Source organism: Microbispora oryzae (assembly GCF_017896165.1).
Taxonomy (GTDB): Bacteria; Actinomycetota; Actinomycetes; order Streptosporangiales; family Streptosporangiaceae; genus Microbispora; species Microbispora oryzae.
On the sequence record NZ_JAFCNB010000028.1, the window covers coordinates 1 to 56,469 of the forward strand.

Genomic DNA, 56,469 nt, shown 5'->3' on the forward strand with positions numbered 1-56,469 from the left:
CGTGGTCAGAGTGACCGTGGTCAGAGTGACCGTGGTCAGAGTGACCGTGGTCAGAGTGACCGTGGTCAGAGTGACCGTGGTCAGAGTGACCGTGGTCAGAGTGACCGTGGTCAGAGTGACCGTGGTCAGAGTGACCGTGGTCGCCCCCCTGGTGACCGCCCCCGTGGCCGGGATGTCCGGGCTTCACGTGATGCTTCACGTGGTGCTTGACGTGGTGCTTCACGTGACCGGGCTTGACGTGCCAGAAGTGACGCGGGTCGAGGCCGTGCTCCCTGGCGTAGGAGGTCGACACCACGGTCCAGGTGCCGCCGCTGAACACCGCGAAGCGGGTCCCGTCATACCGGTAGTGCCGGCCGTGGTCGGTGCCGTACCAGTAGCCGGCGCTCCCCACGCGGGTCCACCACCGCCGCCCGTCGAAGACCCGGGTGGTCGTGCTCTTCTGCGTGACCGTGCTCTTCTGCGCGACCGTGACCGCCGTCGCCCCGTCGGCGGTCCGCGGTGTCGCCGCCGAGGCGGCGCCCCCCGCCGCGAGAATGACGCCACCCGCGACGGCCACCGTCGCGGCCGCGGTCGCCAGTCCACGCCTGAAGTTGATCATTACTGTTTTCCCCCTTGATGCACACGTGTCCGGTGGGACCGTGCAATCGTCTTGAGCCGCCTGCGTCCGGTGGGACGCCTGCAACCTCAGTACGTAGGGGAGAACGGGGCAATACGCCCCATTAGTCCCATTCGTCCTATGATGTGATGATCGTCACTTTTGGGCGAATTATTGAACCTTAATCCTTCCTAGCACGTCCCCGGCCCGAGCGAGCGCACGGACGCCGATCAACCGCGGCGGGAAGAGAGAGCACATCCCAAGGACACCAGCCCCACTCCACGATCCGTACCCCAGGGTCCGGTAAGCTCCGGACCGGAACCGTACCAATAGGTACGTTTATTGTCGTGGAGGAACGATGAACACTCCGAATGAAGCCCCGGCCCGCGGTGGCCTCGTCGACGCTGCGCGCGCCATCGCGCCGGTGCTGCGGCGGAACGCCGACGAGGCCGAGCGCGAGAGCCGGCTGACCGACGAAGCCGCCTGGGCGCTCCGTGAGGCCGGACTGTTCCGGCTGGCCACGCCCAAGGTCTTCGGCGGAGCCGAGTCCGACCCACTGGCCTGCCTGGACGTGACCGCCGAGGTGGCGCGGGCCTGCCCGTCGAGCGCCTGGATCGTGATGGTGTCGTACGTGGCGCAGCAGCTCGCGGCGTCGTTCGGCGAGCGGGCACGCCAGGACGTGTGGGGCGACGGCCCGGACAGCCCGATGTGCGGCGTGTTCGGCAGCGTCGGCGTCACGGCGACCCCGGTCGACGGCGGCCTGATCGTCTCCGGCCGGTGGTCGTGGGCGTCCGGCTGCCATCAGGCCGAATGGGCGGTTCTCGGCGTGCCGGTCGTCCAGGGAGGGACGGCCGAGCGGGGGATCGCGCTGATACCGGCCGCGGACCTGACGGTCGAGGACACCTGGGACATGATCGGCATGCGCGGGACGGGCAGCCACACCCTGGTCGCCGACGAGGTCTTCGTCCCGGACCACCGGATACGGCGGTTCGCGGACGTACTGGAGGGGGGCGGTGCGGGGTCCGAGCCGCTGTACCGGATTCCGCCCGGTGCGATGACGGTGACCTCCGTGGGTCCCCTGCTCGGGATCGCCCGCGCCGTGTTCGCACAGACCATGGAGGCCGTCGACGCGGGCAAGCCCATGGCCATGTCGGTCTACCGCCGGCTCGCCGACTCCCCCAGCGTGCAGGCGTCGCTCGCGGACGCCGCCACCCTCATCGACTCGGCCCACCTGCACCTGACGCGTTCGGCCGAGTACATCGCGACCGCCGCCGCCTCCGGCGCCACTCCCGGCCTGCTCGAACGGACGAGGCTGCGCATGGACAACGGATACGCCGTGACGAGCCTGCGCGAGGCCGTGCAACTGCTGCTCACGGTGAGAGGGGCGAGCGGCTTCTCCCGGGCCGCGGTCGTGCAGCGCTACTGGCGTGACCTGGAGACCGCGGCCCGGCATCCCACGCTCAATCCCGGGCTCGCCCGCGAGATGTACGGACGGGCGCTGGTCGGCGGCACCGAGCCGGTCAGCCCGATGATCTGAGGAGCCCGGCAGTGAATTCCGGCATGAAGACCGTGACCGGCAGGCGGCCGGCGCGCGAGGCGCTCGGTTCGTTCGCCTCGGGGGTCGTCGTCGTGACAGCGAGCGGTCCCGGGGGCCCGCTCGGTTTCACCTGCCAGTCGTTCACGTCGCTGTCGCTGGACCCGCTGCTGGTGAGCCTCGCGGTCGCGCGCACCTCCCGGACCTGGCCGCGCATCCGGGAGGTGGGCGACTTCTGCGTCAACGTGCTCGCCGAGGACCAGAGGGAGCTGAGCGCGATGTTCGCCGGTCCGGAGGCCGGCAGGTTCGCGGGGGTGCGCTGGCGGCCGGGGCTCGGCGGGGCCCCGATCCTTGACGGGGTCTGCGCCTGGATCAGCTGCCAGATCTGGAGCGAGCACGACGGCGGCGACCACACCATCATCGTCGGGCGGGTCACCGCCCTCGACGCGGCGCCGTCGCCGGCCCCGCTGCTCTTCCACCGGGGGAGGTACGGCGCACTGGCGAAGACAGGCGGCTGAGCGCCCAGGCCGGCCGGCGGCGGGGTCAGGGGCGGAGCGCCTGGAGCGTCAGCTCGCCGTAGCGCCGCCACAGCGCCGGGTCGCGATCCGCGACCCTGATGAGTTGCAGCATCATGCCGCACAGCACCACGCGCAGGTCCAGCGTGGTCGCGTCCTGGCGTATGTGCCCCGACTCCTTGGCCGCCTCCATCAGGTCGGTGAGCCTGGTCATCAGCACGGCCGCGCCCTGCCACCTGCTGTCGGCCAGCATCTCCGACAGCAGGCGGTCACCGGCGAGGCTCTCGAACAACCGCAGCACGTAGTGGCGGAAGAGCCGGTACGGCTCGGGCTCGGCGAGCACGGCGGCGGTGGACCGTTCGAGCTCCTCCAGCCGATACGCCGCGATCGCCTCGACCAGCTCATCCTTCGTGGGGTAGCCGCGATAGACGGTCGCCTTGCTCACGCCGGCGCGTTCGGCTACCTGCGGCACGGTCGCCTGGAGGCCGAGCTCCGCGAAGACCTCGAGCGCGGCGGCGAAGACGCGCTGATGATTACGGCGTGCGTCGGCCCGCCTGAACGGTCCGGCCACCGGCGCGGTCTCCACGGAAGTCACCCCACCAGTGTGCACCGCGTTCGACGAAGGCCCTTCCACGGCGCCCGCCGCCGGTGTCAGTGACCCACCAGCATGACGATGCCGACGATGATGAGGTGGATCAGCACGGCGAACCCCAGCACGGCGACGAACAGCCACTTGGCGGGGGCGTGTTCGAAGTGCTTGCCCTCCTTCAGCGGCGGGCGTTTGGCGACGCGGTCGGCGATGCGCTCTTCGAGACTCTTCCTGCGTGCCATGACTCTTCCTCGGGACGTGAGCTCCTGGGGCGGGATGCCGGGCGAGCACCTACATGGGCCACTAACGTTTCGTTGGCTAATCGTTAGTGTACTAATTGGGCTAGTATGGCGGACACCCCAACGGAGGTGCATATGAGTGATATAGACGACATCACCGACCCGCTGGCCCTGGAGAACCAGGTCTGCTTCGCCCTCGCCGTCGCCTCGCGATCGGTGATCGCCCTCTACCGGCCGGTGCTGGAACCGATGGGGCTGACCCACCCGCAGTACCTGGTGATGCTGGCCCTGTGGGAGCGCGCGCCGCTGTCGATCAAGGAGCTCAGCCGGCTGCTGCAACTGGAGCCGGCCACGCTGTCGCCGTTGCTCAAGCGCCTGGAAGCCGCCGGCCTGCTCGAACGCCGCCGCGCCAGCGACGACGAGCGCTCCCTCGCGGTGGTGCTGACCGACCGGGGACGCGAGCTGCGCCGGCAGGCCGAGAAGGTGCCGGCGACGATCGTCGAGCGCCTGGGCATGGACCTGGAGGAGCTGCGGAGCCTGCACCAGGCGCTGACGCGGGTAATCTCCGCCGCCAACGGCGCCCACCTCGCTCCTCGGTGATGAGGGCCGCGTGACGCCCGGTGCAGGTCGGAACGTACGTCAGAAGTACGTGGGGAAGAGGTCCTTGGTCGGCCACGTGGTGACGCCGTTCCACGCCGTGTTCATCTGGGAGCTGAGCACGTCGTAGTCGAGAGTGCCGGTTTCCTCGCGGTGGTTGAAGATCGCGGCGTACGTGAAGCCCTGCTGCAGCCGGGCCAGGTAGGCGTACGTGCCGGGCATGCTGCCGTTGTGCCAGGTGTTGAGGTGGCCGGTCACCTGACGCACGTACCAGCCGCAGCCGTACCAGGAGCCGTCCGTGCTCACGCCGATCTCCGGCTTGGCGAACGCGCGGGTGATCGAGGTGGCGTTCAGCGCCGGACCGGCGGCGTCGAAGATCCGGGCCCATCTGACCAGGTCGACCGCGGAGGACAGCCAGCCGCCGTTGGCGTCGTGGTTGAGCATGTTGAACCCGCCGTACGGCCACGGGACCACGGCGCCGGAGGCGTCCAGCACGGTCTTGGTGGTGTAGTCGGAGTAGTACGGCACCTCCCCCGGCGCGGCCTGCGACTTCAGGGTGCGGCCGAGCCGCATCCGGGTGATGCCGACCGGGGCGAGCAGCTTCTGCTTCACGTATGACTCGTAGCTCTGCCCCGACACCTTCTCGATGACCAGGCCGAGCAGCATGTAGCCGTAGTTGCTGTAGGCCATGCGCGCGCCGGGCGCGAAGTCGAGGGGCCTGCCGCCGGCGTATTTGATGATGTCGCTCTTGCCGACCGGCAGCGGCACGCCGAGCTTGGCAGCGACGGTGGGATCGACCCACAGGTAGTCGCCGGAGATGTCGCGGTCCCAGCCGCCGGTGTGCTGCATCAGTCGCCAGAGGGTGACGTTCTTCAGCCGCGAGTCGGCCGCGGCCGACAGCCCGAGCAGGTCGGCGACCTTGGCCCCGAGCGACACCTTCCCGTCCTGGGCCAGCCGCAGGACCGCCGCCGCGGTGATGTTCTTGCTGAGACTCGCGATCCGGAACAGCGACGTCGGCTGCACGGCCGGGACGGCCGTGTCACCGCTGTAGCGGTATCCCCGGGCCAGCACCAGCTTGCCGTTCTTGACCGCGGCGAGCTGGGCGCAGGAGATGTTCCGCTGCTTGATGTAGGTCTTCATCAGGTTGTCGAGGGCGGCCAGCTGCGACGGAGCGGTCCCGGTGACCGTCAGGGTCGGTGCCGCCGCCGCGTACGCCGGCGAACTCGGTAACGCGACCGCGGGCACCAGGCCGGCCCCTACTTTGAACACATCACGCCGGCTAAGTGTCACTTCTGTCCCCTCAACACCATCAGCAACTTTTGGCCGATCTTAGCTGTCGGGGACAGACCGAAAAGCCCGTTTGGGTAATCGCGGAGACACCGGCCGGCCCGAGATCACTCCGGCACGTCGGGCCGACGTCATGGATGCATGAGAAGCAGGGGGTCGCAGGTCGCCGATCCCGTCAGTTGCGGGTTGTTCGGGTCGCGCAGATCGCCCTCGCCGTTCACGACGTAATATCCGCCGGCCTTCCGAGGGATCACGATCAGCGTTTGGAGGACCATCCTCTCCTGCGCCTTGGCGGTGGTCGCTCCGTGTCCCAGCGCGTGGACCAGCATGGTCCTGAGCATGGCGAAGAGATTGTCATGCGCGAATCCCGGCCAGACGAGCACGCGATAGGTGTGCGGGACGATCCCCAGATTCTCGCTGTAGCCGCGGACCGACACCCGTGAGTCCGCCCAGTTGGCCACCGTTCTCGCGGCCGTGGCCTCGTGCGCGGCGAGATCGCTCATGGACTCCGGCCGCGCCCTGGCCATGTGGATGTGCAACTGGTTGAAGTGCCTGGCCGCCTTCGAGTTGATGCCGAGTCCGACGGGATTGGGCACCACAGTGGGAGCCTTGCCGGCGTAATAGTCGGCCGCGCTCCAGTAATTCGGCGCGCTGCCGCCGCAGATCCAGGGGCATTCGATACCGCTGATCCGTACGGTCGGCACCAGAATGAAGTTGACATATCCGGACTTGTTGTTATTGCCGCCCATCACAACGTAGTCCGTATCGTTCTGCAGGCAGGAGTTGTTGGCGTGGCACGTCTGGCTGCGCCGCCAGAGAGAGTCGGAGCTCAGGGCGGTGCTGCCGCACTGCTTGGGGTCGGGCCCCTTGGGATGCGGCGGGGGCGCGGCCGACGCGTGCTCGGCGCCCGCGAAAATACCGGCGCCGGCGATGGCGCCGACACCCGCGAGGCCGGAGAACTGCACGAACCGGCGCCGGGTCAGCCCGTTCGTCTCGTCGCCCGCCCGGTCGCACTCACACATGGTTGCCCCCACGACATTGCAGAAATACGCTCCGCGGCCCCCATGACCGCGCCGCCAATCGAGGGCGCGCGGACTCATTCCCCCGCGGCGCAAAGATCGGCAGTCGGTCAGGATGGTCCCCGGACCGGCCGACCGGCAAAACGTTCTGACGCCAGGCTGGAATTCTCGTGGGAAAGAACGGAACGCGCCCGCCGGCGCCGTTGGAAACCCCGGGAGTTCCACCTCCGGGCTTGCACGGCGTCTGCCTTCACGGAGCCGATGATTTGTCGTTTCGCTACGCGCCGGGCGACCCGGAGTGCATTAGGACATCCACCGGGTGACAATGGGCGGTCCAGGCGAGGCGCTACTCGCGAGGCAGGCTCATCGGCAGGTGGCGCCGTTGAGCCGCCAGGCCGACGGGGCGGGGTTGACGCCCTGGTTCGTGCCGGTGAAGCCGATGCTGACGCTGTCGCCCGGCGCGAGGTCCCGGTTCCACGGGAGCGCGGTGGCCGTCACCGTCGAGCCGTTCTGCGACCACTCGGCCGACCACCCGGAGGTCACGCGCTGACCGGGGTCGGGGAAGGCGAAGGTCAGCCACCATCCGGCGATCGTGGTCGAGCCGGTGTTGGTGATCGACACGTACGACGTCATGCCGCCGAACCAGTCGTAGGAGTTGTACGTCACGTGGCAGGCGCCCCAGTAGGAGGACGAGGGCGAAGGGGAGCTGACGACGTCGTTGTGGATCGTGACGTTGACCGACCCCGACGGCGCGCTGTCCGCCCCCCACCGGTCGACGGCCACGACGTAGAGGGTGGCGACACGCGACGCCGTGCCGTACGGCGGGTAGTCCACGTAGAACGAGCCGTCGGTGACGTCGGGCCCGAACGTGGCGACCTTGGTCTTGACGCCACCGCGGTCCTCGAAGACCTGGTAGCAGGCGAGCCCGTCGGCGTCGGACGCGGCGGCCCAGCGCAGGTGCACGTAGTTGTTGGCGACCGACACCACCTGCGGCGTGCCGGGCGCGGTCGGCGGCGTCAGCGGAGGACGGCTGGGCGGCAGGGTCCGTGGGTCGTAACACGGCCACAGCAACGACGGCGACGGACTGCTGGACGAGGGTGGAGCCGTTGTCGCCGCGCCGGTGATCCCACCGGCGGAGGCGCTCGCAACCGCCGGAATCAGGAAGGAGGCGGCGACCAGCGTCGCGACGCCCCAGGCGACAGCCCATCGTCCCTGCATGGATCCGCCCTTCCACGTGGCCCGGATTGCCGTCCGACCACGAGCATGTGAGCGGCGCGGGGCCCGGTCAACGGCGAGACCGCGCGGCGCACGAGCCCCGGTGAGAACCGGGCAGGTGAGGAGCGGGCCGCGGGCATGACGCGCCCTGAATCTTTCACGCCCGCCGAGTACGGGACGGCGGCGCGGCCCGTCCTCACGTTTGACACCCTTTACGGCTAACCGCTATCCATTGGCTAACCGTTAGGGGTGGAAGTGCAGGACGCGGTGCTGGCGATGCTCGCCAAGGAACCGTCGCACGGGTATCACTTGCGTGCCCGGCTGCGGCAGAGCCTTGGCCTGCTCGGCGAGTCGATGAACCCGGGTCAGGTCTACGTGACCCTGGCCCGGCTGGAGAGAGCGGGCCTCGTCGTCTGCGAGCGGGCCGACGGCCTGCCCGATCGGCCCGAGCGCAAGGTGTACGCGCTGACGCCGGCCGGGCAGGAGCGGGTGACCGCCTGGCTGGCCGAGGTGAGCTGGCCGAAGCCCGACCTGGCCGAATTTCATCTGAAGCTCATCGCGGCGGCCGCGGCCCGGCTCGCCGACCCGATCGAGCTCGTGGCGGCGCAGCGCCGTGAGCTGCTGCGCCGCCTGGCCGAGACGCAGCGCGCGGCCCTGGCCGAGCCGGCGGGATCGCGTGCCGTCCTGCTGCTTGAGGGGATCGTGCTGCGACTGCAGGCCGACCTGCGCTGGCTGGAGGCCTGCGAGCGAGCCTGGTCCGGAGCCGCCGGCAAGACCGGCGACGAAGGCGAGCCCGGTGGCCGGGACGACGACGAAGCTGAGGGGGCATGAAGGTGTCCAGCGCTGTCCTACGGGCCCGCGGCCTGGTGAAGCAGCATGGTCACGGGCAGGGCCGGGTCCGCGCGGTCGACGAGGTCGACCTGGAGGTGCCCGAGGGACAGACGCTGGCGGTGATGGGGCCAAGCGGCTGCGGGAAGTCGACCCTGCTCCACCTGCTGGGCGGCCTGGAGCGGCCCAGCGCGGGAGAGGTGTGGCTGGCCGGCCGCCGCGTCGACACGCTGAGCGAGCGGGCCCTGGCGCGGCTGCGCCGCCGGTCGGTCGGGTTCGTCTTCCAGGCGTTCCACCTGATGGAGGAGCTGTCGGCCGCGGAGAACGTGGAGCTGCCCGCGCTGCTGGCCGGGTTCTCGCGGCGGGAGGCCAGGCGGCGTGCGGGCTTCCTGCTGGAACAGGTCGGGCTCACCGGCCGGGCCCGGCATCTGCCCTCGCAGCTGTCCGGCGGGCAACGCCAGCGGGTCGCGATCGCCCGCGCGCTGGCCAACGAGCCGCTGGTCATCCTGGCCGACGAGCCGACCGGCAACCTCGACTCCACGGCGACACTCGACGTACTCAGGATCTTCGAGGAGCTACGTGCCGCGGGGCAGACCCTCGTGATGGTCACGCACGACGAACGGGTCGCGGCCACCGCGGACCGGTTGATCTCGATGCGTGACGGGATGTTCGTCGACGACACCCGGCTGGCCGGCGACGCCACCGGATGGCTCGGCGGCCTGATCGGGCTGGAGGGCTGAACGTCATGGGCCGCGTCGTGCTCATCTTCCGCCTCGTCCTCGCCGACGTCCGCCGGCACCGGGCCCAGGCCGCGATGCTTCTACTCGCGGTGACCGCGGCCACCGCCACCGTCGCCCTGGGCATGTCCCTCGGCGGGGCGAGCGACGCGCTCTACGAGCAGACGCGCGCCGCCACCGCCGGGCCCGACGTCGTGGTGTACGCCCCCGAGATGGGCACTCCGGTGGCCCCGGTGCTCAACGAGCTGACCCGCGCCCCCGGAGTCGTCGGCCACAACGGCCCGTTCCGCCTGGTCTTCGCCACCCTCACCTCGCGCGGCTTCGCCTCCCTCGTGGTGGTGCACGGCGCCGCGGAGAAGCCCGGCGCGGTCGACCGCCCGCTGGTGACCTCGGGCCACTGGGTGCGCCCGGGCGGCGCGGTCCTCGAACGGGGCTTCGCCACCGCGCTCGGCGCCCGCGTCGGCGACCGCGTCACCATCTCGGGCCGGACGTATCCCGTCGTCGGGATCGCCGTGACCGCGGCCAACTCCATCTTCCCGTGGTCGTCGGGGATCGGCCCGTACGGCGGCCCGAGCGACGGAGGCGGTCTCGTCTGGCTGACCCACTCGGACGTCAAGGCGCTGGCATCGCGTGATCTCCCGCTGGCCATGGCCGTCGACCTCAAGCTGAGCGACCCCGCCGCGGCCCGCGCCTTCCTCGACGCCCACCGCGACCCCAGCATCAGGGTGAACTTCGCCACCGCGCAGTTCATCGCCGAGCAGGATTCCGTCATGCTCAGGGACTCGCAGCCGATCCTGATCATAGGCGGCTGGCTGCTCAGCTTCCTGGCCGTGACCGGGGTGGCCGCGCTGGCCGCCGGACGCACCGCCGAGCAGACGCGCCGGGCGGGACTGCTCAAGGCCGTCGGCGCCACCCCCGGCCTGATCGCCGCCGTGCTGCTCACCGAATATCTGGTGCTGGCGCTGCTGGCCGACGCGCTGGGGCTGACGGTCGCCCGCCTGGTGGAGCCTGCCGTCGCCAGCCCCACCGCCAGCCGGATCGGGAATGTCGTCGGACCATCCGGCGGCGTCATCGTCGCGGCGACCGCACTCGCCGTGGCGGTGGCGGTTCTCTCCTCGCTGCGTCCCACGCTGCTCGCCCTGCGCACCGCGACCGTCGACGCGCTGACCGTCACCGCCCACCGGCCCCGCCACCGTCCCCTGCTCACCGCGCTGTCCGCGCTGCTGCCGACCCCACTGCTGCTCGGGTTGCGGCTGACCGCCCGCCGGCCGGGCCGGGCCGTGCTGCACGGGTGCTCCACCGCGGGCGCACTGATCACGATCGACGCCCTGCTGACCTTCCACGTCCAGCCGCGCTGGGGCTACGCCCAGCACCGCGGGGGCTGGGGAGCGGGCCTGTCCGGCCTGTCCAACCTGCGCGACGACCAGAACGGCAAGCTGTTGCTGTCGATCACCGTCATGGCGATCGTGCTCGCCCTCGTGAACGCCATCACGATCACCTGGAGCACGGCGATGGAAGCCCGGGCGAACATGGCCGTCGCGCGGACCCTCGGCGCCACTCCGGGGCAGATCACGGCCGGTCTGTCCGTCGCCCAGGTCCTGCCCGCCCTGCCCGGTGCCGTCGCCGGCGTGTTCCTCGGCATCGGCCTGTACCTGACAGTCGGGCGCGCGACCACACTCCCCATCCTCTCGATGGCCGGCGCCGCGATCTCGGTCGTCCTGGTGACGGCGGCGCTCACCGCCGTTCCCGCACGTGTGGCCGCCCGCAGACCCGTGGCGCAGGCCCTCAGCGCCGAAGCGGCCTGACCGTCTTTCCCCCGGCGCTTACTCGCGTTTCACGGCTATCGCGCCGTAATACGGTGAAGTAAATCCCTGCTTCGGCGATATTTCCGTATCGTCCGATATATAGGAACTTATGGACTTATCAAACCTTCCGTGTTCCCTTGGCAGAGTATTGCGGCTCGGGCCGCACCCATTGGGAGTCGGGAGGCAACATGGCCATGCACGAAGAAGTCCTCGACCTGGACGCGCTCGACCTGGACTCATTGGACCTGGACTCGCTGGACGTCGCCACCGTGGAGCTCCCCGGCTCCGAGGTGCTCGTCGAGGCGGTGACCATGGGGCTGGGCAACACCGAGATCGGCGCCTCGGGAACATGGACCTCCTCGAAGAGCTGGCTCGTCTAGGCGCCAGCCCCGCATGGCGATCCGCCCACAGCGCCCGGACACCGTGGTGGTCAGGGTCGCCGCCCTCCCCGGGGCGGCCCTTGACGACCTGAGGTGTCGCCGGACCTGGCAGGCCGTACAGGAGATCCTGAAGGAACGGGACGCCCTGGCCGCGGAGGGACGCGCGCTCGCGCTCGCCCTTGAGCCGGTCATCGCGGACGTCCCCTCCGGGCAGGCGAGGTCCCGCCTGGTCGCACTCCGCCGGGCGTTGTACAACGGGCGGACACCCGCCATGACCCCCAGCTCGGCCGAGATGCCGGCCGAGCTGGACCGGCGCGTCCGGCGGTGGTCCGACCGGTCCCACGCGTGCGAAGGCCTGGAGACCGCGCTGCCCCTGATCATGGAGAAGGACCGCCAGGATCGGCACCACAGCCTCCGCACGTGGGCGTCGACCGGCGTCTTCACGCATGGCCTGGTCCAGGCGAGCCCGTCGCTGGCCGGAGCGCTGGCACGCTGGCTGGACTCCCCCGGGGCCCCGCCGTCCCGCCGGTTGGACCTGCGGCTAAGCCGCTACCTGTCGCGGGTGGTGGCCAAGACCAGCCCGCACTCCACGTTCACCATGATGGGCCTCGGCCACTGGGGTCCCGGCCCCGAGCCGGTCGCCGTCGAAGGCGAATGGGACTGGCGCACCGTCGCCGAGCCCGATCTGTGGCTGGTCCGCAGGCTGCTCGGCGACCTGGCCGCGGCGGACGACGACCTCGCGGCCCGCTTCCTGATCAGGCCGAACGCCAGCCTGACCGAGGAGGACGGCCGCCTGTGGTACCTGAGCCGGACCGAGGACGCCTACCGGAGCGTCCGCGCCTCGGAGCCGCTGCGCGCGCTCCTGCGCGCCCTGACCGGCGAGACCACGCTCGACGAGGCCCGGCGGCTCGTGGCGCCCGATGTGCTCGCCGGCCTGGTCGAGCTTGAGGTGCTGGAAACGCTTCCGCCGGTCGCCGACCAGTCCTTCAGCCACCTGAGCGACCTGGCCGTACGGCTGGCGCCGCACCCGGCCACCGGCGCGCTCGCCGCGTTCGGCCGGGCGCTGGCCCGCCATCCCCACGTGCGGGGACCGGTCGAAGGGCTCGGCCTCCAGCAGGAGGTGCGTACCGCGTTGCGCCGTCTGTCGCCGCCCGGCGGACGACTTCCGGACAAGAACCTCTTCCACGACAACGCCGTCTTCGCCTCGCCCGGCGTACGCCTGGGAGAACCGGAATGGCGGGCGGCCCTCGACGACCTGCACCTGATCCGCACGATGCTCGGGGTCTTCCAGCGCGACAACGAGATCCGGTTGCTCGCCGCCGACCTCTTCGTCCAGGCGTACGGCGCGGGGGCGCAGGTCCCGTTCGCCCGGTTCCATCGGACGCTGGCCGGGCAACTGGCCACCCCTGCGGGCGACGCGTTGCACACCCTGCTCTATCGCGGCGGGGCCGCGGAGCCGACGGGCCCCGTGTCCGGCGAGGTGGCCGCCCTGCGGCGTTACCGGGACCAGACCCTGACCGTCCTCCGCGAGGAGCCGGAGGCGCTCGCGCGCTGGCTGCGGGGACGGCCGGAAAGCGCGCGGCCGGTGCGCTCGCTGGCCTGCTACGTGCAGGTGCTGCCCCGGCCGGACGACGGAGAAGGGCCGACGCGACTGGTGCTCAACGCCGTGGCCGCGGGCCACGGCACCGCACGCAGCCGCGTCCACCGCCTCCTGACGCTCGCGGGACTGGCTCACCAGCCTGTCGCCGCCGAACCCGGCCCCGCCGACGGGACCCCGATCGAGGCCGAGGTCACCGGACTGTTCGGCCACAACATCAGCCTGCGCTCCCCCACGACCACCCACGAGATCGCCTATCCGGGCGCGGTCTCCGGCCGTCCGCCCGCCGCGCGCCTCGCTCTGCGCGACCTCGACGTCCGCTACGACCCCGTCGCCGGAGCACTGGAACTCGTGCGCGCCGCGGACGGCCGCCGCGTGGTGATGCGCCACGCGGGCCTGCTCGCCACCCCCTTCCTGCCGCGTACGGTCCGGCTGCTGCTGCACCTGTTCGGCGACCAGCCCGGCATCGGGGTGCCGCTCTGGGCGTTGTTCGCCGAGCCGCCGCGGCAGACGCCGGAGGAGGTCGTCGGCAGGCCGCGGGTGTCGCTGGGCCGGGTGGTCGTGGCCCGGGCCACCTGGTACGCGGCCACGGCGGACGTCCCCCGGCGCCGTCCGGGAACCTCCGAGGCCGGGCACCTGCTGGCACTGGCCCGCTGGTTCGCCGCGCACGGCATCCCGTCCCGCTGCTTCGTGTTCTCCCTGGACCCGGGCTCCTGGGGACAGGACCGGATGCGTACGGCACAGCTGGCAAAACCGATGTTCCTGGATCTGGCCGACCCCTCGCTCGTCGCCTGCTTCGACCGGCAGCTCGGCGCCGGCGGCGCCTGCACGGCCTTCCAGGAGGTGCTGCCCGAGCTGGGCGGCGGCCACGTCATGGAGTACGTGGTGGAGGTGGGCGATGGCTGAGCCGTGGATCTCGCTGCACGCCTTCCATCGGGGCGGCACCGATCGGCTGATCGCGCAGGCGGTGGGCGGCCTGGTGCGCTCGCTCCACGCCGACGGCCTGCTCGTCCGCTACTTCTTCCTTCGCTACTGGGAGGGCGGGCCCCACCTGCGGCTGCGGCTCCTGCCGTACGCCCGCCCCGGCGAGGTGGCCGAACGCGCCACGACCGCGCTGGAGCAGCACCTGGCCGCCCACCCGTCGACCGTCTCCTGGGACGCGGAGCGGTACGCCGCCGTCGCCGAGCGGTACGCGAGAGACGAGAACCTCACCGACTACGACCGGCGGGTGCGCAGCCGCGACGGAGTCGAGGCCGTCGCCTACCGCCCCGAGTTCGAGACGTACGGCGGGCCGGAGGCGACCGAGGCCGCGGAACGGCACTTCTGTGACTCCAGCCGCGTCGCGCTCGTGCTGCTCGAAGGCGAGACCGGGCCCGGACGCCGGCTGGGTTTCGCCGCCGCCGCGCTGACGCTCGCCCTGGCGGCCTGGGAGCCGGATCCCGCCCGCCTCGCCCGTGCGCTCGAAGCCGCCCGCGAACGCTGGGATCCGCCGCAGGACCGGCGGCACCGCGCCGAGCCGTCCGACCGGGAGCGCGCGGCTCTCACGGCCCAGGTGCTGCGCAGCCACCGCATCGCCGCCGGCGCGGAGCGTCCCGGTGCCCGCGATCCGCTCGGCGCGTGGTGGCGCTCGATCGACACGCTGCGGCTACGCGCGCTGGACCTCCAGGCGGCCGGGCGTTTCCGCCCCGAACCCGCCGTCTCCTCCTTCCAGCCGCCCGATGTCAGCCGCGAACGCGGCGACATCCTGATCCTTCTCCTCCGCTGTGTCCACCTGCTGTGCAACCGGCTCGGACTGCCGGGCGGGCAGGAGACGCATCTGCGTCACCTCGTCGGCACGACCTACTGCGAACTGGAGCACCGGTGAACGACCTCACGAATCCCTGGCACAGCATCCAGGTGCGGTACTACCAGACCGACAAGGACGGGCTGATCCTCGACGCCGTGCGACCGCTGCTGGCCGAACTGGGCGACCGGGTGCGGCAGCCGTACTTCGTGCGCCACTGGCGGCGTGGGCCGCACCTCCGCCTCAACCTCCGCGCCGCCGACGACGTCTGGCAGGACGAGATCCTGCCGCTCGCCACCGGACGTCTCCGCCGCTACCTCAGCGAGCGTCCCTCCCGCGCGGTCCTGGACGAGGCCGCCCTGGAAGAGGCCCACCGGGCGCTGGCCCTGCGGGAGAGCGACCGCGGCCCGCTCCGGCCGTGGTACCCGGACAACACCATCCAGACCGAGCCGTACGAGGATCGCCGGCACGTGCTCGGCAGCCAGACCCTTGTGGACCTGCTCGACTCCTTCCACGCCGAGAGCACCCGGATGGCGTTCGAGGCGCTGGCCGCCTTCCGCCGGGGCGACCTGACGCTCTTCCAGCTCAGCCTCGACCTGTTGATCACCGTCGCGCACACCAGCGTGCCGCCGATCTCGCGCGGGTACATGTCCTTCCGCTCGCACGCCGACGCCTTCGCCTCGTACTGCGTGGATCGCGACGGAGTGATCGCGGGCTTCGAGGCCAAGTATCGGCAGAACGAGCGGCAGCTCCGCGCCCTCGTGCGCCGCCGGGTCGCCGAGGTGGACGAGGGCCGGACACCGCCGCACGTGCGCGAGTGGCTCGACCACGTCGAACGCGTGAAGGCCGTCGCCGCGCCCCTCATCCGCGACAGGAAGATCGACCTCGACGCCGCCCCGCGCGAGCCAGGGAGGCCGCAGCTGCACACCATCGAGTTCCACGAGATCCTGCTGGCCACCGGGCGGTACAGAACCGAGGTGCTCGGCTCCGACTGGTTCCTCGGGCACCGGCTGGCCCTCAACACGCTCTACTCCCACCTGGGCAGGCTCGGTCTCGCGCCGCTGCAGCGGTACCTGTTCTGCCACCTGATCGCGTCCGCGGTCGAGGCGGAGTACGGCGTGTCGCCCGTCGAGAGAGCCCTGGCCTGGGCGCGGGACTGACCCGCCTTCCGGTCCGTAGTGTCGGGTGCGGCAGCCCGGCCCACGGACGACGTGATCAGAGGATCGGGTCCGAGCGTCCGGCGGACAGTTCGGCGTAGATCTTGGTCAGCGCGCTGTGCAGGCAGCGGCGCTCCTCCTCCGTGAGCGTCGCCGTCACCCGTTCCTCGATGCGGCGCCGCGCCTCCTGCACCGGCGCCTCGGCGTCGCGTCCCCGATCCGTGAGGTAAAGGCGGACCAGGCGCCTGTCCGTCTCATCTCGCCGCCGGGTGAGCAACCCCGCGGCCTCCATCCGGCCGGCCGTGTTGACCATGGTGGGGGTGGTCACGCCGAGCCGGGCGGCCAGCTCCCCGGGGGTCAGGCCGTCATGCTTCCAGAGCACTTCGAGCACGAGGTTCTGGCCGACGCGGACGCCGTGCTCGCTCATCGCCGCGTCCGTGGCGGCCCGAAGCAGCTTGTGGGTGCGGGTGAACAACCGGAGAAGTTCGGACATGGAGCGAGTCTAAACAGGTCGTTTGCATGCTAACGATTTTTGCCTATCATGTCGCTCATTAGCATGCTAACGAAAGGCGAGTGATGATCCTCATCACAGGTGGGCTCGGTTTCATCGGCTCCCACACGGCCCGTGCGCTCCTCGATCTCGGCGAAGGGTGCGTGCTCACCCGGCGGCAGACGACCCGGGTCCCCTCCTTCCTGTCGGACGAGACCGGCGAACGGATACGCATCGAGGCGCTGGACGTGTCCGACCGGCAGGCGGTTCTCGACCTGGGACGACGCCACACCATCACCGGCATCGTGCATCTGGCGGCCGCCCCTCTTGACGGCTCTCCCATCATCGGCAGGCTCCGTGCCGACCTCGGCGCCCTCCTCAACGTTCTGGAGGCCGCCCGGGAGTGGGGCGTGGCCCGCGTCAGCGTGGCCAGCACGATCGGCGTCTACGGAGGCGTGCCGATCGACGGCCCGCTGCGCGAGGACGTACCCCTGCCGATGGACGGGTCGTCACACCACATACCGGTGATCAAGAAGAGCGCCGAACTGATCGGGGCGCTGGCAAGCGGCCAGGAGGGCTTCGACGTGGTAGCGCTGCGGATCTCGGCCACCTGGGGGCCGCTCGGCCGCCCCCGCTCGTCGTTCTTCGTGCTGCCGCAGCTCGTCCACGCGGCCGTCCGGGGCCAGGCGCCCGATCTCACGCCACCGAGCCCGCGCGGCTACGCCGAGGACGGCGCAGACCTCTGTTACGTCAAGGACGTGGCGCGTGCCATCGCCCTCCTGCAGACGGCGAAGTGCCCCGGCGGCGGCACCTACAACGTCGGCGCCGGTCACGCCACGAAGAATCGCGAGGTCGCCGCCGCCGTCAAGGCCGTCGTCCCGGATGCTGTAATCGACCTTCCTGCGGGCCGCGACCCGGACGGGCCGGGCGACGACGTCGTCCTCGACATCACCCGTCTGCGCCGGGACACCGGCTACGAGCCGGCCTACGACCTCGAACGCGCCGTCACGGACTATGTCGACTGGCTGCGCGCCGGAAACGACCGGTGAACCTGCCCGAGCGGAGCTTCGGGGAATCGGTGAAACCGCATCGAGGGCGCCGTGAAACCGGCGCCCCCGAGAGTGAAGCCATGAGTATTACTGAACTCGGACGTACCGGGGCCGGCCCGGCGTCCGACGGGGGCGCCGATCTGGCGGTACGTGCGGAAGGGCTCGTGAAGACGTTCGGCACGCACCGTGCCGTCGACGGGATCGACCTGGAAGTACGCCCGGGGGAGATCTTCGGTGTCCTCGGCCCGAACGGCGCCGGCAAGACCACCACACTACGGATGCTGGCCACCCTGTTGAAGATCGACGCGGGTCGTGCCGAGATCTTCGGGGTCGACGTGGCGGCCAACCCCCACATGATCCGCCAGCTCGTCGGCGTCACCGGACAGTACGCGTCGGTCGACGAGAAGCTGACCGCCCGGGAGAACCTCTGGCTTTTCAGCCGCCTGCAGGGCATCGCCGCGCCGCGCGCCCGGCACATCGCCACCGAACTGCTGGGTCAGTTCGGCCTGGAGGACGCCGCCGACAAACCGATCGCGCAGTACTCCGGCGGCATGCGGCGGCGCCTCGATCTGGCCGCCAGCCTGATCACCAGGCCGCCTCTGATCTTCCTCGACGAGCCGACCACCGGTCTCGACCCCCGCACCCGGGGCCAGATGTGGGACACCATCCGGAGTCTGGTCACCGACGGCTGCACGGTGCTGCTGACCACCCAATATCTGGACGAGGCCGACCAGCTCGCCGATCGTGTCGCCGTCATCGACCGCGGCCGCAAGGTCGCCGAGGGCACCCCCGACGAGTTGAAGACCGCCGTCGGCAACTCCACCCTCCAGGTGCAGCTCGCCGAGCCGGCCGACGTGCCGACCGCCGTGGAAATCGTACGGCGCGTCCTCGGCTCGGAACCGATCCTCAGCCCGGAGCAGGGCCGCCTCAACGTCGCCCTCGACCAGGCCGACCTGGCCGCGGAGGTGCTGATCGGGCTGCGTACCGCCGGAGTTTCGATCTCCTCGGTGAGCGTGGCCAAGCCCAGTCTTGACGAGGTGTTCCTCGCCCTCACCGGTCACGAAGCGGACGATGAGCACGAGGCCGGCACGGAGGAGAACCGATGAGCACGGTGATCGCACCTGTCCGCGAGACGGTCCGGGCCGCCGACCGCGTGGCGGCCGCCCGGCGGCGCGTCTCCACGGCGGAGACCTTCAGCCAGACCCTGATGATGGCCTGGCGTGCGCTCAAGAAGATGCGCCGCAACCCCGAGCAGTTCTTCGACGTGGCGCTGCAGCCGATCCTGTTCACCGCGATGTTCGCCTTCATCTTCGGCGGCGCCATCGCCGGCGACGTGCAGAGCTACCTCCCCCTCATGATCCCCGGCATCCTCGCGCAGACCGTGCTGACCACGTGCATGGCCACGGGCACGCAGCTGCGCGAGGACATGGAGAAGGGCGTCTTCGACCGGTTCAAGTCGTTGCCGATCGCGCGGATCGCGCCGCTCGCCGGCCCGATGGTGGCCGACCTGGTCCGCTACACGATCGCGGCCACCCTGACCTTCGGCATGGGCCTGGTGATGGGCTACCGGCCGGGCGGCGGAGCCGGCGGCGTGCTCGCCGCGATCCTGCTCGCGATCTTCACGGGTTGGTCGCTGGCGTGGGTCTTCACCTGGGTCGGCACGATCGCCCGGAGCGCCCAGGCCGTGCAGGGCATCTCCATGATGATCCTGTTTCCGCTGACGTTCCTGTCGAACGCGTTCGTGCCCATTGACACCCTGCCGGGATGGCTGGCCGCGTTCGTTCGGGTCAACCCGGTGTCACACCTGGTCACGGCCGCCCGCGACCTCGCCAACAACGCCTCCCTCAGCGGAGAGGTGGGCTGGACGCTCCTCGCGAGCGTGATCGTCATGGTGATCTTCGCTCCGCTCTCGGTACGCAGCTACAAACGGCATATGTGATCCCCGGCGGCCCGCGGCCCGCTCGACGAGACTCCGCGCCTCGTCGAGCAGGTCAGGGCCGCGTCGATCGCCGTACTCGGCCCGCACGGCGGCGATCATCCCGGGCACCGCCCGCTCCGCGTACGGTTCGATCCGTTCGAAGGCCATGCTGGGCATGCTGTTGTGGTAGGTGAACCGGTCGGCCAGCACCAGCAGCCCGATCGCGTCGCGGGGAGTCATCGCCCCCCGCAGCAGCCCCCACACGCCGAGCCCGAAGAGCACCGTGCCGCACAGGGGGTAGTCGAAGGCAGGGTCGTCCACGGTCCACAGGGCGGGGTTCCAGGCATCGTAGAAGGAACCCTCCCGGGCCAGCGGGTTGTAACCCCAGGCGATGGAGAACAGCGTCTCGCCGTACCCGGCGTCCTCCGGCGACGCGTGGTACGCGTACGCCGTGAGGCCGGCGGACACCGCGATGATCACCCACGGCGTCTCCGCCGGCTGGCTGCTCTTCGGCAGGCGCAGATCACGCGCCCGCTCGACGGCCAGGCGATACTCCCGGAGAGCGGCGGCCGTCTCGCCGCGGGCGAGGGCGAGCTCGGCCGAACACATCGCGGCGATCGCCGACACTCCGAGCACCGCCTCGCCGGCGTTGATCCGGGTGATCTCGGCGAGCTCGGCCTCGGCGGTGCCGGTATCGCCGTCGTTGAGAGCGGCGACCAGCAGCACCGTACGGAGCTGGGTCTCGTCCTCGGTCGCCGCGAGCCGGTGCAACACCGGGAGGGCGGTCAACGCGTGCCCGACCGCCCCCCGGTGGTCGCCGCGCCGCAACAGCAGATGGGCGAGCGCGGTGTGCAGGATCGCGGCGAGCCACGGTCCGTCGTCCTCGGGCAGCATCGTCAGGGTCCGCTCGGCGGCCTCGATCGCCCCGGTCATGTCTCCCGCGTTCTCCAGGATGTAGACGCTCATCTGCGTCGCCATGGAGGCGACGTGCGGGTCGCGGCTCCGCCGCAGCTCCCCCAGCCGGCGGTGCATCTCGCCCCCGTCGCTCACATGACAGGCGAACAGCACCGTGGCCATCGCCGCCAGCCGGGGGTCCGTCGTGGCGGTGACGGGCAGCGCCTGAAGAAGGTCGCGTACCGGCTCGGCCCGGTGATCGGTGACCATGCTGTTCATAAGCGTGAGCAGCATGGCACCCCTGGTCACCTCGACAAGGTGCGGGGGCGGCGCCCAGGCGGCGACCACTTCACAGATCGCGTCCAGGTGGACGAGGAGCCGGGAGTGGTCGCCGCGGATCGACCACAGCGCCCCGAGGCCGGCCAGCAACTGGACCGCCGTGGCCGGGTCGGCCTCGCCGAGGGCCTGCCGGAACAGATCGGCGAGGTTGCCCTCCTCCGCCCGCATCGCGTCGACCGCCGCGAACTGGGCCGAGGTGAACATCGCACCGCCGTGTTCGACGGCGTACGCCGTCGCCCAGGCCCGTTGCGCCTCCCGGGCGGGTGTCTCCTCACCGGCCTCCCTCAGGCGCATCCGGCCGAACTCCCTGACGGTCTCCAGCATCCGGTAACGCAGGCCGTGCGTCGTCTCGGTGAGGCTCAGCATCGACTGCTCGGTCAGCGCGGCCAGGACGTGCAGGGCGTCCGGGCCGAGCACCTGTTCGGCCGTGGCCAGCGTGAAGCCGTCGCCGAACAGCGACAACCTCCGCAGCGCCCGCCGTTCCGGCTCGTCGAGCAGGTTCCACGACCAGTCGATGACCGCGAGCAGCGTCTGGTGCCGGTCGGGGGCCGTACGGTTCCCACCGCGCAGCAGGGCGAACCGGTCCGCCAGGCGCCGCGAGATCTCCTCCACCGACATCACCCGTGCCCGGGCGGCGGCCAGCTCGATCGCGAGGGGCAGGCCGTCGAGGCGGGCGACGATCTCCTCGGCCACGCCGTCGTCGATCCGTACGCCGGGGCGGGCGGCCGTGGCGCGCTGGCGGAACAGCTCCACCGCGTCGCCCGTCGGCAGTTCTCCGAGCAGGTAGACCCGTTCGGCGGGGATGGACAGAGTGGCGCGCGAGGTGGTGAGCACCCGCAGGTCGCGGGTGGTCACGGTCAGGAAGCCCACCAGGTCGGCGACGGCCTCGATCACGTGCTCACAGTTGTCCAGGATGAGCAGCGCCGGGGCCTGGTCGAGATGCCGGGCGATCCGGGCACGGACGTCCGAGCGCTGCTCCGCGGTCAGGACACGGCGCCCGCTGACCGAGTCACGAACGCCGAGTGCCGAGCCGACCTCGCCCACCACGCCCTCGGGTGAGGAGACGCCGACGAGCTCGACGAAGTGGGCGACGGGCTGCGCGGCGTTCCTGCCGACGACGTGAGCCAGCCGCGTCTTGCCCAGCCCGCCGGGGCCGATGATCGAGACCACCCGGTTGGTCTGCAACAGGGCGTGTACCGCACGGATGTCGTCGTCGCGGCCGAGCAGCGAGGAACCGTCGAACAGGATGCCCTCACGCACCGGCCGATCGGCGACGAGCAGCTCGGCGTACACGCGGGCGAGCTCAGGCCCCGGTTCGGTGCCGAGCCGCGCGGCCAGGCCCGCGCGATATCGCTCGTAGCGCTCCAATGCGGCCGCGACGCCTCGTACGGCGGTCTCGCTCCGCAGGAGGCAGGCGAGCAGTTCCTCGTCGTGCGGCCGATCGGCCGCGGCCTCCTCCAGCAGCGGCAGCGCGCTCTCGTGAGCGCCGCTCCGGCCCCACGCGATCGCCGCCACCCGCCGCGCCTCGGCCGCCCAGCCCGCGGCGGCTCGCCGCAGGTCGGCGAGTGGGCCCGCGGCGCCGTCCAAACCGCCGGCCACGAGGCCCATGGCCTCTTCGGCCCGGCGGCGCGCGACCGTCATGTCGCCTTCGCCCAGCGCGGTCCGCGCCTGCTCCACCAGCGCGCCGAGGAGCAGGGCGTCCACCTCGCCGGAGGGCAGCCCGAGCCGGTAACCACGCGGGATCCGCACCACGGCCTCGGCGCAGGTCGCCGTCCTGGTCCGTGAGACGACCACCTGCAGCGCCTTCGACGGGTTGGCCGGAGCCTCGTCGGGCCACAGCTCCTCGATCAGGCGCTCGTCGCCGACCCCGGCGCGCCCGTGCATGGCGAGCACGGCCAGCAGGGTCTGCGCGCGATCGCCGATCACGCGCGCACCCTGCCAGCGGACGCCGTCGAGCAGGACCAGTGCGGGGGACACACCCTCAGCTTACGGACGACTTACGCTCGACGAGCGTGACCGCGTGTGTGCGCACCGAATCCCCACCCTTAAGAGAGTTGTAAGACGTCCTCAGGCACGTATCGTCCCGACCAGTGATCTCGGATGCACGAGAAGGGACCCGCATGACGGGCGAAGTGGTGCGACGCGTGTTCGAGAGAGTCGATTCGTTCGACCCGAGCGAGTTCGGGCGCCTGCTCGCAGAGGACGCCACATTTGTGTTCGGAAACGCCGAGCCGCTGACGGGACGCGACGCCATAGTCGCCGGTTTGAGGACGTTCTACTCGACCATCGGCGGCCTGCGGCACCGGATCGTCCGGAACTGGCAGGTGGATGCCGACACCATCGCCGAGACCGAGGTGACCTACCGCCGGCTCGACGGCAAGGACGTCAGCGCCGTAGCCGTATCGATCTGGCGCACCCGCGACGACGGCCTGATCTCGGACTACCGGATATTCGTCGACCTCGCCCCCGTCTACGCGGCCTAGCACCCCGAACCGGTCCCCCGGCTCCACCGGACTTCACCCAGCGCAGCCGGGTCAGGATCTTCCAGGTCTACAAGGTGGCCACGGCGCGTTCCCCGCAGGCGCGGATGGGAGCTGCGCGCGTTTGCCGCGATCAGGTCATGCGTGGCACCGGACTCCGGGGCCCAGGTGGCCTGGGCGCCGCTCGCCGGTTGCGCGGCCTCCCACCTGAGTCAGCGGGCTTCGAGGTTGCCGTGTGCCTCGATTGAGAGGTCCTGCCAGTCGGCCCAGGTCTTGAGCCGGTCTGCGTAGGCCCGCTCGATCAGTGGGTGGAAGCCCTTGCCGAACAGCACCCGCACCGGCGGGTTGGCGGAGTCCACGAGCTTCAGCAGTGCCTGCGCCGCGGCGGCCGGGTCGCCTGCGGGCATCCTCCCTGCCATCGCCCCGAGGTGCTGACGGAGACCGTCGTAGGCCGGGTCGGGCTTGGCCATGTAGCCGTTGGCGAGCGGGTCGGGGTTGTCGCCGTTCCGGGTGGCGAAGCCGCCGGGCTCGATGATGGTCACCTTGACGCCGAACTCGGCGACCTCGCCGGCGAGCGCTTCGTTCAGGCCCTCCAGGGCCCACTTAGAGGCGTGGTACGCGCCGCCGAGCGGCATCGCGATGACCCCGGCGGCCGAGGAAAGCTGGATGATGTGCCCCGAGCGCTGCTCGCGCAGGTACGGCAGCGCGGCCTGGACCACCCACACCGCGCCGAACAGATTGGTCTCGAGCTGGCAAGGGTGCGGTTCGACAGGGGAATCGCGGCAGGGTAAGACAGCAACGACGCTCCCGGTTGGGGCATCGGATCTTGGTCGACTGCTGTCTTACCGGGAGCCTCACCTCACACCCAACCCCGCTCCCCGCCACTGTAGGTCCGAGGTTGAGTGAATACGGTGAGCGCTGCTAGCTTCACCCGGTGGACGACATGCGTGCACGGGCGGAGGCGATCGAGAACTTCGCCGCGGCACTGCGAGAACTTCGCAATTCGGTCGGCAACCCCCCTTTCCGCGAGATGTCTGGCCGATCGGGTGCGATTTCGCACACGACATTGCACGAAGCCACGAAAGGTAATCGGCTCCCGAGTTGGGAGACCACGGTCGAGTTCGTCAGGGCGTGCGGCGCGGACCCGGCCGCGTACCGCGAACGCTGGGAGATGGCGAACCTGGCGGTCAGATCGGCGGGCGCCGGAGAACCCTCACTCGGTGAGACCGCGGCATCTGCGCCTGCGTCGCCGCCACCGCCCGACGAGATCGCGGGCGACGCCCAGCCGGTCCTCCCCGCGCCGAATGAGCGAAGGCGATTCCGGCTGACCCGCCCGGCTCTGGCCGCGATCGCGACGGCCACCGTGGGTGTGGCGGCAGCGGTCTTCATCGCGGTCGCCGTCAGTCGCGGCTCCGGGACCGACGGACGCGGCCCGGACCCGTCCGGAAGCCCGTCGAAGGCCGCGCTGTCGGCAGCCGACTGCCCGGTGCGCCCGACCAACCCGCCGTGGGCCCCACCCACGCACAAGGGTGATTCGGGCGCGTTCATCGGGGACATCACGCTGCCCGACTGCACGCGCGTCGGCCCCAGCGAGACCAAGACCAAGGTATGGCGGCTGAAGAACGTCGGGACCGTGCCGTGGAAGGGATATACGCTGCATCGCCTCGACCTCCCGCAGCGACCCGATCAATGCCAGACCATCTCCGACATACCGATCAAGGACACGCGTCCCGGAGAGACCGTCGACATCCGGACCTTCGTCACCACGCCGAGGAACCCGGGGTTGTGCTACGTGCGGTTCAAGATGATGGACGGTTCGGGAGTGGTCGCGTTCCCCGGAGGCCGGCCGCTCAACTTCCAGATCATCGTCGGGTGACGCCCGTTCCCCGCCGTGCATCGCACGGCGGGGAATCAGGGGCCGACGGCTCCGGGAGTTCGCTATCCGAGAGCGATCCCGTTGTAGTAGTTCCTGAGGATCCTGGAGTAGCTCCAGCCCGCCTTGGCCTTGTCGCGAGAGCCGGTCTGCGACATCCAGTCGCCGGTGACCCAGTTGCCACACGCCGTCGTCGTAGAGCAGTACTGGGCCTTGAAGATCTTCCCGCTGCGCGTCATCCGGGTGCCCCACGTCGCGTCCACCGCGGCGTTCGTCGCCGCGGTCGCGGAGCCGGGCTTGTACACCTGGCTCGACGTGTGGTCGGTGACGTCGTAGCACTGACCGCTCGGCGTCTTGCTCGCCGAGTTCAGCGCCCAGTACCAGCCGAAGTTCTTGACGGCGATCGCCCCGGCCTTCAGGGACTCCCTCGGCCAGTACGACGGCCACTCGTTGGGCAGGACGTTCTTGATGTAGGTCTTGAACGGCACCCGGTCCACACGATTGAGGGATTTCCGGTAGACGAGGATCGTCGTGGGCAGCCTGGTGTGCGTGCCGTCGGTCTTGCACCCGGCCGACGATGAGGAGCCCACGAACTGGTGTGAGGCGTTCTGGTTCTTGAGGGAGGGCGTGAGGTTGCCCCTGGCACCGGGCTTGAAGTCCTGGTAGGTGCCGCCGTAGTTGCTGTTGAAGTAGACCCGGACGGTCTTACCGCTGCGGTTCCAGACGGAGGCGGCGGAGTTCTTGATGCACTTGCCCTTGCCGGCGCCGGCTCCCTTGAAGTCGAAGCAGGAGGGCTGCTTGGTGCCGTAGTCGGCGACCGACCCCGCGAAGTCCGAGAGCGATCCCTGGTTGTTGCTGTTGAAGTAGTAGCAGAACTCACCGGTCTCGCAGACGCCGTTGCGGCTTGCCGCCGAGGCGGGTGAGGCAGTGGCGAGCACCGCCCCGCCGAGCGCCATCGCGGCGGCCGCCGCGGTGAGCCGCGAGATCAGCCGTGCAGTTCTTGGAGACACAGTTACCTTCCTCTTCGTCAGAGGCCGTGGTGTGCTAGCGGACGTTGTAGCCCTGGGAGACCCAGAACGAGTTCGGGTTGGGGTTGCTCAGAGTCGGGTCGCCGACGCTCTTGGCGGCGAGCTGCTGCCGTCCCGGGCGCATCTCGACGTGGGTGTGCGCGGCCCCACTGGACGACACCCCATGCCACGCCTCGTCGGCGATGATCTGGCCGCGCGAGATCTGCTGGCCCACGCGCAGGGAGGACCGCGGGGCGGAGTGCAGGTAGATGATCGTCTTGTTCAACGACGCGTTGTAGATGGCGATCGTGGACAGACCCGAGCCGCCGTTGTGCCCACGCGCGACGTAGATGAGCTGACCGCTCACCAGAGCGTGGACATCCGAGCCGATGCCGCGGGCGATGTCGATGCCCTCATGCCGGCCGCGGGTGCTGGTGTAACCGTCGAAGCCGCAGCTGATGTGGCCGCCGCCGGTCTTGTACAGCGCGTACGACATGTTGACGCGCGCCGATGTCGACGGGCCGAACTGGTGTGAGGCGTTCTGGTTCTTGAGGGAGGGCGTGAGGTTGCCCCTGGCACCGGGCTTGAAGTCCTGGTAGGTGCCGCCGTAGTTGCTGTTGAAGTAGACCCGGACGGTCTTACCGCTGCGGTTCCAGACGGAGGCGGCGGAGTTCTTGATGCACTTGCCCTTGCCGGCGCCGGCTCCCTTGAAGTCGAAGCAGGAGGGCTGCTTGGTGCCGTAGTCGGCGACCGACCCCGCGAAGTCCGAGAGCGATCCCTGGTTGTTGCTGTTGAAGTAGTAGCAGAACTCACCGGTCTCGCAGACGCCGTTGCGGCTTGCCGCCGAGGCGGGTGAGGCAGTGGCGAGCACCGCCCCGCCGAGCGCCATCGTCGCGGCAGCAGTGGTGAGGATCTTGTTAAGCGTTCGCATGGTGTTTCTCCTTATGTTCTGTTTGTCGCTGTTTGTGGCTGTTTGTGGCTGTGCGGCCTGGGTTTCGGGCGTGTCAGCGGCGCTGATACTCCTCCCAGGTGCGGATGGTCACCTTCGGCCCGTCGTCCGAGCCACGGCCACTGAGCCCGTTCCGGCCGAGGTAGTAGTCGCCGATCTGGTGCTGGGCCTGGCTGGAGAGGTCGGTGTCGTTGATGGCGGCGGCGTGGATGTGCCACGGCCAGTCGGCCTGATCGGGGCTGCGCAGCCATGCCGCGAAGCCGACCCGTCGCAGTGCGCGGACGGCCTCGGTGCGGGCGGCGGAGTTCATCCCCTCGACCGAGATGTCGACGACGCCGCCGCCGTCGTGGGTGCCCGCGGAGGTGGGGTCGCCGCCGGGGTTGTACGAACCCTGCAACAGCTCGAGGTCGCGGCCGAGCAGCCGCTCCGCCTCGGCAAGCATGCTCCGCGTGCGGGTGTCGATGACGAAGCCGCCGGCGGACACCCGGGCGCCCGGGCCGATGACGTGGGTGACCTTGAAGCGGCCGGCTCCGAGCTTGGTGAGCGACGCCTTGCCCGGCAGGCCGTTGGCGGCAAGACCGGTGAAGCCGAGCGACTTCTGATACTTAGCGAAGGCGGCGACCGTTGTGGTGCCGAAGTAGCCGTCCACCCACTTCGCGTCGAGCAGGTGACGGTCGCGAAGCGCCCGCTCGACGAGGAGCACGCTCGCCTTGGCACCCGGGGTCAGCGTGTCGTCAGACCGCCGCGGGTCGATCTGAGCCGCCTTTACCGTGGCTTCCATGTTCACGCCAGGAAGGGCCCTGGCCTCAGCCGCCTGCGCCGCCGATATCCCGGACACTTCGGTCAGGGAAGCGAGCAGCGCGGCCGACACGAGGACAGCGGCACCTGAAGGCAGCTTCATCGTTTCTCCTGTTTCGGACGGGGACTGCGGTGGAGTCCACAGTTCCGAATCACGCACCCCGTCCACAACAAGATCCTGTTGTCAGGCTGTCCGAACAGGGCCTCCGTACAGGCGTACGCGTCGGCTGACAGGTGATCCGATGGCGAGCGGAGACGTCAAAAAGGCCACTTCCGATGACCGGAAGTGGCCTTTGGCTGGGCGCGGCCGAGAGGTGAGGCCGGGCACCGGTGTCAGTCGAGGACCGTCGCCGAACGCCCCTCTTCCACGGTGTACGCGCCCGCGGAGATCGCGCCGAGGCTCGCGGGCTTGAGCGTCAGCGAGACGACGCCGCCGGGCAGTACACACGAGCTCTCTTCGACGGACGCGAGGGTCGCGGGCGTCGATCCGTCCGGGAACAGGCGCTTCCCCGTCCCGACGACGACCGGAAACTGGAGCACCCGGTAGACGTCGACGAGTCCTGCCTGGTGCAGCGTCCGCACGAGCTTCCAGCTTCCGTGAACCTGAAGCTCCTTGCCGGGAAGCTCCTTGAGGCGGCGTATCTCGTCGAACGGGTCACCGCGCAGGACCGTCGTCGGGCTCCAGTCGGCTTCCTCGTCGGTCAGCGTCGAGCTGACGACATACTTCGGCAGCGTGTTGAGGTTGGTGGCGATCAGGTCGTCAGGGTCGGTGACCTTAGACCAGTACCCGCCCAGCATGCCGAAGCTCGTGCGGCCGAAGAGGAACGCGCCGGCCTCACGGAACCAGCTCTCGACGACCTCGTTGGTGTGCGCCGAGGCGTGCGGGACGAGCCACCCGCCTCGGTCGAAGCCGCCGGAGCGGTCCTCATCGGGGGCTCCGGGTCCTTGCATGACGCCATCGAGACTGACGAAGGTGTTGACGCTGAGCAGCACGATCACTCCTAGCCGATTTCGCGAACGGCCGGGGCCCCGCCCCGGCAGGCGGACGCTAGCTGCCCGGCCCCGGGTGGGTCTTGTACAGGAACGACATCGCGGCATGGTCGCCCGCCTGCAGCTCGCGTGCGGTGTAACCGACGTAGCGACGTAGCGCATGTGCGAGGTGGGCTTGGTCGAAGTACCCGAGCGTCTCGACGACCGCGCGCCAGTCGTGGCCGTCGCGCAGCATCGTGGCCGCGGCGTTCGCGCGGTCGATCTGCGTCACGGCGGTCTGCGACAGTCCAGTGATCGCGCGGTAGCGACGCTGAAGAGTACGCATGGTCAGTCCGGCCTCGGAATGCTCGGCGACGTGCTCCTCGTCCCCGAGGCGCGATCGCACCAGCAGGCCCGCGTCCCGTAACCGCCGGACGAAGTGCTCGGCGTTCTCGTACGTCGGCGCCTCCCACTCCTCGCCGCCGATGACGATCCTGCCCGAGTCCGTCACCGGGAACGGCACGTACCCGTCGGTGATGGAGGCCGCCGGATGCGGCCGAAGAACTGTGCCGAGTGAGAACCGGACTCCGAGAAATTCGGTGTCCGGCGGGACCGGTGCGGTAGTCGCCCTCGTATCGGGCCCGCGCAGGCCGGCGAGCAGGCGACCTCGCGTCCGCGAAATGATCAGTTGCCGGCAGGTGCGCGCCGCGGATGTCATCGTCTCCTCGGCGTCGCTGCGGGTGCGCCACACGCGGTCGGCGACGCTCGCGTCGGTCTCGGTGTCGCGATGCTCGAACCGCAGGGCCATGGCCGCCTCCTCAACGGTCGGACGACCAGCCTATGACCTGGGCAAACCGTGGAGACAACACCGGGGTGGCTGCCCATGGCGGCGAATCTCCACCTGATCGACTGACCCTGCGTTGCTATCGCGTAACTTCACGCGCGGGCGGCAATGGGGCGGGTTACAGATGGCGGTATGGGTGCTAGGCGCGCATTGTGGCTGGGGGTCGGGCTTGCACTGACCGGGGGCGTGGCCGGTGCGGTGACCGATGGAAAGGCGTTGACGGCTGTGGTGGGGGCGGCGCTCGCCGGCGCCCTTGGGGCGTTCGCCCCGACCGTCTATGACGCCGCGGCGGCGCGGCGGCGTGCGATGGACGAGGCGGCTTCGGCGGCGGCGCTGACGGATCTGGATGCGGGCCCCGCGACGTTGCTGACCGCGCGCCGTGCGGTGGTGGAGTTCACCGGCCGCGCCGAGGAGCTGCGGGCACTGGAGGGCTGGTGTGCCGATCAGGCCGCGGCGCGGATGCGGTTGGTGACCGGACCGGGCGGAGTGGGCAAGACCCGGCTGATGTTGGAGCTGTCCGCCCGGATGCATGATCGCGGGTGGGGGGTGGCGGAGGTCGGGGAGCGCCAGGAGGCGACGGCATTGGAGCGCTACCGGCAGGCCTCTGATGGGCGGGTGCTGTTGGTGGTGGACTATGCCGAGACCCGGACCGGACTCGATGCCTTGCTGGCCTCGGTGGTGGCCGATCAGGGGAAGGGCGTGCGGCTGCTGCTGCTGGCCCGCAGTGTGGGTGAGTGGTGGGATCGGTTGGGCGCGGGTGAGCCCCCGGTCCGCAAGGCGCATACGCGGGCGACCGTGGAGCGAATGGAGTTGGCGTCCGAGGTCCAGCCTGGGCTCTCTGAGGCGCAGGTGGTGGCGGCCGCGGCCGCGGATTTCGCGAGGGTACGCCACTTGGCGCGGGTTCCGGACATCGCGCTTGTTCGGGGGCGTGGTCCGGCGCGGATTCTTGATCTGCATGCCGCTGCGCTGGTGGGTGTGCTGGAGGCCGAACAGGCACCGGGGACGGGCACGCTTCATGTCGATCTGGCCGAGGTGCTGGCGGATTTGCTGGGGCATGAGCGGCGATTCTGGCTGCGTAGCGCGGAAGCGGCCGGGTTGTGTGCGGGGCCGGGCGGGCTGACTTCGGGGATGCTGGCCCAGTTGGTGGCAGCGGCGTCGTTGCTGGGGGCGCGGGATCGCAGTGAGGCGGTGGCGTTGCTCGAGCGGGTTCCGGAGGTGCCGCGCTCGGGCCAGGTGGCCGACTGGCTGCGCAGCTTGTATCCGCCCGATACCGACGGCGCAGGCGTTGGAGAATGGCTGGGCGGGTTGCGGCCGGACCGGTTGGCCGAGTTGCACGTGTCGCGGGAATTGGCAGGCTCCGATGAGTTGGCGCAGCGGTGTTTGCGAGACCTGAACACCGCCCAGGCGCGTCAGGCGTTGATCGTGCTGGGGCGGGCATCGGTGGACTACGGGCCGGCGGCGGAGTTGTTGCGGCAGATCGTGCCGTTGGTGGCGCGAGTGGCGGCGGAGTTGGAGGCACCGCGGGAGACGTTGGCGGCGATCTCGGCGGCGATTCCCTACCCCTCGCTGGCACTGGCAGAGGCTCATGCGATCATCGCCCGCAAGGGACTGGACACTTTTCCCGCTGGAGAACGCAGTGGCGACCGGGCCTCCTGGCTTGCGACGGTGGGAATATTAACGGCCCAGCTGGGCCATCCGGCCGACGCTCTGCCCGCCGAACAGGAAGCCCTCGCCATCCGTCGCGAGCTGGCCGAACGCCACCCCGACCGCTACCGCCCCGACCTGGCCCGTTCCCTGAGCAATCTCGGCGTTCGGTTCTGGGAGCTGGGCCACCCGGCCGACGCCCTTCCCCCAACCCAGCAAGCCGTCACGATCTACCGCGAGCTGGCTGAACGCGACCCCGACCGCTACCGCCCCGACCTCGCCGCCTCCCTGAGCAATCTCGGCGTTCGGTTCTGGGAGCTGGGCCACCCGGCCGACGCGCTTTCCCCCGCCCATCAAGCCGTCACCATCTATCAGGAACTGGCCGAACGCCACCCCGACCGCTACCGCCCCGACCTCGCCGCCTCCCTGACCAACCTCGGAATCTGGTTCTCGGAGCTGGGGCATCCGGCCGACGCCCTTCCACTCACCCAGCAAGCCGTCACCATCTATCAGGAACTGGCCGAACGCCACCCCGACCACCACCGCCCCGACCTCGCCCGCGCCCTCAGCAACCTCGGCATGCAGTTCTCGGAGTTGAGCCGCCCAGCCGACGCCCTTCCGCCCACCCAGCAGGCCATCACTATCCGCCGGGAGTTGGCCGAACGCTACCCCGACCGCTACCGTCCCGACCTGGCGCGCTCCCTGAGCCATCTCGGCGTTCGGTTCATGGAGCTGGGCCGCCTGGCCGACGCCCTTCCCCCCGCTCAACAAGCCGTCACCATCTACCGGGAACTGGCCGAACGCCACCCCGACCGCTACCGCCCCGACCTCGCCGCCTGCCTGACCAACATCGGCATCACGTTGGCACTACTGGAACGCTTGGATGAGGCGTTGCCCCTGGTCCGTCAAGGCATGGATCTCTGGCAGGACCTGGCCAACCGTGACGCACAGCGATTCGAGACGAGATATGCAGCGTCGGTCGACCTGCTGAGAGCTCTCACCGGCGAAGCGGACGATTCCTGAGCAGGTCCCCGGCCCATAGTCGCTGAAGTCCCACGCCCTCGCTGAGTGGCAGGCGGACCTGGAGCGCTCGGCCGGCGACGACCGCACGACCCGCTGTGGCGATCTACGTTGCTCGGTCCCGCCCGGGCGCGAGGACGGCACGGTCTGGTGCCAGGCGCACGGTGATCATGAGCCGCGCCCGCCTGGCGCTGACCTCCCGGACTCGGGCGGACTCTCTCAAGTCAGCCTTTGACTAACTATGCGGCGTCGATTTGCGCTAGGCTCGCCACTCAGTCAGCCAACTAACTGGGAAATCGAGGTATCTATCGTGATCGTTGTCACGGGAGCCACCGGAAATGTCGGCCGCACGTTGGTCCGCATCCTCGCTGAGCAGGGCCATGAGGTAACCGCCACCTCCCGCCGCATCACCAATGGCGACGTGCCGCCCGGCGTCCGCACGGTCGCCGCCGACCTTTCCCAGCCCTCCGCTGACCTGCCCTCCGCGGCGGATGCGGTCTTCCTGCTCGTCGGCGGGGACCTGATGATGACCGGCGGCCCCGCTCGGGTCGTCGCCCCGTTCGCGGGTTACGGAAAGATCGTCCTGCTCTCTTCCCAGGGAGTGGCCAGCCGCCCGGACTCCTTGTCACACGGGCAGGCCTTCGCCGCTTTCGAACGGGTCGTCATGGATTCCGGTACCGACTGGACCATCCTGCGCCCCGGTGGCTTCGCCTCCAACGCCTACGCCTGGGCGTCGTCCGTCAAGGCAACCCGCACGATCGCCGCGCCCTTCGGCGAGGTCGGCCTCCCGGTCATCGACCCCGACGACATCGCCGCCGTGGCCGCCGCCACCCTGACTCAGCCGGGCCACACGAAGGCGATCTACGAACTGACCGGCCCCATGCCAACCACCCCACGCCAGCGCGCGGCCGCCATCGGGGACGCCATCGGCGAGCCCGTCACCTTCATAGACCAGACCCGGGAAGAGGCCCACGTCCAGATGCTCACATTCATGCCCGCCCCGGTGGCCGACACCACCCTCGACATTCTCGGCACCCCTACCGTCCGCGAACAGACCGTCAGCCCCGATGCCCAAAAGATCCTCGGCCGTGCTCCGGCCACCTTCGCCGACTGGGCCAAGCGCAACGCCGCGGCCTTCCGCTGATGCCATAGCCCCGTCGAGCGCTTGCGGCAGGCCGGTCGCCGTACGGCGGCGTCGTGTACAGCAGTGCGTACAGCAACCTGGCTGGCTGACTCGTTAGTGACGGCGCCTTCCGTAGCCGGCGGCGCCTGCACGTGGGTGCCCTTGCCATGGACGCTGCGGATGAGGCCCCGTTCCTCCCGTAGCTCCTTCATTGCGCTGTACAGCATCTACGCCGTCAAGCCTCGGCGCGCTGGGCGGCCACCGATGCTTCATAGAGGCGCCACCCGTCGACTTCCCTGGTACCGGGCTCCGTGGGCAATTCTCCGCGCGCTGTCGCACTCTGAAGCAAGCGGCGGACCGTCTTCGGCTCGTACAGGTTCAACCAGTCCCCTGCGGGGCCGACAACGGTGCCAGCCTCGAAGTAGGTGTTGGAGATGACCCTGCCCGGACCGGGCCGGAAGACGATCGACAAGCGGGAACGTGAGCCATCTCGACGGAGCGACAGGGTCAGACGGCAGTTCTCATATCGGTCCCCGTCGAGCTTCCGACGCACCGACCAGAGCCAGACAGCGTCACCATCGACCAGGCGACGCAACCTGCGATCGTTCCTCATACCTTCGCCCTAGTGTTGGACCCGAGCGGACTCCCCAAGCAGGCGCAGCACGTTGACGATAGACGTTTATGCGGCTCTGCGCGAGAGAAGGCCAGCTCGGGCGAGATGGGGCGGACGATGGCTCGCTTTCTAGCGCTACCACCGCATCTTGCCAGAGCTGATCGAGATCTCTGGGATCGCTAGCAGATGCTGTTGCCGTGTCGCGCTGCTGTACAGCGATCAAAAAGGCCCATCCCGGTGATCGGAATGGGCCCTTGAGTTGGGCGCGGCCGAGAGGACTCGAACCCCTAACCTTCTGATCCGTAGGAGGAGACCCACCACAACACCATTAGGCGCCTGACCTGGGCCAATGCTCGACACATGCCCTACGAGAGCCATCTCGCGGGAAGGCATTGGGAACGAGCGAGCTCGCGGCGAGCTTCCTGCCGGCAGTCCACACGGCTACTTTCAGCGCAACCAGCCGGGCGTCGCCGGCCCTCCCTGCCTCTGTGCCGCGGCCTCCTGCCACGGTCTCAGGCTTCTAGACGCGGTGGTCATGCTTCGCTCCAAAGTTGTCGCTCCTTCGGGCTACAGTCCCACTCGTGACCGCAGACTGGGACACCCCTGTAGGCGCGCGCCTAACGCGCACTGAGCGCAAAGCCAAGTACGGCGCATCCATCCAAGGTGGGATCCTCCCATCACGTGAGACTTCGAACGTCTTCATCTACTCCGAGCCGGAAGTCGGCGAGACGTTTGGATATAACTTCGACGGCTGGAGTGCAGACGGGTCCACTTTCCTCTACACGGGCGCAGGGACGCTTGGCCCGCAGGTGATGAAGCGAGGAAACCGCACCCTACTGGAGCATCGAGCACAAGGCCGCGCTCTTCGACTTTTTGTGTATGACGGCATTGACCCTGCCAGCGGACACAAGAAGCACCGATACCTAGGGGAATTCGAAGTCGACAAGGACTACCCCTATTTCGTTGAGGAAGCACCCGACCGCGAGGGAGAGCTAAGGACCGTCTTTGTTTTTAGGCTTCGACCTGTAGGCGAGGCGCTTCGACGCAGCGAAGACACTAGCGGCGCGGGCGATATGCGCGACACTTCTGAGTGCGCACTCGTAGCGCCCGAGTTGCATAACGCGTCCACCTTCGAGCGTTCTGCTACCTCTGCCGGAACCGCCCTACGGCGCGAGAGTGACCTTGTAGCCCGCTACTCTCGTTACCTGTTAGATCTAGGGCATACAATCAAGCGGTGGCAAATTCAACCAGCCGGGAGCACACGTCCTCTCTGGACTGACATCTATGACGAGGCCACAAACGAGCTCTATGAAGCAAAAGGATCAGCAACACGCGATGCAATTCGCCAAGCAATCGGCCAGCTCTTTGACTACAGGAGGCACCTGCCAGAAGGTGTGAAGCTGTCCGTACTTCTGCCCGCTCAGCCAAACGACGATCTCATCGATTTACTGAGCGGGCTCGGTATGCACTGCGTATATGAGGAGTCGGAGGGCTCCTTCGTTCGCGTGTCACCATGAGAAATTCAGAAAACTAGGGTTATGTCCTTCATCAGCGAGCTGCTAGGTCATGCACTAACCGCCGTCTTCGTAAGCGCACTACTGGCGCCCTGGTTGCTACGCAATCCGGAGCGTCGTAAGGTCCGCGCTGAGGTACACAAGTACCTGGCCGCAGTAGAACATGAACGATGGGCTACGCATGATGCCGTCCGGAGCGAATTCCTTAAGATCGTCCGAGATCTTGAAGCGGCAGCACTTATAGCTCGCATTCCCAGGCGTGTAGTGAAGTACTACACCGCGCTAGCTGACACCTGTTGGCGCTGCTCCTATGAAGATTCTCAAGAGGGCAGCGGCGGCGCTTGGGAGATCAGTGACAGGCCTGAGATCAGAGGTAGCATTCCAATCTGGTTGTCTGACCGCATGGAAGATGCGGCAGATTTGCTAGTCGAAGGAATGTGGTCACCTCTACGAGTACGCATTACCATGCGCCGGAAATTGAAGAGACTACAAGCAGCCATCGAAGCAGGATTAGTTGAACAATCGTACGACCCTTTTGGCAATCTCACGAGTGAAGCACCCGTGAGGAACCGCTGGAGGTTCGAGCCCATCAGGAAGCTAGCACCGCATATCCGCTGGCCCGGCGAAGATGAGGCCAAACAAGAGAAAAACGAAAGGCGAACCATCCGTCTAAGGAAAAATAGACGCCGCTCCGTACCGCCTCGCGACCCAGAGATGAGAGAAAGGCCCGAGCTCGAAGAAGCTCGCATGCCTCGACACTAACAGGAAGAGCAACTATGGCCTGGAACGACATACCCGCAAAAGACGACCCGAACTTAACATTTCAAGCATACTACGTGCGCCTTAATGTCCTAGGCAGTTTGCTCGGCCGGTTCAGCGTGGGCTTACTCGGCACCCTGTGGGACGTCGGCGAAAACCGGCCACTAAGTGGGCTGTATCGGAGCGCACTGATAGGTGATCTAATTGCTGATCTGATACGTGGTTTACAGCTAGATGAGGTAACGACCTTCAACCCCAGAGTTGGCGACTGGTTCGTTCACTCTGGCGATACTAGGTACGTAGACGAGCAGACCGCAGAAATCCTGCTAAGAGACGGTACGAGAATCACAGGCACCGTGAGATCAGATTGCAGGATTACAAATACCGCATCAAGTAACATGAGAGGGATAGATGATGCGTCCTTAGTGGTTGGTCGCTTAATCTCTCCCACCAGGTTCGACCTGGTGGCGGCAGGCTATCGTGACCCACTCGCTTCTTTAGGTCGGGATGCACGCGGAAACCTGCAAAGAAACCTCCTTGCCCTTAACTCGCGCAGAACTGAGTACCTCCCCACGATACGGTACGAAGGTCTTTCTAACGAGATGGTGTTGATGGCCGCGGTCCGTGATACCGCAGAACGTTTCGCCATCGCTGTTCGAGATCAAGGCACGTGGAAGCTTCTCTACGATGCCAATGACGAGCCTGAGCACGAAACGCGTCATCAAGAAGTCTTTAGACTATTCGCCAGCCTCACTTTTGAGGCACTTCGCATCCAAGTTCACCCTGGAGCCAACCACGGCAATGGCCCAACAGACCTAACTCTCACCCTGAATGACTCCGTGTGCGTGATTGAGTTCAAAAAGGATCGAGAACCAAAGAAGCTTCGGCATGGCCTCACAAACCAATTGCCACTGTACATGCAAGCCGCTGGCGCCAACTGGGGATACTACATAGCTATGTGCCATGAGAGGGAACCCAGTGAGATTGAAGCCGAACTAGCGGCATTGGCTCAAATTGGACCCGAAGCGATCGACGTCATAGCGATCGATTGTCGGCGCAAAAAGTCAGCCTCGAAGGCCGGCCTGTGAACATCATCGGAGGAGTCTTATGCAAGGTCAAAGTGCACTACTCTGGATCGCTTTCAACCCTCCAGAGCTCGACGACATATATCTGGATGACGAATACACGGAGCACCCCAAAGTCCATGAACTACTTGAGGAGATCGCGGCCCTAATCAAAAAGCGCGGTTGGGTAGTCGGAGACTACGGAACTAGCTACTACGAGGATCGGCCACCCTCGTATTTGTGGGACGAAGAATGACTTGCAAGATACGAACTGACCCAGGTTCAGAGTAGGTCCGCCATATTGGTCACGACGTAATCAGCACCCGCCGCTTCGAGCCGAGACACCTTTCCGGGCCGATTCGCGTACCCGATCGCGACAACTCCCGTGACCTGGCATACCTCCATGTCCGTCTCGGAGTCTCCCACGAGCACGGTTGCCGGTGGATTGCCATTAAGCCATTCGAGCGCTCGCCGTACTAGATGCGGATGCGGCTTCATAAGGTCTGGGTCTGGATCGACGCGTGCTGACACGTAGTCGATCGCGACTGCGAGACCAACCCGTTGTAGGTATGCCGTAACCGCGGCTGACGAGTTGTTACTGACCACGGCTACGGCCTTGCCGAGCCTCTTCGACTCGTAGATGAGCTCGGCGGCCCCCGGAGTCGGCCGCGCCGTCTCTGTCGCCTCAACTTCAAGTTCCGTGAGCGCGTCCAGCGTGGCGCGGCTCACTTCCGCCCCAAGTTGCCCGCTGAATCGGAAGACCGCCAGCGGATCGTCAAGCACCTCGACTGCTGGCGGGATCTCGACGCCACGCGCAGCAAGGAAGGTGCGCAGTGACGCGGCGACCTGGGGCGCCGGCAGGCCAGCGAAGATGTCACAAATTGGGCCGTCGAAGTCGAGAAGGACGCATTCAGCTTTCCGCATCACGTCCTGTAGGGCGGTTCCCATGAGCGCCGTCACGCGAACTCTCGCCCGACCGTGCTCCACACGCTGTCGAACCACGCGCGGGCTTGTTTGACGAACTGGCCGGACGCAGAGTCCTCCCCGTCGCTCAGGGCGAAGTGGAACAGCTCCGCATCCTTGCCCATCAAGTCATACATGGCCTGCGGCTCCCCGCCGAGAGCAACGGTGTGCTCGGTGACTGGATAGAAGCCGAAGAACGCTTCTTCGCCGTTGATCACGTAGAGCTTGGATCGCGGCGGTTCGCCACAGACACGCACCTCGGCAGACGCCGCTGCGACGAGACCGAGATCCTTCAATTCCTGTACGGAATCCACGATGGCGTGAGCGTGGCGTGAAGTGATCCGCTCCGCACGCTTACGGAAAAGCGGCTCATCTTCAAGGGTGTCGACTCGGCACGGCAGAGACCACGCACGTGACGTATCCGGGATCAGGATGCGGATGCTGATGCTCTCAGGAACCAGCTTGCCGGCGCGGATGCTGTCAAGCGGCTCTTGGATCGCCCCGTGCAGGGTCTCGCCAGAGAAGCCCGCGAACTCTATCGAGACCTCGGGGCGCTTGAATGCCTGTTCGATGTGTGGACGCAGGCCGACAGGACGCGCGGTCCGTTCGCGAACAAACACTCCGCTCCCCTGTCTGGAGACCACCAAGCCCTCATCCCGGAGTTCACGGATGGCCTGTTGAACGGTCATGCGGGCCACGCCGAAGCGCTTGGCGAGCTCAGGGCCGGACGGAAGCTTGTCGCCCGGAGCGAACTTTCGCGTGAGGATGGCGGCCCTCAACTGGTGGGCTACCTGCATGTAGGGCGGACGCGGGTCATCCGGGTCAAGTTCCATACCCGCCAGCCTAGTGCCGCTTGACCAACTTTCCTAGGCAGCCTGCGCATGCCTCTTGACATGACTAGGCAAGCCAGTCAGCATGGTGCTTGCCCAGCCTGCTTAGGCAGGTTAGGCAACCTGCACAGCCGGAAGACCTGGGAAGGCGGCTATAGGCCGCGCGCCGACGGGCTGAGCACTCGCCACTTCATAACTTCATTCGGGCTACCGCCTCCCACCGAAAAAGGCGGCTCGCGCAGGCAGTGACGCTGCGCACGTGACAGGTGATGGGCATGGCCCATCTCTTTCGATCATCGCCAGAGGGGCGGCCCCTATCCGCCAAGACACAGGCCGCCCCTCGCTCCCCCTTACAAGAAGGAGAGGTCTCATCATGACCTACGGCTCTCACCAGCGCCGGACCCGACGCGGCACCGCGCCTAGTGACACTGTGAGCGCGCTGTTCGGCGAGAAGGAGGAGTCGGCGGCGTTGCTGGCCGTTCTTCTCGACGCCGGACCGGTGTGCACGACCGCCGACGCCGATCTGTTCACCAGCCCCGACATTGACGAGGAGCCGGACTCGGAGCGGGGGTCGCGCGAGGCCAAGGCCAAGGCGATTTGCGCCATGTGCCCGGCGCGGCTGGCCTGTCTGAACTACGCGCTGGCGGCGCGCCCGCGTGACGGCGTGTGGGGCGGCTACGCCGCGCAGGAGATCACCGCGGCCCGGCTGGGCCTGTCCGCGCCGCTGCCCGAGGCGGCCTGACATGAGCCGCATCCGTGCTGCGTTCTGGGACCCTGCCGGCCAGCGGTACGGCATCCCTACCTTCCCCTGGCGGATGGCGCCGCCTCATCTCCTCACGCTCCGGCAGCTTGCCGCGATGGGGCTTCGTCCCGGCGGGCAGGGCGTACAGGCTCAGGTGTTATGGCGCTCGCGCCGCTATGGCGCCCGCGGCGGGGTGCGCGCCGCTTACCTGTATGACGTGCGGTTCGCGTTGCCGAAGCGGACGCCGTCCCCGCGGCAGCGTGACGCGCTGGCGAAGGCGAACGCCGCCCGCCGCACCTGTCCCGACTGCGGCAGGGATGCCGGGTACGTGCTTCCGCGCCACCTGGGCACGTGCCTGGACTGCGCCGAGGCTGCGGGGGTGGCCGCGTGACCGCCTCCACCTACCAGAGCCCCCCGCCTCTGAACCGAGCACATGCCGCGGCCGAGCTGGCGGGGTTGCAGCGCACCAGCCGCACCGTTCACCGCGCGGTGTGGGGGGTCGCGGTCGGCGTGATGGTCTACGGCGCCGGCAACGTGACCGGTCTTCTCCTGGCGCACGGCGTTCATCCGGCGATTGCGTGGATGCTGTCGCCGATGGTGGACCTGGGGCTGATCGTGGCCTTGGTCGGTGGTTCGGCGCTGGACCGCTACGGGGTGCGCGCCGGCTGGCTGACCATGCTGCGTTGGACCGCCGGGTTGATGACGTGGAGCTTGAACGCCGCCGGCCCCGCTCTGGCCCCGAAGGGGGTGGATGCGGTCGGGGTGCTGATTCACTCCTGCGGCCCGGTGCTGCTGCTGTTTGTCGCCGAGGCCGCCGCCTCGGTACAGCGCGGTATCGCCGTCGCGGAAGCCCGGCTGCGCGCCGAGATGGACGCCGCCGCACCCGCAACGCCGCCCGCCCCGCCGACGCCTGCCCCGGCCGCGGCGCCCGAGGAGCCCGCGCCCGCGACGGCGCCGGCCAAGCCGCGGACGAGCAAGAGCGCCGCGACCTCCAACCGGCCGCGCCGTACGGCGGCCCGGCCGGCGGATGTGGATGAGTTGATGCCGCTGGGGTGGCGCATCGCCGCTGACCACGAAGCCCGCGGCATCCCGTTGACCCGTGACCGGCTCCGCGACGCCGTACGGCAGACCGGTCAGTCGATCTCGACCGACCGCGCCGGGGTGCTGCTGGCCCGGCTGCGTACCGAGGCGCCCGCCGACCCCGCCGACCACCCCACCCTGATCCCCGAGCAGATCACGCAAGGAGGTGACCACTGATGACCGACGACACCACCACCGTGGACGAGCAGCCCCCGCCGGCGGAGACCACCGTGCCGCTTCCCGCGGTCCCCGCCGCCCCGCCCCCGGCCGTCGAAGGTGACCCACCACCGGCCGGTGACGTCCCGCAGGCCGAGGCGCCCGATCCCGAGGAACCCGCCAGCCACGAGCGGGGCATCCCCGCCGGGCATCTCGCAGTCGGCGGGCTGTCGGCAACCGCCGCGGTGCTGGCGAGCTTGTATCAGCTTGCCGGGCCGTGGGGGCTGGCCGCCGGCGGCGCCGCTGCGGGGGGCGGGGCGCTGGTCTACATCCGCCGGCGCCGCATGGGGCGCGCCGATGCCCACCCCTACGGCGCGATGGAGCGGCGGCGCCGCGGTTCGGTCTCGACCGCATCCGGCCGTACCGGTCGCGAAGGCGGGCGGACCGGTGGACGAATCAACGGGCGGACCGCGCACCGGTCCGAAGGGATCGGACGCCGACCGCACCGCGCCGAGCGGACCGCCCGTTGGGGTGGCCGGACCGCCGCCCCGCACGAGTCCCGCGAGCGGGCGAGGACCAGCGGGCGCCGCGGATGGTGGGGGCGCTCGCCCCGCTCCGCCGAGGACGGGACCGGCCACCGAACGACCCGCAAGGGCGCTTTCGGGCGGTTCCGCCGACGCGATCCACGCAGGCGGACCACCGGCACCGGCACCAAGACCGGCACCACGACGACGAAGGCGGGGAGCACCATGCGAGCGACCCGAAACGGCACCAAGACCGCCGCCACGACGACGAAGGCGGGCACGTCACCACGCTCAACCCGCACCCGCACCCGCACCCGCACCCGCGGGCAGACGACCCCCGCGGCGGGTACCGAGCAGACCCCGCGGCAGGCCCCGCGCCGGGGCGGGCGCGCCTTCGCCCGGACCGGTCGGCGCCTGCGCAACGCCGGTCACGCCGCCCGCCGCACGGTGGGCCGGTCCGCCCGCCGGGCGGGTATCTGGGCCGACCGCCGGACCGGCCGCCGGGTCTCGACCGCATGGAAGGCCGCGCGCACCGCCCGCGGTTTCCGCCAAGCCCGGCGGGCGGCGCTGACCGCCCGGAAGGGGGCGCGGCGCTGGGATGCCGAGATCACCGCCGCGGCGGTCGCGCTGGTGGCCTGGCTGACTTCATGGTGGCGCCGCCTCACGACACGCGCGGCCACCACCGCCCCGGCTGCCGACGAGCAAACCACCGCCGCCAAGGACGACAACGGCGGGGAGTCGGACCTCACTGGGACCGCCCGGTGTCCCCGATGTGGCGTCTGGCACACCGTGACCATCCCCGCCTCCGAAGAGGAGGTCACCGTCACGTGCGCGTGCGGTCTTCGCATCCGGTTCTTCCGGGCGGTGCCGGATGTCCCTCCCGACGAGTCCACCGACACCACCACGGACGACCCCGCCAGCACGAACGGCGCCACCCCTGGTGGTGCCGCCTCGACCACACCCACCACCACCCGCACCTACCGCAGGAGAACACCGACCATGAGCAGTTTCCCGCTGGCGGCCACCGCCGCCGAGATGAACGCCGCCGCCGCCAGCTACGCCCCGACCGACATGTGGGTGGTCGCCCGCGAGCTCGACCAGCTTCCCGAGGTCCCCGCCTACGTGGCGCTCGCGGTGCGCACCTACACCACCCGCCTTCAGTCCGAATACCCCATCGACCCCGCGGTGGTGGAGGCCATCCACCGCTTCTATCAGGCACAGGCCCAGCTCGTGGCCCTGGCTGAGGAGATCGGCCCGCTGTTCCGCCGCGTCCACGCCGACGACCTGCGCCGCGAGGAGGCCCCGCGCACCAACGAACCACTGTGGAACGTCTGAGCTGCCCCCGACCCGGCATATGCGAGGAGTGAAAGGAGAGATCCCAGGTGGGCACCACCACGACCGCCAAGCCGCGCGCCGACTGGTCCCTTGCCCCGCGCGGCCCCGTCAGCGCCACCGCGCAGGGGACCCTTGCCCTGGCGGCGCTCGCCACGGTCGGCGACGTGACCGCCCTCGACCCGATCTGGGGCGGCGCCGTCACCGCCGCCGGCCTGCTGGGCACGGTCGTGGTGGGCGCCCACCGCAACACCACACCCAGCGGAATCGTCTACCGGATGGCCTGCTGGATCGGCGGGGGCGGCTGGCTGACCTGGACACTGGCAACCACGCCGTGGACCCTCAACACCTTCGCCGCCCTCGGTATCGGGGCGCTGACCGCGGGGATTCTCGCCCCGCTCGGCAGCGCCACCCCCCGCACCAACCGGGCCGGTAAGGCGCTGGTGTTGCGGCAGTCGGCCCGCATCGGCGCCGAATGGGAAGCCCGGCTGCTGCGGGTCTGCCGCATCCGCGCCACCGTGACCGACGTGATTACCTGGCCCACCGGCACCGGCTATGACGTGCTGGTGGACCTGCCCGGCGGTGGCATCACCCGCAAGCAACTGGAAAGCTTCGCCGAAGCCCTGGCGACCGATGCCCGCCTGCCCGAAGGGTGCGGGGTGGAAATCTGCGGCGGGGTGCACCGCGGCGCGGTCGTGCTGCGCGTATCCACCGTCAACCGGCTGGCCCAGACCATCACCTATCCGGCCGATTACTCCCCGGCCAGCGTGCTTGAGCCGATCTGCTGGGGTGAGCACACCAACGCCGATCCCGCCGGGGCGCTGGTGCGGGAAGAGTCGGTCCTGATCGCCGGGAAGCGGGGAAGCGGCAAGACCACCCTGTTGCAAGACATCTCCGTCGCCCTGGGCCGCTGCACCGACAACCTGGTCTGGCATCTCGACCTGAACGGGGGCGGGCTGACCCAACCGTGGATCGATGTGTGGTTGGACGGGCGCGTGCAGCGCTGCCCGATCGACTGGGCCGCCCCGAACCTGCGGGAAGGCAAGCGCATGATCACCGCAGGGATTGCCATCGCCAAGCACCGCAAGGCCAGCTATCGGCGGCTCAAGCGCGCCCACAACACCAACCTGTTGCCGGTCAGTCCCGACCTACCGCAGATCACCATCATCGTGGACGAAGGCGCCCAAGCGGTCAAAGACCGCGAGCTAGAAGCGCTGCTCAGCGAGCTACAGAACATCGGCCGCAACGAGGCCGTCAACCTCATCATCTCCGCCCTGCGCCCGACCTCGGATCTGGTGCCGGTCAACATGCGCAAACAGACCGGCGTACGGATTCAGATGCACGGCCCGGATGAGGAAGAGCTGGGCCACATGTTCGGCTGGAAGAGCGGCGTGTCCATGGACCAGCTCGCCGGCAAGGGAACCGGGTTCGTCAGCCTCGACGGCGCCACCCCGCGCCCCTTCCGCGCCTACAACGTGCTGCCCGCGCAGATCGAACAGGCCGCGCTCGTCATCGCCACCACCCGACCGAACCTCGACCCCGCATCCGCCGACGCCGCCGGCGAATCGTACGCCAGTCGCTACCAGCGGATGGCCGCCGCCTTCGCCGACCTCGACGCCGACGACACCACCGAGGAGGCCACCACCTACCCCTACGCCCTCGACCACCCGCCCACCTCGCCCCCGGTCCCCGCGGCGCCGGCGCGCCGGTTGACCGTCCTGAACGGCGGCGCGGACTCCTGGGCCGACCCCTTCACCCTGGCCCGCACCACCACCCCGCCCCCGGCGGGATCGGCCGCCGACTGGCCCGACCCCCGCACACGGCTCCGCCCGGCAGACCAGCTCGCCCCCGCGCCCACCAACGCCGGGGCGCCCGTGCCGGCGAGGCCCGCGGCGCCAACGCCGGGGTGGCCGCTTCCGGAGATCCTTCGCCGCGCGCTGCACGCCTTCGCCGACGCCAACGACGACCGTATGCACAGCGCCACCCTCGCCGATGCTCTCGGCATCACCCCGACCGAGTTGGCCGCGCTGCTGCGCCCGCTGGGCGTGACCACCCTCCCGAGGGCGTTCATCCGGAACGGTCGCGAGGCCCGCGGCTACGCCCGAGAGGACCTGACAGCGGCTGCGCAGCGTATCCACCGCGGCGAGATCACCGTCCCCGGCGAGATCGCCAAGTGGCCGGCCGCCTGACCGTTGCCCCGGACATCCGGGCCGAACGTTCGGCCCGGACACTCTCACTCCCCGGACATCCGCCCCGGACACCCATCTGATCAGCGCAAACGGCCCGTCCGTCCGGGTGTCCGGGAGGTCTGGGACCCCCTCCACGCCCCGCCAGCACCGCGGTACCCCCCACCTCCTGACACACCTCGGACACCCGGACACCCGGACACCCAACGTCGACACCCCCGCACCACTCGCCCCGCCGTCACACGCCGACCGTCACCGAGCGTGACCAAAGCCCCTCTTAAGTCGCCCCTCTGTTCCGCCCCCATCACCGCCGAAGGTTGTGGTTCGCCATGCCGAAAATCGCCTGCCTCGCCCTCGCCCTCGCTCTGGCCGGCGCCGCGCTCAACCCCGCCCTCCTGTTCGCCCTGCCCGTCCTGACCTCCGCCGCCCTGATCGCCTACCGCCGCCGCCTCGCCCAGCGCCCCTACGCCACGTGCCGCCCCTGCAAGGGCACCGGCTACCGCCTCAGCCGCGTGTTCGCCAGCTCCACCGGCTACTGCCCCGACTGCCTCAGCACCGGCCGCCGCCTTCGCCCCGGCGCCCGCCTGCTCAACGTCCGCTGATCACCCGCCACCCCTGCAAACCCTGAAAGGAAGACCGCCCATGTCCGGCGAGACCACGATCACGATCACCGGCAACCTGACCAACGACCCCGAAATCCGCTACACCAACACCGGCACCGCCGTGGCCGGCTTCACCATCGCGACCAGTTCCCGTACCTACAACAAGCAGCTTGAGCAGTGGGAGGACGGCGAGGCGCTGTTCATGCGCTGCTCGGCATGGCGCGACCTGGCAGAGCACGTGTGTGAGTCGTTGACCCGCGGAACCCGCGTCATCGCCACCGGCCGACTGCGAATGCGCACCTACCAGACCAGCGAGGGCGACAACCGCACCGTCATCGAGATGACCGTGGACGAGATCGGCCCGTCCCTGCGCTTCGCAACCGCCAAGGTGACCAAGACCGCCCGCACCCGCGGCAACAGCGCCGGCGGCCCCGAGCGCGACCCCTGGCACACCACCGCGCCCGCGGGGGCGCCCGCCGGCGGCACGTCGGGCGGCTGGTCCGACGACGAGCCGCCGTTCTAACCCGAGGGCTGGCCGATGGACCCCGAGGGCATCGTGACCTACCGCGGGCGGCGCTACCGGATGTGGAACGGCCGACTGCTGCTCGATTGGGCCAAGACCACCGCCCGGCCCGTCCTGCGTCACCGAACCGGCTGCGTCCTGTGCTGCGACGTGCGCGTGACCGCCGGCCCCGGTTCGCCGCCCCGGCACCCGCCCGGCTGTACCAACTGCGTGGCCTACCGCGGCCCGCGCCCCGACCCGTGCCGCTACTGCGGCACCACCGCCCACTTCCGCGACGACGACGGCCAACCCGTGCACAAGGTCTGCCTCGAACAGGCCATCACCGCCGCCGTACTCGCCGACGCCGCCACCGGCGACAGGGACCACCTTGCCGCCTGACCACCCCGCCACCCCCACTTGGTGGCCCTACCAGCCGCCGCGCCAAGGCCACCAAGTGGGGGACGGCCCGTCCCACCCTCGACCCCCGCCCCGTCACCGCTCGACCACACGAAAGGAGCACCCTGTGAGCCGTGACCTGATCGCCGCGGCGCTCAACTGCGCCGCCCGCGGCTGGCACGTCTTCCCCATCACCCCCCGCGGCAAGTACCCGCTACGAGGCTTCACCGCCTGGGAACAGCACGCCACCACCAACCCCGACGTGATCGCCCGGTTCTGGGAGCGGCGGCCCTGCAACATCGGCGTCGCCTGCGGCCCCTCCCGTCTCGTGGTCGTAGACCTGGACCTGCCCAAGCCCGGTGAGCACCCGCCCGCCGACGCCGCCGAACGTGGCCTGACCACCGGTGAGGACGTGTTCCGCCATCTGTGCGAGCGGCACGGCCAGCCCTACCCCGCCGACACCTTCACCGTGACCACGCGCCGCGACGGCAGGCACCTGTACTTCACCGCCCCACCCGGCGTGACCCTGGGCAACACCAGCGGCGAGAAGGGCAACGGGCTGGGCCGGCTGATCGACACCCGCGGGCGCGGCGGCTACGTCGTCGGCCCCGGCAGCTTCGTTTCCCTGCCGGACGGCACCGGCACCTACACCATCACCAACCCGACCCCGCCCGCGCCGCTGCCCGCCTGGCTCGCCTCACTGCTCGCCACGCCACCGACCACGGCGGCCCCACCGGCGAGCACACGCCCCCGCCTGGCCGACCTCGACCATGCCCGGCTGTCCCGCTACGGACGCGCCGCCCTGACCGGCGAAGTCGAACGCGTCGCCGGCGCACCCGTAGGAGGGCGCAACCGCGCGCTCAACCTCGCCGCGTGGAAGCTCGGCAAGCTCATCGCCCGCGGCGTACTCCCGCGCGAGCTGGTTGAACACGCCCTGACCGACGCTGCCGAGGCTGCCAACGCCCACGGCGACCCCAACAGCCCCCGCGAGATCGCCGCTGTCATCGCCGCCGGACTCACCGCCGGCATGCGCACCTGACCACGCTGCACCCCGCCCCCTCACGCATGTCACCACTTGGAGGGAGACCGACCTTGACCCGCCCCGCTCAACCAGCACGCAACGGCGCGGCGCTGCTCGATCAGTTGCGCGCCGCCCTGGTCCGCTACGTGATCCTGCCGACGCCCGAGGCGGCCGATGCCGTCGCGCTGTGGATCGCCGCCACCCACGCCCAACCCGCATGGGCGCACGCCCCCCGCCTGGTCATCCGTGCCCCGGAAAAGCGGTGCGGCAAGTCCCGACTCTTGGACGTGGTGGAAGCCACCTGCCACGAGCCGTTCATCACCGTCAACTCCTCACCCGCCGCGGTCTACCGCTCCATCACCGACGACCCGCCGACGCTGCTCGTGGACGAGGCCGACACCATCTTCGGCCCCAAGGCCGACGCCAACGAAGACCTTCGCGGGCTGCTGAACGCCGGTCACCAGCGGAACCGCCCGGCCAAGCGCTACGACGCCGCGGCCAACCGGGTTGAGTCCATCCCCACCTTCGCGATGGCCGCGCTCGCCGGTATCGGCGCGATGCCCGACACGATCGAAGACCGCGCCGTCGTCATCCGGATGCGCCGGCGCGGCCCCGGTGAGACGGTCGCCCCCTACCGGCACAAGCGCGACCGCCCCCCGCTGCGCGCGCTCGCCGGCGACCTCGCGCTGTGGTTGCGCGCTGACCTGCCCACCCTGGAGACAGCCGAACCCGCCATGCCGTTGGAAGACCGCGCCGCCGACACCTGGGAACCCCTCGTGGCCGTCGCCGACCACGCCGGCGCCCACTGGCCCGACCGCGCCCGCGTCGCCGCTCTGGCCCTGACCGCCGAAGCCGACGACAACGACCAAACCTCCACCCGTGTCCGGCTGCTGGCCGATTGCCGTACCGCCTTCGGCACCGACACGGCCCTGCCGACCGCCGTACTGCTCGAACGGCTCAAGGCCGACCCCGAAAGCGGCTGGGCCGACTTCGGCCCTACCGGTCTGACCCCGATGAAGCTCGGCACGATCCTGCGCGAATATGACATCCGCCCGGCCACGATCCGCTTCCCGCACGGGCAGGCCAAGGGCTACCACCGCAGCGACTTCGCCGACGCCTAGCAGCGCTACTGCCCCACCCCCGACCCCGCGCCCGAGACCCCCGCCGGCGGCGCCGCGCGGGCGGATGTTGTCCCGTTGGCGAGGGGAAGCCGTACCAGCCGTACCAGCCTCAATTCCGCAGGTCACAGCGGTACGGCTTGAAACCCTGGTACGGCTCAAGCCGTACCACCAAACAAGCCGTACCAGCCCTGACCAGCAAAAACGAGGCTGGTACGGCTGGTACGGCTCACCCCCTCAAACCCGTCACCTACCCCTCCCTCATGACGCCGGAAGGACCGGTAAGGCCATGACCACACCCCGCGACAAGCTCACTCTCGCCGAGGTCTGCGCCGAACTGCGGATCTCCCGATCGACCTTCTACGACTGGCGCGCCAAAGGCCGCGCCCCGAGGTGCATCAAGCTCCCCAACGGCGACCTGCGCATCCGCCGTGCCGACCTTGACCGCTGGCTCGCCGCACTGGAGGACGCCGCCTGATGAGCAACACGACGTTCAATGTCCGCGTCTACAAGATTGAAAAGCGCAAGAACGCCAAGGGAACAGTCACCTCATACCGCGTCCTGTGGCAAACCGCCGGGCTCATGTGGAAGAGACCGTTCCCGAAGGAAGCTCAAGCCGACGCCTTCCGAAGCAAGTTGGTCACCGCTGCGAGGAGCGGCGAGCCCTTCAGCCTTGCCACCGGCGAGCCCGCTTCCTGGGCACGGGCCGACCGGCCCGACATGAGCTGGTACAGCTTCGCCTGCAAGTTCGTGGACATGAAATGGACCGACGCATCTGCCAAGCATCGCGCCGGCATCGCGTACGCGCTCACGATGGCTACATTCGGCATGCTCGACTCCGCCGCCTGCCCGTACGACTCGAAGGAGGTCCGCACAGCACTTCGACGCTGGGGATTCAACACTAAAGAGCGTCCGAACTGCCCAGAGAGACCACGCGAAATCCTCGAATGGGTCGAGCGGAACTCCCTACAAGTGTCGGCGCTCTCGGCTGCTGCAACCGCGCGGGCGCTGCTCAATGCCGCAACAATCCGCTTGGACGGCAAGCGCGTAGCCGCCAGCTCGAACAGGCGACATCGGGTCATCCTGTCCAATGCCCTGGCCTACGCGGTGGAAGTTGGGTTGCTCGATAAAAACCCGATTCCGGATCTCAAGTGGACGGTCACCAAGACGACGTTTCAGGTTGACCGCCGCTCCGTGGTCAACCCTGACCAGGCGCGCGCCCTTCTCGCCGCCGTGGCAAGCCAGAAGCCGAGTGGCGCCTTGCTCATGCCATTCTTCGCCGTGCTCTACTTCACGGGACTGCGCCCCGAAGAAGCCGTCAATCTGCGGGAGAAGGACTTGACCCTTCCCGATGCCGCCGACACCTGGGGAGAGCTGTACCTGACCGGCGCCACACCCGAGGTTGGCAAAGAGTGGACGGACACCGGGGAACAGCGTGACACGCGCGGTCTCAAGCACCGCGCCGAGGGCGAGACGCGCTCGGTTCCATGTCCACCCGAGTTGGTGACCATCCTGCGGAGGCACCTCAAAGACCACGGCACCGGCCCCGGCGGGCGCGTCTTCCATGGTGCGCACGGTGGGGTGCTTGCGAAGAGTACGGTTCTCCGGATCTGGAGGAAGGCCCGAAAGAAGGCACTGACTCCCGAGGAGTACGCCTCACCGCTCGCACGACGCCCCTACGATCTTCGGCACGCCTGCCTCTCTACTTGGCTCAACGCAGGCGTCTCGCCAAAGCAGGTATCCGAGTGGGCCGGCAACAGCGTGGAGGTTCTCCACCGGACCTACGAGAAGTGCCTCGTGGGTCATGACGAAATCGCCATGCGCCGAATCAGCGAGGTTCTACGTCCGTCCTCGCCGGAAGACATTGAGAGGGATTGACCGGAGACCCGAAGGCAGCCGGGCACCGCCGACCGAGAAAACGAAAAGCCCGGGTCATCGCCTGACGACCCGGGCTCAGCCCGAACTGCCACATAGACCGAGCGGCTTTCTTGCAGGCTGGAGCCGAACATCGATGTGCTATCGATAGCAAGCACGCTCTTTCGGCAGTCCATGTCGAGCGTGTCCTAATCACTCAAGAGCATAGACACTGCCACTTGCAGGGCGGGATCATCCTCTGGCCCCATCCATTGAGCCAACCCAATCTTGATGGCCTGGATAGCGGCATAGTCGTAAGCCGCCGCACTAAACCCACTTCTCGAAATTATCAGGAATGCTACCGGTCGAGGAAAAAGTTCCCTAGCAGGATTGTAAAGCGCTACCGTTCGCGCTATAAGTGCCTGATCGACAGGTTTTTTGAGTGCCTTGATCTCGACGAGGACGATTCTTCTTTCGGTTGCGAAAATTGCATCCACACCAGGAGCGTCATTTGAGAGAAACGCTCGCGCCTCGTACATCCTACCCAAATCGGACATACGCTGGAGGGCAGACAGCACTTCTCGTTCGTACTTAAGCGGCCCAAGAGCATAGATATAGCCCTGATCCAAGGACTGACCAAAGGCCTCGGAGATACTTACTTTAAGCGCTGTGCGGCCACTTGTGTCTGCTTCGACTAGGCTACGCAGGTTCTGGATACTTGGATCGTCGTCGCTAATGAGTCTGATTCTACTGAGCGGCAAATCCAAGCCAAGGCTCATCAACTCTTTCTGGATCAGTCGATATGCAGCCGTCCTGGAGGTGCGATTGCTCATTGGCATCGCAATAGCTAGCTGCCACTCATCAGAATCGTGGGGTGAAATCCAAAGCGCTGCGGTTACCGAGAAATGGTCATCGATCAGCGCTTGGATTAGACGCGCACCCTCGTGGATGTCGCGCTTCACCAATGCTTTCTCACCCATTGAAGGACTCCGTGCGTGCGCTGATTGATCGCCTTATATAGATCCTTAGCTTCAGCCTCGGTCCATTCATTATACCTGCTGCTTTCATTCCAGTCTTTCACGGTCGCCCAGTTGACAGCAAAGGCCGGATCACTCGCCTCAAGTGCCTGACGTTGTCCATTAAGCTCCGCCAGCCTCACGAGTTTCTCAAGATCATGTACATGACTGTCTTTGACTAGATCCTTGTCGGGCATGCGATAACGCCCGAAATTGCGAGTTATGCACGCCTTTAGCCCACACTCGACGGCGTAGCCAGCAAGGTAGTACGCACCCGACCATTCCTTGGCTTCAAGCAGTACGCGCGCCTCGCGCATACGCATGCGCGTGAGAACGCGGAAGTCGGCTGCGGAGGACAGGGGGACCCCCAAGGCTCTGTGGTGGTTGTTCGGGGTAGCGGCTTCACGGTGACCATGCGAGTGGTGTGTCCTATTGGATCACATTACCTACAGTCTGTTCTTCAGGGCACGGGAGCTCATGCCCCCTCGCGGCCCCGCGGCTCGGAGCGCGAGAACGGCGCTCACAGCCCGCGCGCAGGAAACGGCAACAGTACGCCGTGGGTCATGACGAGATCCGCCATGCGTCGGATCAGCGAAGTCCTACGCGCTTCCCCCGCGGGAAGGCATTGGGAAGGATCACCCGTAGACAACGGCTGACGGCCGGACACAGCCGGACACAGCCAACTGATCCAGAACGTGAGAAAGCCCAGGTCATCGACTGATGATCTGGGCTTCCGTGTTGCGCGGCCGAGAGGACTCGAACCCCTAACCTTCTGATCCGTAGTCAGATGCTCTATCCATTGAGCTACGGCCGCCTGCCGCCTGTCGCACCTGAGGTGCTTGGCAACGGGTGTAACTCTACCAGACCCCCTACCCCGGTCCGCGCCAATAACTTGCCCGCCGGGAGGCCGAGCCGTCACGAGCTGTGGACCTTCTTGGGCCACAATGGTGATCGAACGTGATGGTTACATCTCCGTACGTAGCCTTCGGATGTCAGCACACGCGACCCGCTCCTGGTATTCCTGAACTGCGCCCGGGGGGTGCGCGACCAGCACCTCGCGGTGGAGGGCACGTGGACGAGCCGCCAGGTCCACAGGGCAAGCGTTACCGGCTGCGCGGCCTCATTGTGGTCACGCTGGTCGGCCTTGCGTCGTGGGCCGTCCTGATCTGGCTGATCGTCAAGTTTGTGCTCTGAGCATCCACGTCATCCACCGCCCTTGATGCTCTTGAGGATCTCCAGGTGTCGCTGGACGACCGGCTTGGCGCCCTTCGCTAGCTCCTTCACCTGCTGGGAAGAACCGTCCGACACCTCCTGCTTGCCGGCGGCGAGGTCGCCGCGGTGATCGGCGATCTCTGCGGAGACCCACTTCTTGTCGAAGGCGGTGCCCGCCTTCGCGGCGAACGCGTCCAGCTGGGCCTGCTGCTTCTTGGTCGGCTTGTCCGGCAGGGCGACGCCCAACTTGTCCGCCACACGCATGACGTCCTTGTCGAGCTTGCCGTGGTCACGGACGAGGGTCGTCCCGGCGTCCCGGATCGCCTGCGTCGTCCCCTGCTTCTCCGCGAGCCGACCCGCCTGGATCTCGGCCAGATTGCCCTGATGCGCGTCGACCAGGAAGGTCCGGTCCTGCTCGTTCAGAACCGGCGACGCGGACGGCGATTCGGCCGCCGAAGCGGCGAGGGCCACGGCACCGCCTGCGACGGGCGTCGCGGCCATGAGGGCGAGCAGGACGAAGAGTCGTCTGACCATGGGAACCCCCGGATGTCGTCCGGACAGCCGAGCCCGCTTCGCGGTCCCCGGCCTATCCGCTCCGCTCTTTCGCCCGATTCATACCCATTCGTCCGAAACAGTCCAACGCGCGCCTCCCGAGGAGCAGGAACGAGGGCAGTGATTCGGAGCCGAGCCGTACCGCAACGGCCGGTGGTTACGAAGGATCCTCGGCGTCCTTCGCTCGGGGCGGCAGTTGGGGCGCGGACGCCCGGACGGCGCCGATCAACTGCTGGACGGAGGGATTCACCATGGCCGCCCCCGCCACGGTCACCGTCGGGACCGTCTCGTTCCCATCGGCTACGGAACGGACGAACGCCGCCGCCTCCGGATCCCGCCAGATGTTGATCTCACGGTACTCCAGCGGGGTGAAGCGCAGGCGGAACCGGAGCCGCATGCAGAATCGGCAGCCGGGCCGCCAGTACAGCACAACGCCCTGATGATCGGCCTCCCCGAACGTGGTGCCGTGGCCACGCCGGGGCAGGTTCGCGACGATCATCCATGCCAGGTAACCGATGACAAATGAGATCGCCACGGCGGTGACCACACCCGAGACCACAGACACACAGAGAACCTACCCAATGACCGTGAAACACGGCCCGGTCAACACTCACCCGTTATCGGGCAGGGACGCCTGGCCGAGAGAGCGGCTGTCGTAGGCGTCGCGGGCGGCGGCGACCTGTTCGATATGCATCTCGGCCCAGTCCTTGATGGCCCGCATCACGGGCAGCAGGCTTCCCCCCAGCGGGGTGAGGGCGTAATCGACCCGTACCGGGACCGAGGGCGTGACGGAGCGACAGACCAGGCCATCGCGTTCCAGGGCACGCAGGGTCTGCGTGAGCATCTTCTGGCTGACACCGGCGATCTTACGAGACAGGCCGCTGTAGCGCTGCGGCCCGTCGGCGAGGGCGTTGAGCAGGAGACTCACCCATTTGTCGCTGATCCTGTCGAGAAGTTGACGCGTCGGGCAGGTCGCGAGGTACGCGTCATAGGCCATGCCTGCCTGCTCTCGCCGCTGAGAGGCGGTGTGAGGGGTCATCACGCTCCCGTCCGTACGATACGCACCTTGCTGTATGCACTTTCCGACAGAGAGTAACTCTCCATATGGTTGTGCTCAAGCCCGCAAACACGTGGAATGACGGGGAGATTTAATACGCGCAGTCATCGTCCGTACCTCCGGCTCGCCGAACGCCGCCTTCCTGTCCAAGCTGGTCGGTCTGGTTGAAGCGGGCGCCCTCTCCCTGCGTGGCCGAGACGATGCCGCTCGACCACGTCGCCGCCGCACACCGACGCCTGGCCAGAGGCGGCCTCCGTGGTCGCCTCGTCCTCACGCTTTGAGATCTACCTGTGCGACCGGGCCTCGGAAGAGTCGGTAGCCGAACGCCGCGTACCAGGCGTAGTGCCGCGCGTTCCGGCTCCCATCAGCACCCCTGCGGCGTCGATGAGCAGTCCACCGGTGCCGTTCCCGAGTGCGCTGATCGCCTGGTGCACTGGCGAATAGCCGGGCCTGAGCATGCCTGCCACTGTGAACACCACGACCGACAGGACCGGCCCGATCACACCGGTCAACGACAGTCGGCACATCGTGACGCGCCCGTGCGCCGAAGCACTGTCATAGGTCATGACCCCAGGGTCCGGGCACGACGCGCGCCGCACATCCGGCGCGGGGCGATGCCCCCAATACGCCCGTCGGCGTACCCTCGGTCTTCAGCAGCGCACCCACCCGCCTGCCCGACGACCTGTCGGCCGGCGGTGGGCCGGGCCGACGCCGGCAGAGGACATATCGGACTCTTGGGCTCGGGTCCATGGCGGATAGCGTCTGACGGTGCACACCTCGACCGCACTGGAGGCTCTTTCCCGGCGCCCGCTGTCCTTCCTGCGGTCAGGCTGGCCGTGGCGGTCGCTGCTCTATCTGCTGTCAAGCCTCATACCCGGCACCACCGTTGTCGCCGCGGTGGTGGCGATCTCGTTACTGCAGCTCCTCCCTCTGATGGTCTTGGCGGGGCTCGCCGTCGCGGTTCTGCTGGTGCCGCTCGTTGCGAAGTTCGAGCGGTGGCGGCTTCAGCTGGTCGACCTTGCGCCGCTCCCCCCGTGGCGCTCCCAGCGGTCGCGAGAGGCGGTGCTGGGCCTGGTCTCCCTGCTCTTGCTCTGGTGGATCGACCTGGTGGTGGCCTGCGTCACCGTGGCGGGTCCCGCCGTACTGATCCTGTCGCCCGTCCTGCAACCCACCGATGAGGACTGGGCTCCAGCCGCGGCCTGGACGGCGTCGGCGGCAGGGCTCATCCTGCTTCCGGTGGCCGCCTACGTTGTCACCGCGTGGGCGGGGGCGCGTCAGGCCGTGGCCAGGGCGCTGCTCGCTCCAACCGAGCTGGCCGAGGCGCTCCGCTCGCGTGCCCGGCTGGTGAACGCCTTCGAGACGGAACGCCGCAGGATCGAGCGCGATCTGCACGACGGCGCGCAGCAACGGCTCGTCTCGTTGAGCATGCGGCTCGGCCTCGCCCGGCTCGACCTTCCCCAGGACTCGCCGGCCGCAGAGCAACTCGCCCAGGCCCACGAGGAGGCCCAACGGGCCCTGGCCGAGTTGCGGGAGCTGATCCGCGGCGTACACCCGCAGGTGCTCACCGACCGGGGCCTCGCCGCCGCCGTACGAGGCGCCGCCACGCGTTCACCGATCCCCGTCGACATGGACCTCCGCCTATCGCAGCGACTGCCCGACGCCGTCGAGGCGACGGCCTATTTCGTCGCGGCCGAGGCGTTGGCGAACGTCGCCAAACACAGTCGGGCGAACCGGGCGCGGATCCGTGGTCGTCTGGTCGGCGACGTGCTTGTCGTGGAGATCTGGGACGACGGGGTCGGCGGCGCCGATCCGGCAGGCGGCACCGGTATGGCGGGGCTGGCCGACAGGGTCGCGGCAGTCGGCGGCAGACTGTCGCTGTCCAGCCCGGCGGGCGGGCCGACGTCGATGACTGTGGAGATCCCGTGCGCGTAGTGATCGCCGAAGATGCCGTGCTCCTCCGTGAGGGTCTGGCGGGGCTGCTCGAACGCTTCGGGCATACGGTCGTCGCTTCCGTTGGAGACGCCGCCGCACTGATCACCGCGGTTGATGAGCATTCGCCCGACGTCGTGGTGGTCGATGTGCGCATGCCGCCGGGCTTCACC

At 68.7% G+C, this 56,469-nt stretch carries 55 protein-coding genes, 1 tRNA gene and 1 pseudogene (1 of these 57 only partly in view); 34 read left to right on the forward strand and 23 right to left on the reverse strand.

What is annotated here, in order from left to right; all coding sequences use genetic code 11:
- Window positions 1-598, reverse strand: a 598-nt coding sequence (locus JOL79_RS30745; RefSeq protein ID WP_210159435.1) for a hypothetical protein, incomplete at its 3' end; no start/stop codon positions are given.
- Between the two features lie 355 nt (window positions 599-953).
- Here JOL79_RS30745 and JOL79_RS30750 point away from each other — a divergent pair.
- Window positions 954-2,132, forward strand: coding sequence for an acyl-CoA dehydrogenase family protein (locus JOL79_RS30750; RefSeq protein WP_210159436.1), 1,179 nt, complete (start codon window positions 954-956; stop codon window positions 2,130-2,132).
- An 11-nt stretch (window positions 2,133-2,143) separates the two neighbouring features.
- A complete protein-coding gene (locus JOL79_RS30755; RefSeq protein WP_210159437.1) occupies window positions 2,144-2,647 on the forward strand; it encodes a flavin reductase family protein in 504 nt (167 codons plus the stop codon).
- 25 nt (window positions 2,648-2,672) lie between these two features.
- Here JOL79_RS30755 and JOL79_RS30760 read toward each other — a convergent pair whose 3' ends face one another.
- Both JOL79_RS30760 and JOL79_RS30765 read right to left on the reverse strand, forming a co-directional pair.
- Window positions 2,673-3,239, reverse strand: coding sequence for a TetR/AcrR family transcriptional regulator (locus JOL79_RS30760; RefSeq protein WP_210159438.1), 567 nt, complete (start codon window positions 3,237-3,239; stop codon window positions 2,673-2,675).
- Between the two features lie 56 nt (window positions 3,240-3,295).
- A complete protein-coding gene (locus JOL79_RS30765; RefSeq protein WP_210159439.1) occupies window positions 3,296-3,475 on the reverse strand; it encodes a hypothetical protein in 180 nt (59 codons plus the stop codon).
- Window positions 3,476-3,607: 132 nt separating this feature from the next.
- Here JOL79_RS30765 and JOL79_RS30770 point away from each other — a divergent pair, with 132 nt between their 5' ends.
- Window positions 3,608-4,072 carry a MarR family winged helix-turn-helix transcriptional regulator gene (locus JOL79_RS30770; RefSeq protein ID WP_210159440.1) on the forward strand — a complete coding sequence of 155 codons (465 nt, stop codon included), beginning with the start codon at window positions 3,608-3,610 and terminating at the stop codon, window positions 4,070-4,072.
- Between the two features lie 39 nt (window positions 4,073-4,111).
- Here JOL79_RS30770 and JOL79_RS30775 read toward each other — a convergent pair whose 3' ends face one another.
- The 3 genes from JOL79_RS30775 to JOL79_RS30785 all read right to left on the reverse strand — a co-directional run bounded on the left by JOL79_RS30775 (window position 4,112) and on the right by JOL79_RS30785 (window position 7,593).
- The gene (locus JOL79_RS30775; protein WP_307848822.1) at window positions 4,112-5,338 is read right to left on the reverse strand and encodes a serine hydrolase domain-containing protein; all 1,227 of its coding nucleotides are present in this window, start codon (window positions 5,336-5,338) and stop codon (window positions 4,112-4,114) included.
- A gap of 149 nt (window positions 5,339-5,487) precedes the next feature.
- The gene (locus JOL79_RS30780; protein WP_210159442.1) at window positions 5,488-6,378 is read right to left on the reverse strand and encodes a CDP-diacylglycerol diphosphatase; all 891 of its coding nucleotides are present in this window, start codon (window positions 6,376-6,378) and stop codon (window positions 5,488-5,490) included.
- Between the two features lie 360 nt (window positions 6,379-6,738).
- Entirely contained in the window at window positions 6,739-7,593 is an 855-nt protein-coding gene (locus JOL79_RS30785) for a cellulose binding domain-containing protein (protein ID WP_210159443.1), read from the reverse strand.
- Window positions 7,594-7,839: 246 nt separating this feature from the next.
- On the opposite strand from JOL79_RS30785, the gene JOL79_RS30790 reads away from it, so the two are divergent.
- The 7 genes from JOL79_RS30790 to JOL79_RS30820 all read left to right on the forward strand — a co-directional run bounded on the left by JOL79_RS30790 (window position 7,840) and on the right by JOL79_RS30820 (window position 15,880).
- Window positions 7,840-8,421: a PadR family transcriptional regulator gene (locus JOL79_RS30790; RefSeq protein WP_307848823.1), complete on the forward strand. Its 582-nt coding sequence runs from the start codon at window positions 7,840-7,842 to the stop codon at window positions 8,419-8,421.
- Complete coding sequence (locus JOL79_RS30795) at window positions 8,418-9,158, forward strand: ABC transporter ATP-binding protein (protein ID WP_210159444.1); 741 nt, start codon at window positions 8,418-8,420, stop codon at window positions 9,156-9,158. The genes JOL79_RS30790 and JOL79_RS30795 overlap by 4 nt, the downstream gene beginning before the upstream one ends.
- 5 nt (window positions 9,159-9,163) lie before the next feature.
- Window positions 9,164-10,960: an ABC transporter permease gene (locus tag JOL79_RS30800; protein WP_210159445.1), complete on the forward strand. Its 1,797-nt coding sequence runs from the start codon at window positions 9,164-9,166 to the stop codon at window positions 10,958-10,960.
- A 188-nt stretch (window positions 10,961-11,148) separates the two neighbouring features.
- Window positions 11,149-11,340: a hypothetical protein gene (locus tag JOL79_RS30805; protein WP_210159446.1), complete on the forward strand. Its 192-nt coding sequence runs from the start codon at window positions 11,149-11,151 to the stop codon at window positions 11,338-11,340.
- Between the two features lie 13 nt (window positions 11,341-11,353).
- The gene (locus JOL79_RS30810; protein WP_210159447.1) at window positions 11,354-13,843 is read left to right on the forward strand and encodes a lantibiotic dehydratase family protein; all 2,490 of its coding nucleotides are present in this window, start codon (window positions 11,354-11,356) and stop codon (window positions 13,841-13,843) included.
- Complete coding sequence (locus JOL79_RS30815) at window positions 13,836-14,801, forward strand: thiopeptide-type bacteriocin biosynthesis protein (protein WP_210159448.1); 966 nt, start codon at window positions 13,836-13,838, stop codon at window positions 14,799-14,801. The genes JOL79_RS30810 and JOL79_RS30815 overlap by 8 nt, the downstream gene beginning before the upstream one ends.
- Complete coding sequence (locus tag JOL79_RS30820) at window positions 14,798-15,880, forward strand: thiopeptide maturation pyridine synthase (RefSeq protein ID WP_210159449.1); 1,083 nt, start codon at window positions 14,798-14,800, stop codon at window positions 15,878-15,880. Before JOL79_RS30815 ends, JOL79_RS30820 begins: the two co-directional genes overlap by 4 nt.
- Window positions 15,881-15,935: 55 nt before the next feature.
- On the opposite strand, the gene JOL79_RS30825 is transcribed toward JOL79_RS30820, so the two are convergent.
- Window positions 15,936-16,370 carry a MarR family winged helix-turn-helix transcriptional regulator gene (locus JOL79_RS30825; RefSeq protein WP_210159450.1) on the reverse strand — a complete coding sequence of 145 codons (435 nt, stop codon included), beginning with the start codon at window positions 16,368-16,370 and terminating at the stop codon, window positions 15,936-15,938.
- An 83-nt stretch (window positions 16,371-16,453) separates the two neighbouring features.
- On the opposite strand from JOL79_RS30825, the gene JOL79_RS30830 reads away from it, so the two are divergent.
- The 3 genes from JOL79_RS30830 to JOL79_RS30840 all read left to right on the forward strand — a co-directional run bounded on the left by JOL79_RS30830 (window position 16,454) and on the right by JOL79_RS30840 (window position 19,355).
- On the forward strand, window positions 16,454-17,416 hold the full coding sequence (locus JOL79_RS30830) for an NAD-dependent epimerase/dehydratase family protein (protein WP_210159451.1): 963 nt from the start codon (window positions 16,454-16,456) through the stop codon (window positions 17,414-17,416).
- A gap of 80 nt (window positions 17,417-17,496) precedes the next feature.
- Window positions 17,497-18,522 (forward strand): ATP-binding cassette domain-containing protein, encoded by a 1,026-nt coding sequence (locus tag JOL79_RS30835; protein WP_210159452.1) that lies wholly within the window; start codon window positions 17,497-17,499, stop codon window positions 18,520-18,522.
- Complete coding sequence (locus JOL79_RS30840) at window positions 18,519-19,355, forward strand: ABC transporter permease (RefSeq protein WP_210159453.1); 837 nt, start codon at window positions 18,519-18,521, stop codon at window positions 19,353-19,355. Before JOL79_RS30835 ends, JOL79_RS30840 begins: the two co-directional genes overlap by 4 nt.
- A 1,509-nt stretch (window positions 19,356-20,864) precedes the next feature.
- Here JOL79_RS30840 and JOL79_RS34690 read toward each other — a convergent pair.
- Window positions 20,865-22,451, reverse strand: a pseudogene (locus tag JOL79_RS34690) (ATP-binding protein); the annotation flags it as partial.
- Window positions 22,452-22,687: 236 nt separating this feature from the next.
- Here JOL79_RS34690 and JOL79_RS30850 point away from each other — a divergent pair.
- The gene (locus tag JOL79_RS30850) at window positions 22,688-23,050 is read left to right on the forward strand and encodes a nuclear transport factor 2 family protein (RefSeq protein ID WP_210159454.1); all 363 of its coding nucleotides are present in this window, start codon (window positions 22,688-22,690) and stop codon (window positions 23,048-23,050) included.
- A gap of 209 nt (window positions 23,051-23,259) precedes the next feature.
- Here JOL79_RS30850 and JOL79_RS30855 read toward each other — a convergent pair whose 3' ends face one another.
- A complete protein-coding gene (locus tag JOL79_RS30855) occupies window positions 23,260-23,784 on the reverse strand; it encodes an SDR family NAD(P)-dependent oxidoreductase (RefSeq protein ID WP_210159490.1) in 525 nt (174 codons plus the stop codon).
- Window positions 23,785-23,990: 206 nt separating this feature from the next.
- Between JOL79_RS30855 and JOL79_RS30860 the strand changes: the two genes are divergently transcribed.
- Window positions 23,991-24,923: an NBR1-Ig-like domain-containing protein gene (locus tag JOL79_RS30860; RefSeq protein ID WP_230985793.1), complete on the forward strand. Its 933-nt coding sequence runs from the start codon at window positions 23,991-23,993 to the stop codon at window positions 24,921-24,923.
- A gap of 62 nt (window positions 24,924-24,985) precedes the next feature.
- Here JOL79_RS30860 and JOL79_RS30865 read toward each other — a convergent pair whose 3' ends face one another.
- From JOL79_RS30865 to JOL79_RS30885, 5 genes are all read right to left on the reverse strand, one after another.
- A complete protein-coding gene (locus tag JOL79_RS30865; protein WP_210159456.1) occupies window positions 24,986-25,930 on the reverse strand; it encodes a SpoIID/LytB domain-containing protein in 945 nt (314 codons plus the stop codon).
- Window positions 25,931-25,964: 34 nt separating this feature from the next.
- Window positions 25,965-26,858, reverse strand: coding sequence for a peptidase inhibitor family I36 protein (locus JOL79_RS30870; protein WP_210159457.1), 894 nt, complete (start codon window positions 26,856-26,858; stop codon window positions 25,965-25,967).
- A gap of 73 nt (window positions 26,859-26,931) precedes the next feature.
- Complete coding sequence (locus JOL79_RS30875) at window positions 26,932-27,777, reverse strand: peptidoglycan-binding domain-containing protein (protein WP_210159458.1); 846 nt, start codon at window positions 27,775-27,777, stop codon at window positions 26,932-26,934.
- Window positions 27,778-28,007: 230 nt separating this feature from the next.
- On the reverse strand, window positions 28,008-28,667 hold the full coding sequence (locus JOL79_RS30880) for a dihydrofolate reductase family protein (protein ID WP_210159459.1): 660 nt from the start codon (window positions 28,665-28,667) through the stop codon (window positions 28,008-28,010).
- A gap of 55 nt (window positions 28,668-28,722) precedes the next feature.
- Window positions 28,723-29,451, reverse strand: a complete 729-nt coding sequence (locus tag JOL79_RS30885; RefSeq protein ID WP_210159460.1) for a helix-turn-helix domain-containing protein — start codon at window positions 29,449-29,451, stop codon at window positions 28,723-28,725.
- A 222-nt stretch (window positions 29,452-29,673) separates the two neighbouring features.
- On the opposite strand from JOL79_RS30885, the gene JOL79_RS35695 reads away from it, so the two are divergent.
- The 4 genes from JOL79_RS35695 to JOL79_RS30905 all read left to right on the forward strand — a co-directional run bounded on the left by JOL79_RS35695 (window position 29,674) and on the right by JOL79_RS30905 (window position 37,248).
- Window positions 29,674-32,154 carry a tetratricopeptide repeat protein gene (locus JOL79_RS35695; RefSeq protein WP_210159461.1) on the forward strand — a complete coding sequence of 827 codons (2,481 nt, stop codon included), beginning with the start codon at window positions 29,674-29,676 and terminating at the stop codon, window positions 32,152-32,154.
- Between the two features lie 307 nt (window positions 32,155-32,461).
- Window positions 32,462-33,295 carry an SDR family oxidoreductase gene (locus JOL79_RS30895; RefSeq protein ID WP_210159462.1) on the forward strand — a complete coding sequence of 278 codons (834 nt, stop codon included), beginning with the start codon at window positions 32,462-32,464 and terminating at the stop codon, window positions 33,293-33,295.
- Between the two features lie 1,173 nt (window positions 33,296-34,468).
- Window positions 34,469-35,404, forward strand: a complete 936-nt coding sequence (locus JOL79_RS30900; protein WP_210159463.1) for an SRA domain-containing endonuclease — start codon at window positions 34,469-34,471, stop codon at window positions 35,402-35,404.
- Between the two features lie 773 nt (window positions 35,405-36,177).
- Entirely contained in the window at window positions 36,178-37,248 is a 1,071-nt protein-coding gene (locus JOL79_RS30905) for a DUF8371 domain-containing protein (RefSeq protein WP_210159464.1), read from the forward strand.
- Window positions 37,249-37,506: 258 nt separating this feature from the next.
- On the opposite strand, the gene JOL79_RS30910 is transcribed toward JOL79_RS30905, so the two are convergent.
- Together JOL79_RS30910 and JOL79_RS30915 are read right to left on the reverse strand one after the other, a co-directional pair.
- On the reverse strand, window positions 37,507-38,184 hold the full coding sequence (locus tag JOL79_RS30910) for an HAD family hydrolase (protein ID WP_210159465.1): 678 nt from the start codon (window positions 38,182-38,184) through the stop codon (window positions 37,507-37,509).
- Entirely contained in the window at window positions 38,181-39,020 is an 840-nt protein-coding gene (locus tag JOL79_RS30915) for a GntR family transcriptional regulator (protein WP_210159466.1), read from the reverse strand. Before JOL79_RS30915 ends, JOL79_RS30910 begins: the two co-directional genes overlap by 4 nt.
- Window positions 39,021-39,390: 370 nt before the next feature.
- On the opposite strand from JOL79_RS30915, the gene JOL79_RS30920 reads away from it, so the two are divergent.
- The 12 genes from JOL79_RS30920 (at window position 39,391) to JOL79_RS30975 (ending at window position 50,554) form a co-directional block, all read left to right on the forward strand.
- Window positions 39,391-39,759: a WhiB family transcriptional regulator gene (locus JOL79_RS30920; protein WP_210159467.1), complete on the forward strand. Its 369-nt coding sequence runs from the start codon at window positions 39,391-39,393 to the stop codon at window positions 39,757-39,759.
- Between the two features lies 1 nt (window position 39,760).
- Window positions 39,761-40,150, forward strand: coding sequence for an RRQRL motif-containing zinc-binding protein (locus JOL79_RS30925; RefSeq protein ID WP_210159468.1), 390 nt, complete (start codon window positions 39,761-39,763; stop codon window positions 40,148-40,150).
- On the forward strand, window positions 40,147-41,016 hold the full coding sequence (locus tag JOL79_RS30930) for a hypothetical protein (RefSeq protein ID WP_210159469.1): 870 nt from the start codon (window positions 40,147-40,149) through the stop codon (window positions 41,014-41,016). The genes JOL79_RS30925 and JOL79_RS30930 overlap by 4 nt, the downstream gene beginning before the upstream one ends.
- Window positions 41,016-42,854 carry a hypothetical protein gene (locus JOL79_RS30935; protein WP_210159470.1) on the forward strand — a complete coding sequence of 613 codons (1,839 nt, stop codon included), beginning with the start codon at window positions 41,016-41,018 and terminating at the stop codon, window positions 42,852-42,854. Before JOL79_RS30930 ends, JOL79_RS30935 begins: the two co-directional genes overlap by 1 nt.
- Before the next feature lie 47 nt (window positions 42,855-42,901).
- Window positions 42,902-45,040 carry a hypothetical protein gene (locus JOL79_RS30940; RefSeq protein ID WP_210159471.1) on the forward strand — a complete coding sequence of 713 codons (2,139 nt, stop codon included), beginning with the start codon at window positions 42,902-42,904 and terminating at the stop codon, window positions 45,038-45,040.
- Window positions 45,041-45,366: 326 nt separating this feature from the next.
- Window positions 45,367-45,639, forward strand: a complete 273-nt coding sequence (locus JOL79_RS30945; protein WP_210159472.1) for a hypothetical protein — start codon at window positions 45,367-45,369, stop codon at window positions 45,637-45,639.
- 40 nt (window positions 45,640-45,679) lie between these two features.
- Window positions 45,680-46,162, forward strand: a complete 483-nt coding sequence (locus JOL79_RS30950) for a single-stranded DNA-binding protein (RefSeq protein WP_210159473.1) — start codon at window positions 45,680-45,682, stop codon at window positions 46,160-46,162.
- A 15-nt stretch (window positions 46,163-46,177) separates the two neighbouring features.
- Window positions 46,178-46,540, forward strand: coding sequence for a hypothetical protein (locus JOL79_RS30955; RefSeq protein ID WP_210159474.1), 363 nt, complete (start codon window positions 46,178-46,180; stop codon window positions 46,538-46,540).
- Between the two features lie 124 nt (window positions 46,541-46,664).
- The gene (locus JOL79_RS30960) at window positions 46,665-47,576 is read left to right on the forward strand and encodes a bifunctional DNA primase/polymerase (protein WP_210159475.1); all 912 of its coding nucleotides are present in this window, start codon (window positions 46,665-46,667) and stop codon (window positions 47,574-47,576) included.
- A gap of 53 nt (window positions 47,577-47,629) precedes the next feature.
- Window positions 47,630-48,679, forward strand: a complete 1,050-nt coding sequence (locus JOL79_RS30965) for a DUF3631 domain-containing protein (RefSeq protein ID WP_230985785.1) — start codon at window positions 47,630-47,632, stop codon at window positions 48,677-48,679.
- Window positions 48,680-48,965: 286 nt separating this feature from the next.
- Window positions 48,966-49,154 (forward strand): helix-turn-helix transcriptional regulator, encoded by a 189-nt coding sequence (locus tag JOL79_RS30970; protein WP_210159477.1) that lies wholly within the window; start codon window positions 48,966-48,968, stop codon window positions 49,152-49,154.
- The gene (locus JOL79_RS30975; protein ID WP_210159478.1) at window positions 49,154-50,554 is read left to right on the forward strand and encodes a tyrosine-type recombinase/integrase; all 1,401 of its coding nucleotides are present in this window, start codon (window positions 49,154-49,156) and stop codon (window positions 50,552-50,554) included. Before JOL79_RS30970 ends, JOL79_RS30975 begins: the two co-directional genes overlap by 1 nt.
- Before the next feature lie 185 nt (window positions 50,555-50,739).
- Here the strand turns inward: JOL79_RS30975 and JOL79_RS30980 are convergent, their stop codons facing one another.
- From JOL79_RS30980 to JOL79_RS30990, 3 genes are all read right to left on the reverse strand, one after another.
- Entirely contained in the window at window positions 50,740-51,510 is a 771-nt protein-coding gene (locus JOL79_RS30980; RefSeq protein ID WP_210159479.1) for a hypothetical protein, read from the reverse strand.
- The gene (locus JOL79_RS30985) at window positions 51,489-51,869 is read right to left on the reverse strand and encodes a HEPN domain-containing protein (protein WP_210159480.1); all 381 of its coding nucleotides are present in this window, start codon (window positions 51,867-51,869) and stop codon (window positions 51,489-51,491) included. Before JOL79_RS30985 ends, JOL79_RS30980 begins: the two co-directional genes overlap by 22 nt.
- Window positions 51,870-52,287: 418 nt before the next feature.
- Window positions 52,288-52,360 (reverse strand) — tRNA-Arg (locus tag JOL79_RS30990).
- Between the two features lie 257 nt (window positions 52,361-52,617).
- On the opposite strand from JOL79_RS30990, the gene JOL79_RS35240 reads away from it, so the two are divergent.
- A complete protein-coding gene (locus tag JOL79_RS35240) occupies window positions 52,618-52,740 on the forward strand; it encodes a hypothetical protein (protein WP_269143974.1) in 123 nt (40 codons plus the stop codon).
- A 9-nt stretch (window positions 52,741-52,749) separates the two neighbouring features.
- On the opposite strand, the gene JOL79_RS30995 is transcribed toward JOL79_RS35240, so the two are convergent.
- The 4 genes from JOL79_RS30995 to JOL79_RS31010 form a co-directional block, all read right to left on the reverse strand.
- Window positions 52,750-53,292, reverse strand: a complete 543-nt coding sequence (locus tag JOL79_RS30995; protein WP_210159481.1) for a DUF4142 domain-containing protein — start codon at window positions 53,290-53,292, stop codon at window positions 52,750-52,752.
- A gap of 175 nt (window positions 53,293-53,467) precedes the next feature.
- Complete coding sequence (locus JOL79_RS31000) at window positions 53,468-53,875, reverse strand: glutaredoxin domain-containing protein (protein ID WP_307848824.1); 408 nt, start codon at window positions 53,873-53,875, stop codon at window positions 53,468-53,470.
- A 45-nt stretch (window positions 53,876-53,920) separates the two neighbouring features.
- The gene (locus JOL79_RS31005) at window positions 53,921-54,307 is read right to left on the reverse strand and encodes a winged helix-turn-helix transcriptional regulator (RefSeq protein WP_307848825.1); all 387 of its coding nucleotides are present in this window, start codon (window positions 54,305-54,307) and stop codon (window positions 53,921-53,923) included.
- A 344-nt stretch (window positions 54,308-54,651) separates the two neighbouring features.
- Window positions 54,652-54,933: a DUF998 domain-containing protein gene (locus tag JOL79_RS31010; protein ID WP_210159483.1), complete on the reverse strand. Its 282-nt coding sequence runs from the start codon at window positions 54,931-54,933 to the stop codon at window positions 54,652-54,654.
- 202 nt (window positions 54,934-55,135) lie between these two features.
- Between JOL79_RS31010 and JOL79_RS31015 the strand changes: the two genes are divergently transcribed.
- A complete protein-coding gene (locus tag JOL79_RS31015) occupies window positions 55,136-56,299 on the forward strand; it encodes a sensor histidine kinase (RefSeq protein ID WP_210159484.1) in 1,164 nt (387 codons plus the stop codon).
- Window positions 56,290-56,469, forward strand: partial view of a response regulator gene (locus JOL79_RS31020; protein WP_210159485.1) — the 5' portion only. 471 nt of this gene lie beyond the right edge of the window; 180 of the gene's 651 nt are visible here — the first part of the coding sequence; the start codon lies at window positions 56,290-56,292; its stop codon lies beyond the right edge, outside the window. Before JOL79_RS31015 ends, JOL79_RS31020 begins: the two co-directional genes overlap by 10 nt.

Coding starts and splice junctions, on each gene's coding strand:
- JOL79_RS30860 (WP_230985793.1), top strand. CDS start 23,991: ATGCGTGCACGGGCGGAGGCGATCGAGAACTTCGCCGCGGCACTGCGA.
- JOL79_RS30835 (WP_210159452.1), top strand. CDS start 17,497: ATGAGTATTACTGAACTCGGACGTACCGGGGCCGGCCCGGCGTCCGAC.
- JOL79_RS30830 (WP_210159451.1), top strand. CDS start 16,454: ATGATCCTCATCACAGGTGGGCTCGGTTTCATCGGCTCCCACACGGCC.
- JOL79_RS30780 (WP_210159442.1), bottom strand. CDS start 6,378: ATGTGTGAGTGCGACCGGGCGGGCGACGAGACGAACGGGCTGACCCGG.
- JOL79_RS30935 (WP_210159470.1), top strand. CDS start 41,016: ATGACCGACGACACCACCACCGTGGACGAGCAGCCCCCGCCGGCGGAG.
- JOL79_RS30995 (WP_210159481.1), bottom strand. CDS start 53,292: ATGGTCAGACGACTCTTCGTCCTGCTCGCCCTCATGGCCGCGACGCCC.
- JOL79_RS30825 (WP_210159450.1), bottom strand. CDS start 16,370: ATGTCCGAACTTCTCCGGTTGTTCACCCGCACCCACAAGCTGCTTCGG.
- JOL79_RS30800 (WP_210159445.1), top strand. CDS start 9,164: ATGGGCCGCGTCGTGCTCATCTTCCGCCTCGTCCTCGCCGACGTCCGC.
- JOL79_RS30850 (WP_210159454.1), top strand. CDS start 22,688: ATGACGGGCGAAGTGGTGCGACGCGTGTTCGAGAGAGTCGATTCGTTC.
- JOL79_RS30840 (WP_210159453.1), top strand. CDS start 18,519: ATGAGCACGGTGATCGCACCTGTCCGCGAGACGGTCCGGGCCGCCGAC.
- JOL79_RS30915 (WP_210159466.1), bottom strand. CDS start 39,020: ATGGAACTTGACCCGGATGACCCGCGTCCGCCCTACATGCAGGTAGCC.
- JOL79_RS30950 (WP_210159473.1), top strand. CDS start 45,680: ATGTCCGGCGAGACCACGATCACGATCACCGGCAACCTGACCAACGAC.
- JOL79_RS30970 (WP_210159477.1), top strand. CDS start 48,966: ATGACCACACCCCGCGACAAGCTCACTCTCGCCGAGGTCTGCGCCGAA.
- JOL79_RS30975 (WP_210159478.1), top strand. CDS start 49,154: ATGAGCAACACGACGTTCAATGTCCGCGTCTACAAGATTGAAAAGCGC.
- JOL79_RS30985 (WP_210159480.1), bottom strand. CDS start 51,869: ATGCGTATGCGCGAGGCGCGCGTACTGCTTGAAGCCAAGGAATGGTCG.
- JOL79_RS30875 (WP_210159458.1), bottom strand. CDS start 27,777: ATGAAGCTGCCTTCAGGTGCCGCTGTCCTCGTGTCGGCCGCGCTGCTC.
- JOL79_RS30815 (WP_210159448.1), top strand. CDS start 13,836: ATGGCTGAGCCGTGGATCTCGCTGCACGCCTTCCATCGGGGCGGCACC.
- JOL79_RS30785 (WP_210159443.1), bottom strand. CDS start 7,593: ATGCAGGGACGATGGGCTGTCGCCTGGGGCGTCGCGACGCTGGTCGCC.
- JOL79_RS30795 (WP_210159444.1), top strand. CDS start 8,418: ATGAAGGTGTCCAGCGCTGTCCTACGGGCCCGCGGCCTGGTGAAGCAG.
- JOL79_RS30905 (WP_210159464.1), top strand. CDS start 36,178: ATGGCCTGGAACGACATACCCGCAAAAGACGACCCGAACTTAACATTT.
- JOL79_RS30920 (WP_210159467.1), top strand. CDS start 39,391: ATGACCTACGGCTCTCACCAGCGCCGGACCCGACGCGGCACCGCGCCT.
- JOL79_RS30980 (WP_210159479.1), bottom strand. CDS start 51,510: ATGGGTGAGAAAGCATTGGTGAAGCGCGACATCCACGAGGGTGCGCGT.
- JOL79_RS30870 (WP_210159457.1), bottom strand. CDS start 26,858: ATGCGAACGCTTAACAAGATCCTCACCACTGCTGCCGCGACGATGGCG.
- JOL79_RS30945 (WP_210159472.1), top strand. CDS start 45,367: ATGCCGAAAATCGCCTGCCTCGCCCTCGCCCTCGCTCTGGCCGGCGCC.
- JOL79_RS30810 (WP_210159447.1), top strand. CDS start 11,354: ATGGCGATCCGCCCACAGCGCCCGGACACCGTGGTGGTCAGGGTCGCC.
- JOL79_RS30750 (WP_210159436.1), top strand. CDS start 954: ATGAACACTCCGAATGAAGCCCCGGCCCGCGGTGGCCTCGTCGACGCT.
- JOL79_RS30765 (WP_210159439.1), bottom strand. CDS start 3,475: ATGGCACGCAGGAAGAGTCTCGAAGAGCGCATCGCCGACCGCGTCGCC.
- JOL79_RS30925 (WP_210159468.1), top strand. CDS start 39,761: ATGAGCCGCATCCGTGCTGCGTTCTGGGACCCTGCCGGCCAGCGGTAC.
- JOL79_RS31010 (WP_210159483.1), bottom strand. CDS start 54,933: ATGACCTATGACAGTGCTTCGGCGCACGGGCGCGTCACGATGTGCCGA.
- JOL79_RS30805 (WP_210159446.1), top strand. CDS start 11,149: ATGGCCATGCACGAAGAAGTCCTCGACCTGGACGCGCTCGACCTGGAC.
- JOL79_RS30770 (WP_210159440.1), top strand. CDS start 3,608: ATGAGTGATATAGACGACATCACCGACCCGCTGGCCCTGGAGAACCAG.
- JOL79_RS30885 (WP_210159460.1), bottom strand. CDS start 29,451: ATGGCCCTGCGGTTCGAGCATCGCGACACCGAGACCGACGCGAGCGTC.
- JOL79_RS30955 (WP_210159474.1), top strand. CDS start 46,178: ATGGACCCCGAGGGCATCGTGACCTACCGCGGGCGGCGCTACCGGATG.
- JOL79_RS31005 (WP_307848825.1), bottom strand. CDS start 54,307: ATGGCCTATGACGCGTACCTCGCGACCTGCCCGACGCGTCAACTTCTC.